Here is a 57,671-nt window from a genome sequence, read left to right on the forward strand (position 1 = left end):
TAGACCACTAACAATTCAAGGAAAGGCACCAAAGCCAGAACAAGGAAAGGCCAAAACCCTAAGAACCCGGCCAATGCCGCCGCCAAAGGCAAAAAAACACCCCCTCTCACCAACAGGAGTTTGCATCGTGATTGACAGAATAACTGCAATGCGGACATTCATCCGAATCGTGGACACCAACAGCTTCACCCGCGCAGCGGAATCCCTGAACATCCCTCGCGCGACGGCGACAACCATCGTCCAGAATCTGGAAGCGCTGCTAGGCACAGCCCTCCTAACCCGCACAACGCGGCGCCTGAGCATCACGCCAGAAGGCGCAGCCTACTACGAACGCTGCGCCCAAATCCTCGCCGACATCGACGAAATGGAAGCGAGCCTCCGTCACGCAACGGATAACCTGACCGGCCGCCTACGCATAGAAATGCCCGGCGCGGTAGCGAGCACCATCGTCCTCCCAGCACTGGAGGACTTCCATGCCCGTTATCCGAATCTCGATCTCGCCATCGGCATCAGCAACCGCACGGTTGACCTGATCTCGGAAGCTATCGACTGCAGCATCCAGCTAGGCGAATTGCCCGACTCGAATCTGATCGCGCGGCAATTGGGCACCCTCGAGCACGTGACATGCGCAAGCCCGGCTTATCTGGCCCGACATGGCACGCCCGCCGACCTCGACGATCTGCGCGGACATGTCGCCGTCAATTGTATGTCGCCGCATAACGGCCGCGAAGTCGACTTCGACTTCGAAGTGGACGGCGAAGCGCAAAACGTCAAGGTCAGAGGCTTCGTTAAAGTCAGCGACGAGCAGGCTTATCTCACCTGCGGTTTGCAAGGCCTAGGGTTGATTCAGCCCGCGCGAATCGCCGCACAGCCCTACCTCGATTCGGGACTGTTGCGCGAAGTACTGCCGCAGTGGAAACCTGTGCCGATGGCGGTTTCGGTCGCATATGTGAAAAACCGCCGGGTGTCGCCTCGCGTGCGAGCCTTCGTCGACTGGCTTGCGGAGTTGTTTGAGCAGACCGAACATGTCGATCAGGACTTGTCGCGAGTGCGTCAGTTATTGCGCGGCCTGCATCCCGCTTGAGGCGGGTTTCATGCAGGCCCGCAACATCACGGACGCGTTAGTTCGGTAGTGTCACGGGTACCGGACGTGTCAGCAGATCAACGTAGAAATTGAAAAAGGTCGGATTGTCGAAGCGTTTCACCACTGTCATCTTCTGCAAACCCGCCGGCGGCGAACTGGTGTAACCGGTCGACTTGCCGTCATTGGCGCCAAAGCTCATATCCACATCCACCCATTCATCCACTGTCTGCGTCGCGAACGACGGATGCATCAGATACGCCAGCGTCAGCGTGTCCCAGATATTCGTGGTGTAGTTCGGATTCGTTTCAAAACCGTTCTTCCCGTCGAACCCATAGCCGTTCAAGGTCTTGAATAGTTGCGTGATGATGGTCTGTTTGTTCGGATCGTGCGCAACGCGGTCGTACAGCGCTTTGTCCATCTTTACGGTGTCCGTCACGTCGAGCGGAATCACCACCTGTTTGATCGGCAGGCGCAACACGGTCTTCGCCGCTTCCGGATCGAACCACCAGTTGAATTCAGCCGTCGGTGTCGTGTTGCCAGGCACGTCGATCGCACCACCCATGTAGATGATCTGTTTGATCAGCGGCACGATCTCTGGGTGCTGACGCGTGGCGAGCGCGATGTTGGTCAGCGGGCCGATCGCCAGAATCGTCACTTCGCCAGGATATTGCTTCACCGAATCGACGATGAAATCCACCGCGCTCTTGCCCTGCAATTTTGTGTGCGTGGCGAAGCCGTCAGGCGGTGCAACGAGGTCGCTGTCCGATTTCGGCTCGGGCGTATTCCACGCGCCGAGATAGCCGTCCCCGCCCGGGAATTGCTTCTGTTCGGCCTGGATGGTGGCGAAATCATGCGATAACGCATAATTGGCGCCCGCATAGACGCCGATCTGATTTTCAACGCCAAGACGCTCAACCGATTTCAATGCATCCGCTACGCCCTGCTTCAACCATTGATTGCCGGACACTACTGTAATACCCAGTACTTTCAGCGAACCCTGCGCCTGCAATTGCGCAGCCATTACGCCAAGCTGGCCGTCGTCGCTCAGTGTGTTGTAGTCGCTGTCGATAATCACCTTAGGCGGATTCGTCTGCGCATTGATATCGTTCCCGCTACACGCCGAGAGCGCCGAGACGGCTACCACGCAGGTCAACGCAACGAAAAGTCCCTTCACCGATGTCTCCTTTTTGTGCAGTCATACCGCTCGAATAAGCGGGTTCATCATAGACGTAATATCTGCCGCCGCTCGTGCCTGAGTTTCTTGCGAACCATCCCGCCATTGCGCTCGACATCGTTCTGGGCGATCAGGTGGTGGACCTGCTTGAACAGTGCGCTGATATCGCACCGCGCAGCGGTCCGCTGAAGAATTCACAACTGGTAGCGCGCAAGCCGGGCGACGCGGAGCAACGCAGGATCGAAGTACCAGTGGAAGGTAATGCGCAGGTCGGCGGTGGTGGAACGAATGCGCGTCGAGTGACGCGCATCGCTAGCTGTGAAGCCGCAGATTCACAAAACGCTGCGACAGCGAATGTGAATTGCGTGGACCGCATGTGCCGCGAGTCACGAAGACGCGCGGCGCATTACGCGAACTTACGGCTGACGTGCCTGCGGCGCAGCCCCCGGACAAGCGGGGTCTTTACCCCAATGCCCGTCGCACACGCGCCAGCGGCACAACTGGTCTTCGAAGAAGCCGCGTTGCCCACACTCTTTCACGCGTTCGGCCAGCTTGGCGTTCCCAGGCGCAGCCGATGCACTGACCTTGGTGGCCGTGCTGCCGTCTGCCGCTTTCGCGTCAGCCGGTTTGGTGCGCGCCACGAGTGCAGCCAATAGATCGGCATCCGAATCATCTTTCGAAGCATTACCGGCAGGGCGCGATTTCTTCGTTTGAGCGACCGCGGTCGGCGCGCTCGCGTGATGATTGCTTGCGCTCGCGCTTTCCTTCTTGCTGTGCGCCGCTGTGTCGTGTTTCGCATTGCTGGCGACAGCCGTGGAGGAGCTCTTACCGTGCTTTGCCGCCGGCACCGTGACCGCCGACGCAGCCGTTGCGGACGCAACCGGTGTAGACGCGGTGCTCGGCTCAGCGCCATCGGCAAGCGCGCGCGATAAGCGGCTTCCATCACCGCTTGCAGGCTCACCCGCGGATGCCGCTGGCGCCTTGCTGTCGCTGTCATCAGCAACGATCGTGGCCGCTTGCGACGACGCTGCAGCCGGCGCCTCCGCTTTCGCAGTGACCTGCGCAGCACCGCTCGCGGCGGACGCCGGCACAGCAGCTTTCGTGGCGTTGGCGGGCGTGGCTGACGCCAACGACTCCGTCTGCACACGCTGCTGCATATGCCACGCGCCCCAACCGCCGGCAGCGATCACCAGCAAGGCGACCAGCAGCAGCGGCGTTTTCGACCGGCGTGGTTTATCGGTAGGCGGCTCGACGCGGCCTTCCAGATTCGCGAGAATTCGCGAACCATTGCCATCGGCGCCCTTAGCCTTATCGGATAACAGGCTAGGTGGGGCTTTGGAATTCGAACTTTCCGGCGCACTCATTCACTGTCTCATTGAATCCTGGATTATTTCGCCGTGATAATACCGTTCCGGCTCCTCTCCGAGCAGGCCTGATTCTAAGAGCAAGCATTACAAAATACAATTGTTTCCAATTTCCGGGGTCGACTTTGATTGCCGTAGTACTTCTCGCCTATTTCGCCTTCGCCGTTGTGATCGCCGCAATGCTGCTATTGCCGGCGGTACGCGCCTCTTTATTAGGCGCCGCACTCGCCATTCATGGCCGCGTTATGCGCGGAGCATCTCAAGGTGCTTCACGTGCTCGCGGTCAATTAGTGCGTTCGGCAAAAATTTCGCAATCGACTGCAGTCGATATGCAAAAGTTACTGGCAAAGCGGCGCTTGCTGATTTTTACCACCACAGGTATTCTTGCGACGCCGCCATTGGTGGCATTGGCTTTACGCGGCAGGCAATTATTCCAATTCGATGACACTGCACGGGTACCGGACGAGAAAATTGCCGCGTTATTGAATGGCGAACAGCTCGTGCCCCCGCCGCCGCTGCCGCCCGAGGTATTTGCAACGCAGGAAGTGGAGCAGATTCGGCCCGCGCTGAAAGACGCGAGCCGCGACTGGAATTTGCTCGACGCCGATTTCAGAACGCGTTTATTGCTCGTTTACAAAATCATGCACGAGCAGTACGGGTATGAAATGGCATTGCTGGAGGGTTATCGCAGTCCGGAGCGGCAAAACCGCCTGGCGCAAATGGGGGGCAACGTCACCAATGCCGCAGCGTTTCAAAGCTATCACCAATACGGTCTTGCCGCGGACAATGCGTTTTTGCGCGACGGCAAGCTCGTCATTTCAGAAAAAGATCCCTGGGCCATGCGAGGCTATCAGTTATACGGACAGACGGCCGAACAGGTCGGCCTGACGTGGGGTGGCCGTTGGAAATTGATGGATCTCGGGCACGTTGAATATCACAAACCCGGCTTCGTCCTGGGGCGTGGTCATTAAGGCGAAGTGGGCAATAAAGAGGTTGGCAATGGGGCGTTCAAGCAAATTTTCTGGCAAAAGTCGGCAATGCCGCCTGCATAACGGCATTCGTCCCATCGCCATCGGCGAAACATTCCACGGCGGATTTAACAATCCGGCCGCATTCACCTTCGCCTGAATATGCTTTCGATTTATTTCAAACGCGGCGCTGGCAGACTTTGCCCGCGCTCGCACCATGCTGTTTGTCACACACGCGCCACAACACACATCACCAAGACCTGAACGGCCTATGCGACGCATTCTTAACGTGTTGACCCATACACGCACGCTCTCGATCATCGGCTTGCTCGCGCTCGCTGCTGTTTTGTTCATCGGTGCCGATACCTTGCAGATCGACCTGATGTGGCCTGCCATCGTGCTCGGCGCGGTGATCGCGCTATGGCTGCTGGTGTGGGTGGTGCGCCGCCTGCGCGCGCGGCGCGCGAACAACAAGCTCGGCGAAATGCTCGAGCAGCAAGCCGAAAAACAGACCGAAACCGGCCCCGCCCCAACGCCCGCGCGCCAGGCCGAACTCGACGTGCTGCGCACGCGCCTCGTCGACGCGGTGAAAACGATCAAGACCTCGAAGATCGGTCAGATGTCCGGCGGCTCGGCGCTGTATGAGTTGCCCTGGTACATCGTGATCGGCAACCCGGCCGCAGGCAAGAGCAGCGCCGTGCTGAATTCCGGTCTGCAGTTTCCTTTCGCTGACAAGAACAACGCCGTGATTCACGGCATCGGCGGTACGCGTAACTGCGACTGGTTCTTCACGACCGAAGGCATTCTGCTCGACACCGCCGGCCGCTATTCCGTGCACGAAGAAGACCGCACCGAATGGATCGGCTTCCTCGGCCTGCTCAAGCGCTTCCGGCCAAAAGCGCCGATCAACGGCATCATCGTCACGGCGAGCATTGCCGAGCTGACCAGCAGCAAGCCCGAATTTGCGATCAATCTCGCGAAGAACCTGCGCCAGCGCGTGCAGGAGTTGACCGAAAAGCTCGAAGTGTTTGCGCCGGTGTATGTGATGTTCACCAAGGCCGACCTGATCACGGGCTTCACCGAATTTTTCAGCGGCAGCGACCGCCACGAATACGACCGCGTGTGGGGCGCCACCCTGCCCTACGAGCCGGACGAAAAGCGCGACGTGGTGGGCCTCTTCGACGAGCACTTTGAAGAGCTCTACGACGGCCTGAAAGAAATCAGCGTTGCGCAGATGTCGATCAACCGCGGCAACAAGCTCTCGCCGGGCCAGTTGAGCTTCCCGCTCGAATTCTCGACGATCAAGCCCGCATTGCGCGCGTTCCTCGCCACGCTGTTCGAAACCAACCCGTTCCAGCACAAGCCGATTTTCCGCGGTTTTTACTTTACCAGCGCCCTGCAGGAAGGCGAGACCAACAGCGCCGCCGCCACGCGCATCGCCAACCGTTTCGGCCTCTCTGCCGACAGTCTGCCCAAGCCGCATAGCGCGTTCTCGAAGAACGGCTTCTTCCTGCGCGACCTGTTCTCCAAGGTGATCTTCGCCGACCGGCAGACCGTCAAGCAGTTCGCCAGTCCCGCCAAGACGCGCATGCGTTATGCCACGTTCTTCGGCTTCGTCGCGGTGCTCGCGTTGGCGCTCGGCGGCTGGACGTGGTCGACGATCGGCAATGAGCAGCTCGCCGACAACGTCAAGGCCGACCTCGACAACGTGGTGCGCCTGCAGCAGAACCGCAACGACCTGCAATCGCGCTTGCAGGCAATGGACATTCTGGAAGACCGCATCGACCAGCTCGAACAGTTCCGCCGCGACAAGCCGCTGGCCGTGTCGCTCGGGCTGTATCAGGGCGACCGCCTCGAGCAGCACTTGCTCACCGAGTATTACAACGGCGTGCGCCAGATCCTGCTCGACCCGGTCTCGCAGAATCTCGCGTCGTTCCTGAAGGACGTCAATGCGCACCCCGATCAGCTCGCGCCGTTGAACCGCACGCCGGACGCCGCAGCGATTCCGGTGTCCGCGCACACTGCCATGGCGGCGAACAGCCAGGGCGGCCTGTATAGCGATGCGTCGCCGACCAACGTCGAAGACGCGTACAACGCACTCAAGACCTACCTGATGCTGAGCGACAAGCGTCACGTGGAAACCGCTCACCTGACCGATCAGGTCGCCCGCTTCTGGCGCGGCTGGCTCGAAACGAATCGCGGCAACATGCCCCGCGACGAGATGATCCGCAGCGCCGAGCGCATGATCACCTTCTATCTGTCGCGCGTGTCCGACAACGACTGGCCGATGATCGACCAGAACCTCGGACTCGTCGACCAGACCCGTGAAAACCTGCGCCGCGTGGTGCGCGGCATGCCGGCTCGTCAGCGCGTCTATGAAGAAATCAAGGCGCGTGCGTCGACCCGTTTCGCGCCGATGACGATCGCGCGCATCGTCGGCGAAAACAATACGGCGCTGGTGGCCGGCAGCTACGCAATCCCCGGCACCTTTACGCGTGAAGCGTGGTTCCAGTACGTGCAGCCGGCGATTCGCGATGCCGCCACCAAGGAATTGCAGGCCAAGGACTGGGTGCTCAATACCTCCGCGCACGACGACCTGACGCTCGAAGGCAGTCCCGAGCAGATCCAGAAAGCACTCGTGGCGATGTACAAGACGGAGTACGCAATGCACTGGCAGAAGTTCATGCAGGGCATTGCCGTGCAGAGCTTCGGCAGCTTCGGTCAGGCGGTGGATGCAATGAACCGTCTCGGCGACCCGCAGGATTCACCAATCCGCAAGGTCCTCGAAACCGCGTACGACCAGACTTCGTGGGACAACCCGTCGCTCTTCAACGCGAACCTGAAGCGCGCGCAAACCGGCATGACGAGCTGGTTCAAGAACTGGTTCTCGCGTGCGCCGACCGGCCAGTTGAACGCCAACATCGACATCAACGGCAATCCGGTCGAAGTGCCGATGGGACCGATCGGCCAGGAGTTTTCGGCACTGGGTCGCATCGTCGTCTCGGGCGACAACGGCTCGATGTTGAAGGGCTACATGGACACGCTCTCGAAGGTCCGTACGCGCTTCAACGTGATCAAGAATCAGGGCGATCCGGGACCGGGCGCACGTCAGCTGATGCAGCAGACGCTCGACGGCAGCGGCTCCGAACTGGCCGATTCGCTGAAGTACGTCGACGAACAGATGCTGACGGGCCTCACCGATTCGCAACGCAAGGCACTGCGCCCGCTGCTGGTGCGTCCGCTGATGGCGGCGTATGCGGTGGTGATCCAACCGGCTAGCGTCGAAGTCAACAAGGTGTGGAACGCGCAGGTCTACCAGACCTTCCAGGGGTCGCTCGCGAACAAGTATCCGTTTGCAGGCGATGCGAAGGTCGAAGCCGGCGCCGGCGAAATCGCCCAGGTGTTCGGGCCGGACGGCGCGATCGCCAAGTTCGTCGGTACGACGCTCGGGCCGCTCGCGGTGCGCCGTGGCGACACGCTGACCTCACGCACATGGGGCGATATGGGTCTCGCGCTGACGCCCGACTTCACCAGCGGTTTCGCGCGCTGGGTGGCGCCGCTTGCCGGTGGCGCGGCGACCTCGGGTGGTCAAAGCTCGGCCGAACCGCAGACCGTATTCCAGATCCTGCCGCAGCCGAGCAGCGGCACCACGGAATACACGCTCGCGATCGACGGCCAGCAGATGCGTTACCGCAATACGCCGCCGCAGTGGACCAACTTCGTGTGGCCGAATCCGTCGGGCTCGCCGGGCGCGACGCTGAACGCCACGACCTTCGACGGCCGCACGCTGCAACTGGTCAACGAACCGGGCCGCTACGGTCTGGAGAAGCTGATCAACTCGGCGCAACGCAAGCGCCGTCCGGACGGCACCTTCGATCTGTCGTGGACGCAAGGCAATGTCACGGTTGCGGTCAGCATGCGCATCATCAGCACCTCGCAGGCCTCGGGCAGCGCCAGCAGCGATGCACCGCAACAGCAAAGCCTGCGCGGCTTGCGGCTGCCGTCGTCGGTGGCGGACGTGAGCGCCGCGGCGAATTCAGTCAATGCGACGGCCGCGGGTGCGCCAGGACCAACAGGAACAGCGGGCACCGCGCCCGCTGCCGCACCGGCCTCACCAGCGGCACGGCCGGCCACGGCCGCCGCCGCGGTTTCGAACACAGGGGGTGCGCAATGACGCAAACCGTGCAGGCGCAAATCGCCTACTTCGGCAAGATTCCGTCGCGCGGCGACTTCGTCAAAAGCGCGCATAACCCGCAATTGCTGGCCACGCTCGACCGCTGGATCGCCGAGGCCATGGAGTTGCTCACTGACGATCCGCGCTGGAAGATCGTCTACGAAAACGCCAAGCCGATGCACTTCGCGTTCCTCGGTTCGCGCAGCAAGCTGGCGATCGCCGGGCATATGGTGGCGAGCCAGGATCAATCGTCGCGCCGCTTTCCGTTTCTTGCCGCCACCGCGCTGGAAGTAGAAAAGCCACTGACGTTCCTCGCGCACAGTCCGCTGGCCTTTGCGCGCCTGTGGTCGCGCATCGCCTCGCAGATGAAGCCCTTGCTTGGCGTGAGCGAGCCGGCCGGCGCGTTGCACGCGCTTGGCGAAACGCAAGTGCCGATCGAAATCGGCGGCGGTCCGGGCAATCCGCACGACGGCACCTTCAACGACTTCGTCGAACATCAAACGCTCTCCGGCCTCGAACAGATGCTGCTGGCGAGCGGCCATCCGGTGCGCCTGCGTGGCGCGATGCTGGCGCTCGGTTCGCTGCTGCGTCCAGTGATGCAAAGCGGTTCGTCGCATCTCGAACGCGGGCTCACACTGCCACTGCCGAACGATCCATTCTATCGCTCACTCGTCGCCGCTTTCTGGCTCGAACTGATCGCACCGTTCGTCTCGCAGGCCGATTTCGAACTGGCGATTTTTATCGGCACGATTGCCGAGCGCGAACGGCTCATCATCGGCTTTAACGGCGCCTCGGCCAAAACGCTGCACAGCGTGGTCGATCCGCAGGCGTACGCGGCACACAACATCGATATCGACGATCCCGAGTGGATCGACGAACACGCACAAAACGACCATGGCATCAGCAAGCTCGTCAGTTACCTCGACCAACCGCAACTGTCGTTGCGTGTCAGCATCGACACGTTCCGCGAAGCATTCACGGGAGCGTGACACGATGTTGAGCAAACCCACGCGCATTGCCTCGCTGCTGGCCGGCCTGCTCATCAGCGCGCTCGCCCACGCCGACAACGACGGCCCGGCACGCGTCACGCCGGTCGACAACAGCGGCATGGCGATTCGCACGACGGTTCTGCCGTCGGCACAGTCGGGCACTGCGGGTCCGGCGGTCAGCACGGCCGGCCTCGCCAGCGGCACCACGGGCGCCGGCACCGGCGCGATCAGCGCAGCGCCGCCGCCGGCCAATGCAACGCCGGGCCAGGTGGTGGTGGGCGGAAAGGTGCCGGATGAAGCGACCAAAGCGGCCGTGCTCGCACGTCTGCGCGACACCTACGGCTCAGCCAACGTGGTCGATCAGATCGAAGTCGCCGACGTCGCGACGCCGCCGAACTGGTCCGCCAACGTGCAGAAGCTGATCGGCCCGCAGCTGAAGCAGATCAGCAAAGGCCAGTTGAAGATCGACGGCACGCAGATCGACGTGAAGGGCGAGGTGCATAACGAATCGCAGCGCCAGCAGCTCGCAAGCGATATGGCGAACGCGCTGAATCCGACCTACACGATCAAGAACGGCTTGCGCGTGAGCGCGTCGGAACAGGGCCTGCTCGACCAGACATTGGCGAATCGCACGATAGAGTTCGAGACGGGCAGCGCGACACTTACCCCGCAAGGCCGCGCGATTCTCGATCAGATGGCGGCCGTGTTGTCGAAGATGCAGACGAAGACGGTGGCGATCATCGGCCATACCGACAACTCGGGCAATCGCACCTCGAATATCGCACTGAGCCAGGCGCGTGCGGATGCGGTGAAGGGTTATCTGGCCGCGCGGGGCATTCCGCCCGAGCAGATGACGACCACAGGAGTTGGTCCGGATCAGCCGATCGCATCGAACGATACGACCGACGGGCGGGCGCGTAATCGGCGTATTGAGTTTCGCGCAGGGTCTTGAGTTGCTGCTCGCTTGACCTTATGAATTAAAAAAGCCTGGCACCGATTTCGATGCCAGGCTTTTTTCTTGCGTTCAGGGAAGTTCTAGCTATTTTCCTCGGGCTTCACGCCCAACAACTCGCGAATATGCGCGAGCGAGCCGTCGTCCTTCACCACCGAAGACAACCACTGATGCAAAGGCATATCCGCGCATTCCGCCGCCTTGTCCGCGAGGTACGCAGCAGGGTTATGCGGCTCGGTGCTGCGAAAGAATTTGGCCACGGCACGCAACTGCGCGACGGCTTGCGCACGGCTCTGGATTCCTGCAATCGGACTGATCGTGGTCGGTATGGTCGTCAACACGGGTTCCTCGCGTTGCGGTGAAGTCTTGAAGGTAGGCTCGGCGCGCTCGTGTTCTTCTGGCTTCGGCGCCTTCGGCAGTGACGCTTCAGCGCTGACACCCAGTTCGCGTGCGAAGCGTTCCGCCAACCGGTAGACGCTCTCGTACGCATCTTTCGCCTGACGGAAACTCGGCGCTGAATCGCCCGCGCGCTGGTCCAGTTGCTGTTCGAGTGCGAGCATCGCCGCTTCGAATGCTTTCAGATCGACCAGCAGGGTCGAATAGAACGCCGGCGGCGTGGCGCGTTTTGATGCTTCAATCTGCTCGATGGAAGGCTTGCCGCGCGCGATATCGTCGGCGTGATCCGGATCGCGCTTGACCGCTTGCGCGACATGCGTAGCCACGTCCCAATCGATCGTGCTGTACGAGCTGCCTTGCGACGACGTGAGCGGCATCGCCCGCAAGAGATCACCAGTGCGGCCCATCAGCCACGCGACGTTGCCAAGGCGATACTCGGTGTCGTCGCCTTCCGGCAACGGATGCACGTGATCCCAGTACTTTTCGCACAGCCCCGTCAGCAGCGCATAGCCTTGCGTGAGACCGGTCACGCCCTCTTCGATGGCCAACGCTTCGGTGAGCCAGACAGCGAGGCGCAGGTCTTTGGTCTGCGTCTGCAGCAGATTGCTGGAGCGTTCGACCACGAATGGCCAGTCGGCCTCCTTGATATCCGTGACCCATTCGCCCTGGTCGAGCGACGGGTCTTCGAATCGGCGCGCGTGCTGAATCGCGTCGAAATCCGCCGAAAACAGCAGGTCGTCGCCACAAGGCGAGGCTTCGCTGATCGGCGCCAGCAGCGTATTCAGATTAGTCGGCATGACAGAAAGCAATAAGGTTCCGGTACGGCATTAAAACAGATTGGCAACCAGGCGGGGACTTGCCTGCTCACGCAACCGTGTATTCGAACTCGCCCGCCTCGCTCGCACGGACCGAGATGCGCTCGATCGCGGTGCCATTGGCGATGCGCTCCAGCACCTGCTGCGCGACTTCAGGCAATAGCGTGCCGTTGAGAATGTGGTCCACATTGCGCGCGCCGGAATCCACTTCGGTGCAGCGCGCCAGCACAGCGTCGACGAGCGACTCGTCCCACTCGAACACCGCCTTGTGATTCGATTCGATGCGGCGGCGAATCCGCTCCAGCTTCAAGTCGATGATTTCGGCGAGCACGTCGTCGGAGATCGGGTAGTACGGCACTACTTTCATACGGCCGAGGAACGCCGGCTTGAACGCCTTGTACAGTTGCGGGCGCAACGTCTCCGCGAGTTCGTCCGGATCGGGCAGTTCTTCGGCGCTCTTGTTCAGGCATGCCTGCATCACCGCCTGCGAGCCGACGTTCGAGGTCAGAATGATCAGCGTGTTGCGGAAATCGATCTCGCGCCCTTCGGCGTCGTCCATCGTGCCCTTGTCGAACACCTGGAAGAACATTTCCAGCACGTCGGGGTGCGCCTTTTCCACTTCGTCGAGCAGCACGACCGAATACGGATTGCGACGCACCGCTTCGGTCAGCACACCGCCCTCGCCGTAACCAACGTAGCCCGGCGGCGAACCCTTCAGGCCCGACACGCTGTGCGCCTCCTGGTACTCGCTCATATTGATCGTGACCATCTTGCGTTCGCCGCCGTACAGCACATCGGCGAGCGCCAGCGCGGTTTCAGTCTTGCCGACACCCGACGGTCCGACGAACATGAACACGCCACGCGGTTTGTTCGGATCTTCGAGACTCGCGCTGGCGGTGCGCACGCGCTGTGCAATCGCATCGAGCGCGTGGTCCTGACCGATCACACGTGCGGCCAGCAGCGGCTGCAGATTCAGCACGGTCTGGATTTCGTCCTTGATCATGCGACCGAGCGGAATGCCGGTCCATGAAGCGACGATCTCGGCGACCACGTGGCCGTCGACCTGCAATGGCACCATCGGCTGGCCGCCCTGCAAGGCATGCAATTCCGCAACACGCGTGGCCAGCGTTTCGCGCGCCTGCTGCGCCTTGTCCGCCTGCGCGGCGTCCGCGCTGCTGACGCGCGCGGCGTCGATTTCCGCGCGCAAGCCGACGATCTCCGTCACCAATGCACGCTCCTTGCCGTAGCGCGCCTCGTCTTCGGCCAGGTCTTTCACGTCTTCTTCGCGCAGGCTGCGCAGTTCCGCGAGCCGCTCGTCGTGCAACGCGCCACTCGCCACTTCGCGTTCCAGCGCCGCGATTTCGGCGTCGACGCGTTCGAGGCGTTTCTTCGTGTCGTCGATCGCGGCGGGTGTCGAGCTATGCGCGAGCGCGACTTTCGCGCAGGCGGTGTCGAGCACGCTGATCGCCTTATCCGGCAGTTGACGGCCGCTGATGTAGCGATGCGACAGACGCACTGCTTCGGTGATCGCATCGTCCAGCACGCGGACGTTGAAGTGCTTCTCCATCAACGCGGCCATGCCACGCAACATCGCCGCCGCGAGCGTCTCGTTCGGTTCTTCGATCTTTACGACCTGGAAACGCCGCGCCAGCGCCGCATCTTTCTCGAAGTATTTCTTGTATTCGCTCCACGTGGTCGCCGCGATGGTGCGCAATTCGCCTCGCGCCAAAGCCGGCTTCAGCAGATTCGCCGCATCGTTCTGCCCGGCCTGGCCACCGGCGCCGATGATCGTATGCGCTTCGTCGATAAACAGAATGATCGGATGCGGGCTCTTCTTCACCTCGTCGATCACGTTCTTCAGGCGGTTCTCGAACTCGCCTTTAACGCTCGCGCCGGCTTGCAACAAACCCATATCGAGCACGTGCAACGCGACGCCTTTCAGCGGTGCAGGTACGTCGTCAGCCGCAATGCGCAGAGCGAGGCCTTCGACTACCGCTGTTTTGCCGACACCCGCCTCGCCCGTCATGATCGGATTGTTCTGCCGGCGACGCATCAGGATGTCGATGGTCTGGCGAATCTCGCCCTCACGGCCGATCACCGGATCGATCTTGCCTTCGCGCGCACGCTGCGTGAGATTGCTCGTGTAGGTATCGAGCGCAGGGGTTTTAGAAGGTGCACCGGGTGCAGAATCAGCTGCAGCTACATCGCTCACGCCTTCCGCAGCGTTCTCTGCGGTATTGCTCCGTTCGACTTCACGCGACCCCGCGGTCATTTCGTCGAACTTGTGCTTCAGATCCGTCACCCGCACGTCGCGCAGCAACGGCGACATGCGCTCAGCAAACTGCGCGAGGTCCGGCGCCGTCAGTAACGCGAGCAGCAAATGCCCCGAGCGAATTCGTCCGATCTGCGAATCGAGCGACGCGATCAACCACGCCTGTTCAAGCAAATCGATGAGGTGCTTCGAGAAGACCGGCGTGCGCGTATTGCCGGTCTTCAAGCGCTGCAATTCGCGCTCGATGTCCGCGCGCAAAGCATGCGCGTCGACCCGGCTCGCACGCAGCGCCAGCGTGACGTCACTCGCCGGTTCATCCAGCAGCGCGAGCAGCAGATGCTCGAGGTCGACCTCATAGTGACCGCGCGCGAGACAGTTGTTCGCCGCGAGCAACGCCGCTTGCCGGCAGGTCGGATTCAGTTTGGCGATCAGGGTATTGAGGGACGTGCTCATGTCGTGCGATCCGGGTCCAGGTTCTATCGTTGTAGTCAGTGAATCACGTGCAATTCGTAGCGAGCATCCGCACGGTCACGGTCGGCTTCTCTCGTGCACAGAAATGCGTCCCAGCCGAGGCGTGCGCCGCCGCTCAGCGAGCTGGGTCCCACCTCCTTGCGGCGCAGTACCAGTGAGACCTCATATTCGAGGGTCACGCCGGCGAGCAGCGTCAACATGCGTTCGAGCGCCACGGCGCGGTCGGCGCCAGGTAAAAACGCTTCGTAGTCGGCCTTGTCGAGCGGCCCGATCACAAGCCGCGCGCGCATGTCGCGTTGCCAGACCCGCTCGCCCGCCAGCGCGGTGGCGCCGAGCGTCGCGTTGACGCCGCCAAGCACGGTCAATTGATCGCGCGGCACGTCGTACCATTTTCCGACGAACTGCTCGACGCGCACCCGCACCTTGAAGTACTCGGACAGCGTACGTTGCAGATAGGCTGCTGAAACCGGCCGGTGCCGTGCGGCCAATGCATAACCGGCAATCGCTTCGTCGAATAGCGCGCCGTCGCCGCTTTGCAGACTATTGCGCGTGTCGTCGTCGGCGACGCCTGCCAACGCGAGCAACAGCGGCAAATAACGCTCGTCGCGATCCAGTTCGTAATGAAACGGCAGCCGGTACTTCTTCCACGCCGCGTAGAAAAGCGCAGTCGCGCGATTCGAAAACACATCGAAGAATTCGCGTGCGGCCCGGTCGCGCTTGATCTGCTCGCGCGCGATGATCTGTTCGGTGTAGTGCAGCGGCAAGGCGCCCTGCCCGCCGAGCAAACCGAAAAACGCCGGCGTGATATCGACCTTGTGGAGCGAACCTGCTTCGAGCGCGGCGGTGCGTTGCGGCTTCTCTTTCAGCGCCGTGCCTTCATCGTCGTAAGACTGTGCGCTGTGAATCTCGCTAGGCGGAAACGACATCGACAGCGAATTGCGAAAGGCAATCCGCTGCGCGACGATTTCGCCGGGGCGTCCATGACTCGACGGCGTTTGTTGCGCGAACCACTTCTCGAGAATCCGCACCGCCTGAAAAAATTCGAAGCGATGCGGTTCGTCGAGAAGTTGTTCGACTACGCCAGGATCGATTCGCCGCTGCGCGGTTTGCATCGCAGAATCTCCTCGCCGGTGCGCTTCGACACGACGACCAGTTGCACAAAGCTGTTCAGATGCACGTACAGCCCGAAAAACGTGTCGATCACCCGCACGAACGATGCGAGACTCGTGCCGACGAAATGCTCTTCGTCGATCGTCAAACGAATCTCGATGCCGCGCACGAAGGTCGCAAACGGCTTGCCCGGCAACCATTGCACCGCTGCGCGCTGCTCGATGCCGACCAACCCATCGATATGCCGCGCCGACACCGCCGTGCGCCGCAAATCGTAAAGCACCAGCATTTCCTTGAGCGCCGACAGGCCGCTATTGGCGAGCGACACATGATTCAGCGCCAGATGCGAAATCAGACGCCAGTGCGAGGCGCGCCCGCGCTCGAAACGCACGCTAGGCGTCGGCCTGCGCAGCATCGTGATGCTGCCGGTCAGCGAGCCGCCTTCCAGAAACAGATCGCCACCTTCGAGACCCACGGCGAGACCGGCCGGCAAGTCGCGATTGGTACACGTCAGATCAAGACTCAGCGTATCGGTCTGCGGCGCGACCGGTTCGAAGTCGATATCGACGATCGAGATTTCGGTCTCGTAGCCGGGGCTTTTCTGCGCGACCCAATCGTTGCGTCGCGCGAACCAGTAGTGCCCTGCACGCGCCGCTTCGCCGTGATGCAGCGAATAGAACGGCCGGAATTCGATCACCGATTCTTCATGCGCCTGCTGCCGGACGAGTTTCACCGAGTCGATCGAATAGACTTCGTACGCGAATGCCCGGCGCGCTTCGGCGATCACCGGGTACGAAATCGCCTGGTGACTGATGCGGATCGGCTCGCCGTGCTGTTCGAACAGATTCACGACCGGCGTGCAGAACAAGCGGAAATGATGCGCGGACAACGAATCCAGCAAGCGCGCAACATGGGAATCGCTGCGCACTTCCTTGAGTACGATGTGCAGCGTCAGACGCTGGCAGCGGCCGCTCGCGCGGGTCATCGCCGCCAGATCGAAATCGGTGAAGTTAAATTTTTCGGGGAAAGCAAAGTATTCAGTCAGCAACCGGTACGCCGGATGCGATTTGGCCGGATAGTCGATCAGCGCATCGTCTTCCTCGAAACCGGCTTGTACGACCGGCGATTGACGCAGTTGCGTCCACACGCCGCGGCGGTCAGCTTCCACATAAGTGGCCATCGCGTTGACGAACAGGCAGTCCGCCAGTGCCGCGATAAACGACTGTTCGCCGTGCAGGTGCGTGCGCAACGTGCCGACTTTCAATGCGGAGAGATCGAGCTGCGCAGCTGTGGATTCGAACGTGATCGACACAATCGCCGTAGCGTTGCCCGGCAGAACTGTCGCGCTCGGCGCCATGGCCACCGACGTGTACTTCGCCTCCGAGATTCGGATCGGCGCCAGCGTCACGTCGTAGGCGGTCCGGAAACGGCATTGCACGCCGCGAATCGGGCGCGACTTGAGTTCGGTGCCGCGCTCGACCAGCACCGGTTCGGTCAGGTGACTAAGCGCGGCCGAGGTGCCCAACTGCGCGATCGAGCACGACGGAAACGGCCGCAGGTAGTGCGGATACAGCACTTCCAGCAGCGCTTCGGTGAATTCGGGGTAATCGTCGTCGAGCTTCTTGTTGATACGCGCGCCCAGCAGCGCGAACGATTCGATCATCCGCTCGACGTGCGGATCTTCGCAGTGCTCGCCCGACATCGCGAGGCGCGCTGCGATCTTCGGATAGCGCTCGGCGAAATCGCGCGAGTAGCGCCGCAGAAATGATAATTCGCGCTCGTAATACGGCAGCAATTCTTCCATCGATCTATCCCCGAACCTGAACCATCGCCGCCTGATCAGTCGCCACCGTTGCGCGTTAACGGTGACGACAAAGCGGTACTCAAAACACTAAAACGCAGGTACTAAAGCTTCGCGCGTGCGCGCGTCACCGAATATTGCAGCGTGGAAGGCTGCAGCATCGCATCGAAACTCACCGGTTCTTCCGCCGGGTGCACCACCAGCAACGCCTGAATCGCAAAGTTCAGCGCGTTGGTGGATTGTTCGTTCAATTCGAGCGTGACCGCCACCTGCTGCAAGCGCGGCTCATGCCGTGCGATGGCCTGTTGAATCGATTTGCAGATAAACGTGCGGTCGTAGTGACTCGCCAGGCTCAAGCCCGCGAAATCGTTCAGGCCGTACGTGAGCACCGAGCGCTGGCATTCCGGCAGCGCCGCCAGTTCGTGCTCGGTCAGGGCAATCCGGGTGTTCAGGATTGCCTCGACGTCGCGCGCAACAGTGGCCTTCAACTCGTCCAACGACAATTGCCGCATCGCCGGGGAAGCCGGCAGATGCGGTTCGTCGTCGAACAGCTTGTCGAGAAAGCTGGGTTCGAAGCGTTTCATCAGCGTCCGAAAACCGGTTCGATGCGAGGCGCGCGCGGCGGGTGTCAGCCTTTTCAGGCCGCACGCCGCGTGCGCCCCAGCATCAGACCGCGTACGTCTTGTCGTTCTTCGTCAGGCTCCACGCGCCTTGCGCGTTGCCGCCCTGGTTGCCGCCGATCTTCTGTTGCGTGTACTTCCACTGCACGGCAGCGTACTTCAGCGAGAACTGTTCGGTCGGCAGGCCTTCGCCCACCACGCTCGGCGTGGCGCTCGAGATGATCACGTACTTGAGCTTCACTTCCAGGTACTTGATGCGGTTGCCTTCGCCGTCCGAACGCATGAAGTCGATCGTCACTTCGTCGAACGTCGTGCCGCCCGATGCGTGTTGATAGATCAGCGGGCTGACCACGTCGATGTCTTTCGTGAACTGCATGTCAGCGTGCTCGCAACGCTCGGACGTGTGACCGCCCGCCGTCGAAGCGGTTGCCGAACGCGGTTGCGTAATCGAGTGGCTCCACGAATCGATTTCGATCCAGCCAGCATGATCTTTATCGGCAGACTCGCCTTTGATCGCCGGATTGCCGAATTTTAAATAGATGTCCTTCATAACTCATCGACTCCCCAAAGAGGTGGTTTTAACAGCTAACCCGTGCGGCCGGCACGGGCTTTCTGACTTCGTTTATGAATTTGCCGGTTTCGGCAGGTCAGCGACAAGCCGCAAAGAGATCGACAGCTCGTCCAGTTGAAAGTGCGGACGCAGGAACGCGACCGAACGATACGCACCAGGTTTGCCCGGAATCTCCGAGACCTGTATCGATGCCTCGCGCAGCGGGAACTGCGCTTTCTGCTCCTGAGTCGCGTTGTCGTCCAGCAGCACGTACTGCGAGATCCAACGGTTCAGGAATACTTCGACGTTCTGCGCCGATGCGAAGCTGCCGATCTTGTCGCGCATCATCGCCTTCAGGTAGTGCGCGACGCGCGATACCGAGAAGATGTACTGCAGCTGCGCGGACAGCACAGCGTTCGCATTCGCGCTATCGGTGCTGTATTTCTTGGGTTTTTGGACCGATTGCGCGGCGAAGAACGCGGCGTAGTCCGAATTCTTGCAGTGCACGAGCGGAATGAAACCGAGGTCGCTCAGTTCCTTTTCGCGGCGATCGGTAATCGCGATTTCGGTCGGGCATTTCAGCGCGACTTCGCCGTCGTCGGTCTTGAACGTGTGGGTGGGCAGGTCTTCAACCAGACCGCCGCCTTCCACGCCGCGAATCGCCGCGCACCAGCCGAAGTCGTCGAATGCAGCTGTCAGGCGGGCGGCAAATGCCCAGGCTGCGTTACACCACAGGTATTTGCTGTGATCGGTGCCGTCCACGTCTTCGACGAAGTTGAAGCCTTCCGCCGTGGCGCCGTCTTTCGGATTGAAAGGCAGTCGGCCGAGGAAACGCGGCAAGGTCAGGCCGACATAGCGCGAGTCTTCGGAGTCGCGGAACGACTTCCACTTCGCGTATTCGACGGTATCGAACACCTTGCCGAGATCGCGCGGCTTGCCGAGATCGGCAAACGTTTCGAGACCCATCAGTTCAGGCGACGCCGATGCGATGAACGGCGCATGCGCCGCGGCCGCGACATGTGCCATCTGTTCGATGAAGTACACGTCCTCCGGCTGACGCGTCACTTCGAAGTCGCCGATGATCGTGCCGAACGGCGCGCCACCAAACGTGCCGAACTCTTCTTCATATACCTTCTTGAAGAGTGCGCTCTGGTCGAATTCGATGGCGTTCTTGAAGTCGCGCACGAGGTCACGCTTCGGCGCGTGCAGCGCCTTGATTTTGACCGTCGAACCGGTATTGCTTTCCTTGCACAGGTAGTCGAGGCCGCGCCACGTGCTTTCCATGCGCTGGAATTGCGGCGCATGCATTACCGCGCTCAGTTGCGCGGAGATCAGGCGGTCGAGTTCCGCGACGCGTGCGTCGATGGTGGCTGACAGGTTGTCGGACATGACCACCGTGCCGTCGAGCACCTGGTGGACGAGCTCGCCGATCAGGTCTTTCGCGCGCGCGTGTTCGGAATCGGACTTCGCCACGCGGCTTTTCTCGACGATTTCGTCGAGCAGCGTGGATTCCGTGCCGCTCTGCACGCTGGCGAGTTGGGCTGCTGCCGTTTGCTGGTTCATCTCACACCCCGTACGTACTTATTCGCCCTGCTTGTCGTTATCCGGCGCGCCGGCGTGGTCTGCTGCGTTGCCCTGATCTTTCGCCAGCGTCTGCAGCTGCTGCGTGTTGTTGAGCACTTCGCTCAGCAGGTCCTCGAGCTTGTCGTTGCCGGCCAGCTTGTTGCGCAGGTCGGCCAGCTTCGAACGCGCATCGAGCAGACGGCGCAGCGGTTCGATCTGCGCGACCACCTCATCCGGATTGAAATCGGCCATCGACTTGAAACGCAAGTCGACTGCAAATTTGCCGCCCGCTTCGCTCAGGCGGTTTTCCACCTGAAATGCAGCGCGCGGCTCGATCGCTTTCATCACGTCGTCAAAATTGTCGCGGTCGATATTGACGAACTTGCGATCGCGCAGCTTCGGCTGCTCGACTTCGGACTGTCCTGCCAGATCGGCAACCACACCGACGACGAATGGCAGCTCCTTGATCTCGATCGCATCGCCGCGCTCAACTTCGTACGTCAGTTGAACGCGCGGAGGCCGCACTTTTTGCAAACGTTTCTGAATACTTTCTTTCTTCGCCATCGTCGGCTCCCGGATGCAGATAGGTCAGGCGTGTAGTTCAGCGCAGTGCGCTGAACGGGTCGGACGCGCCGCCGCTTTGTGCGGCTTTGGCGGGTGCTGCTGGCGCAGCCGGGGCGGCAGGCGCCGCGGGAGCCGCCGGCGTAGTGGCCGGAGCCGCTGCGCTGGTGGTGGCATCCGGCGTGTCCCCTGCTTTGCCCTTGGCGACGTGGCGAATGACGCGCTTCTTCTTCACCGCCGGCTTGTCGTTCGGGTCGGGCGGGAACAACGTGGCTTCGCCCAGTGTGTCGCGCAGTTGCTTGGCGAGCGCTTGCGCGTCCGACTTCGCATCACCCGCGAGCGACGCATCCTGACGCAGTTCGCCGAGCGATTGCGTGGCCACGCGCAGGCCGGCCACTGCCAGCACACTCTTGGCCTGACGATCCGTCTGGTCGCGCTGCAGCGCTTCTTGCGCGGCGACGATGGCCTGACCGTAATGACCCTGCGTGAACTGGATCTGCGCAATGCGCGACCACGGTTCTTCACGGGTCGGATCGGATTTTGACAATTGCTGATAAAGCGAGATGGCGCGATCCTGATCACCGCCCTTGGCGACGGTATCCGCGTCCGCGAGTTGCTTATTAAAAGCCTCCGGTGTGGTCGCTGTGTTGTTGCCCTGTGTCGCGCAACCGGCAATCACGCCGCATGCCAACACTACCCCAGATAGTTTTACTAACAGACGCTCATTCATCGTTTTTCACCGACGTGCGATTTTTTTAATTCAAGGAGAAACCGGAGTTTTGCTTTGCTTCAACTGCGCGGGTATAGTACAGGCCAATTTTCGATAATTCAACTTTCGTGTGAAGAAGCATTGCACAAAAAAAATGCATGCGGATGATTTAAAGGAAGCATGCAGAAATTGTTTCCTGTCGCAATAGCGGCATTGCGGGGAGCGGAAAAAATTTCCGCACACCGGTCTGCCAACACGCAAGTGTCATAGAACAATGCGCTTTGCATAAAGCGGCATTACGCGGCATAACGTTGCTGCAAATTTGCCGGATTGAATTCGTTATTGATGTTTTGACGGGGGACGGCGCTGAGCCGGTCGATGTATATGAATTCGCGTCTTGTTCGCCATGCATCGCTATTGATTGCCAGCGCCGCCGTGTGCGCATTGCTGGGCGGCTGCGCGGCCGCCGTACCGGCGCTGGGAGCCGCTGCCAACGCGGTTTTGCAGGCGAGCGGTCTCGGCAAGCCCGACGTACCGGACGCGCAAAAGCCACCACGTAATGTCGGCCTCACGTTATACGCCGCGCCGAATCTGAATTCCGCCAATGACAATCGCCCATTGGCGCTGGTGGTGCGGCTTTACGTGCTGAAAGACCCCACTTCATTCCAGCAGGCGCCATTCGACGCCTTTACCGATCCCGCCAAGGAAAAGACCGTACTGGGCGGCGATCTGCTGGGCGTACGCGAAGTGACGCTGATCCCCGGTCAACGTTACGTCGTCACCGAAAAAGTCTCGCGTGAAGCGCAGGCATTCGGTATCGTCGCTCTATTCCGCGATCCGGCCATGCAGCGTTGGAAATTCGCCTTCGACCCGGCGAAGTCGGAGAAATCCGGCATAATGATCGGCCTGCATAACTGTGCAATGACGGTGACCAACGGCACTGTGATCCCGCCAGAACAGGGATTGCCCGCCCAGCCGCTGAATATGCTTTCTTCGGTAAGCTGTGGCTAAAGATGCCGTGCAAATACGATTTAACAGTTTTTAGAGAATTAACAATGCGGCGTTCGAATCGTTTATCTCCGGACGCGTCACACGCTGAACGCATATAACAGGTTTGAGATGAGTTATTCAGCAAAAGTGCTCTGGGGGGAAGGCCTGTTTCTGAGGCCGCAGCATTTTCAGCGTCAGGACGCCTATCACGAGGCGCGCCTGTTCGAATCGATCCAAGCGATCCAGCCGTACAACTGGGGCGTGCGTTCGGCGCGCTTCGACCGTGACGCGCTCGGCAGCAACGTGCTGCGCGTGAGCGAACTCTCACTGGTGTTTCCGGACGGCGCGCTCTACTCCGCACCGCAAGCCGACGGCCTGCCACCGCCGATCGCGCTCGACACGCTGCCAGACGGCATCAACGAATTTACCTTTTATCTCGCGCTGCATCCGTTGCGCGAAGCCGGCGCGAACTATTCACAAGATAGCAATGCGGGTTTCGTATCGCGTTACGTCAGCGAGCAAACACCGGTGGCCGATCATTTCACCGACGCCGCTGAAGCCGACATCACCTTCCTGAAGACCAGCGTCAAACTCATTGCGCATAGCGAGCCGCGCGACCAGTTGCTCTCGGTGCCGCTCGTGCGCGTGCGCCGCACCGCCACCTCGGGTTTTGAAATCGACGACACGTTCGTGCCTCCCTGCCTCGCGATCGACGCGTCGCCGATCCTGCACCAACGGCTGCGTCAACTGATCGACGCGCTGCAGGCCAAGGTCAACGCACTGTATGGTTTTCACCGCGAGCCGACCAAGAACATCATCGAGTTCCGCTCGGGCGACATCGCGTCGTTCTGGCTGCTGCACACCGCCAGCGCCGCGTTTGCTTCGCTCGCGCATCTGTATCAGCATTCGGCGCTGCATCCTGAGCGCCTGTTCCAGGAATTGCTGCGCCTGGCCGGCCAACTGATGACGTTTTCGAAGGGCTATGCGCTGTCCGATCTGCCGGCCTACCGGCATGACGATCCGGGCCCTGGCTTTGCGCGTCTCGACACGATCCTGCGCGATCTGCTCGAAACGGTGATCTCCACGCGTTACTTCGCGATCGCACTCGAAGAAGTGCGCCCCTCGTTCCATGCGGGCCGCCTCGACTCGGGCAAGATCGACGACAAAACGATGTTCTACATCGCGGTGTCCGCGGACATGCCGACCGCCGAACTCGTCGAAGCCGTACCCGCCCGCTTCAAGGTCGGCGCGCCGGACGACGTCGACAAGCTGGTGCTTTCGGCCATGCCGGGCGTGCGCCTCGTCTACACGCCGCAAGTGCCGCCCGCCATTCCGGTGCGGCCGGGCGCATGCTACTTCTCTTGCGAATCGCGCGGCGCATTGTATGACCGCATGTTGCAGGCCCAATCGGCAATGATCTACGCGCCGTCGGGCATCAACGATCTTCAACTCGAACTGATCGCCGTCACATCATGAGCTACGCGCCTTCCCTGTTTGGCGGCAGCACGCCTGCCGCGACGCCCGCCCCCATGACCGAGCCGAGCTATCAGGTCCGCTCGCTGCTCGATCTGCTGTACGACGGCTTCTTCATGCTGTTTCTGTTGAAGAACGGCCGCGAGCCCGGCGACGCGCACGAATTCAGCCAGCGTATCCAGCAGTTTCTCGGCGACTTCGAGCGCGGCGCGAAAAAGCTCAATGCGTCGGCGGAAGATGTCTACGCGTCCAAGTTTGCGTTCTGCGCGGCCATCGACGAATCGGTGTTGTCGTCGACCTTCAAGATCCGCACGGAATGGGAGCGCCGGCCGTTGCAACTGGTGCTGTTCGGCGAGCAACTGGCTGGCGAGAAATTCTTCCAGTATCTGGAGGAATGCCGTGCGCAGGGCGCTGCGCGCTTGCAGTCGCTCGAAGTGTTCCACATGTGCCTGCTGCTCGGCTTCCAGGGCAAGTATCTGCTCGAAGGACCGGAGAAGCTCGCCTATCTGACCGCGCGCATCGGCGACGAAATCGCGCATATGAAGGGCAAGCGCGCACCGTTCGCGCCGCATTGGCCGCTGCCGGATCAGGTCGCGCACCGGCTCAAGCGCGAGGTGCCGTTGTGGTCGATCGGCGCGGTGTTCGCGCTGGTTGGGCTGCTCGCCTATCTCGGGCTGAACACCTACCTGAAAGATCAGACGTTGCGCACGCTCGCTCCGTATTCGCAGGTGGTCAAACTCGGCCCGCAATCGGCCACGTTGACGATTTCGCTGCCTTAGAACGTTAAGGGACCCCTTGTGTCCGGTCGCGTTGGCACCGCGACGTCGCTAATAAACCGCTGCCCGGAGCACAGCCCTGTATGACGGGTCAGTGGCTGATCATCCACGGCCGGCCGCCAGGATTGGTCTTGAGGCCGCCTTGGGTCGTCGCACCCGCGGACGCCTTCGACCCGCACCCGCACCCCGGCCCATGACGATGCGTGTATTCGCCCGAACGCTGGGGCGCATGTGCGGAGCGTTCGTTAGTCTGGTGACCGGCACGCGCGGCCGTCGACATCAGCGACAACGCCGGCAGGCTCAGCATGCGCTGCGCCGGTGCGGTGCAAGTAGGACACGCGCAAGCCGTATCGCGTTCGGCGACGCGGCGTATCGCGGCAAAGGGGCCGCAGGTATCGCAACGGTAATCGTAAGTCGGCATCGTGCTGCCCTCTAAAGATCGGTGGATCGGTATTTACATCGCCCGCATGTCGGATGGCCGCCGTACTGGTTGCGCGGCGGCCTCGGCACGCGCTATCGCGCCCGCTCGATAAGACACGCGTCAGACCAGATCCCGCGACAACGGCAGATCCACCCCACCCGCAATGTGCCTGACCGGCCCGGCCGAACTCGGCCGGATATCGAAGTCGAAGATCTGCGTAGGCAACCACAGCGTGGCGCACGCATTCGGCACATCGACCACGCCGCTGATATGCCCTTGTACAGGCGCAGTACCAAGAATCGAATAGGCCTGTGCGCGTGAATAGCCGAACTTCGTCAGATATTCAATCGCGTTCAGGCAAGCCTGCCGGTATGCGATATGCACGTCCAGGTAGTGCTGTTTGCCCTGCTCATCGACCGAGATACCTTCAAAAATCAGGTAGTCGTTGTAGTTCGGTGTGATCGGGCTCGGTTTGAAGATCGGATTCCTGATGCCGTACTTCGCCATGCCGCCCTTGATCAGCTCGACTTTCATATGCACCCAGCCGGCCATTTCGATCGCGCCGCAGAAAGTGATTTCGCCGTCGCCCTGACTGAAGTGCAGGTCGCCGACCGATAGGCCCGCGCCGTCGACATACACAGGGAAATACACCTTCGAGCCTCGCGACAAATCCTTGATGTCGCAATTGCCGCCATGCTCACGCGGCGGCACGGTGCGCGCCCCTTCGGCAGCAGCTTTGGCGTGAGCGTCGCCGGCGAGTCGGCCCATGTGCGCCGTCGCCGCGAACGGCGGATTGGCGAGGCCGGGCACGCGTTGCGGGTCCGTTGCGATCAGCGCCGCCTCGCGTTCATTCCACGTCGCCAGCATCTTCGGATCGGGCAGGCACCCGATCAGCCCCGGGTGAATCAGCCCCGCGAAGTTCACGCCGGGAATATGCCGCGAACTGGTGTAGAGACCATGAAAGTCCCAGATCGACTTTTGCGCCTGCGGGAAATGGTCGGTCAGGAAGCCGCCGCCGTTCTTCTTCGAGAAGAAGCCGTTGAAACCCCACTGGCTTTCCTGCTTGGCGCCGATATCGAGCAGATCGACCACCAGCAGATCGCCCGGCTCCGCACCCTTGACGCCGACCGGTCCCGACAGAAAGTGCACGATCGACAGGTCGATATCGCGCACGTCGTCAGCGCTATCGTTGTTCTTGATGAAACCGCCGGTCCAATCGTAGGTTTCGAGAATGAAATCGTCGCCGGGATTGACCCAGCAGGCCATCGGGATGTCCGGGTGCCAGCGGTTGTGGACGTTTTCGTTGTCGTAGGCCGACTGTTTCAGGTCGACCTTGATTAGCGTTTCAGCCATTGCAAACCCTCCTCCAGGAAATGACAGACAGTCGGCTCACACCGACAGGTATTCGCGAATCTTTGCGGAGTCGACGGCGCTGCGCGGACTCTCGTGCACGAGCCGGCCGCCTTCGATGACGAACAGCCGATCCGCGACGTCGAGCGCAAAACTCAGCACCTGCTCCGATACGACGATCGTGATATCGCGCAGCTTGCGGATCTCGTTCAATGCTTTGGCAATGTCCTTGATGATCGACGGCTGGATGCCCTCGGTCGGCTCGTCAAGCAACAACACTTTGGGCTGGGTGACGAGTGCGCGGGCAATCGCCAGTTGTTGCTGCTGGCCGCCGGACAGGTTGCCGCCCTTGCGGGTGCGCATGTCGTAAAGCACTGGGAACAGTGCGTAGATCTCCTCGGGTACCGTCTTCGTGGGGGCATTCTCGAGACCGGTCTGGATATTCTCTTCGACACTCAGCGTGGCGAAAATCTGCCGGCCTTGCGGCACATAGGCGATGCCTTTGGCGACCCGTCGGAAACTCTCGTCACGCGACACCTCCTCACCGTCTACCTGCACCGAACCTGCCTTAAGCGGCAAAATGCCGATCAGCGACTTGAACAGCGTGGTCTTGCCCATGCCGTTGCGTCCCATGATCGCCACGGTTTCGTTGTGGGCGGCGTTGAAGCTGATGCCATGCAGCGCTTCACTCTGGCCGTAACTGACGAATACGTCGTCGACATTCAACATGCTGGGCTCCTCCGTGAACGACTCGATAGCCGGCTCAGTGGCCGAGATAAACGTCGATGACGCGCGGATCCGCCTGCACCTGTTCCATCGCCCCTTCGGCGAGAATCTTTCCCTGGTGCATCACGGTGACCTTGTGGGCGATCTGCGCGACAAACGCCATATCATGCTCAATCACGATCATCGAGCGGTTCTGGCAGATCCGTTTGAGCAGCTCGGCCGTAACCTCGCGCTCGCGCACGCTCATGCCGGCAATCGGCTCGTCGAGCATCAGCAGTTCCGGCTCCTGCATCAGCAACATACCGATTTCCAGCCACTGCTTCTGCCCGTGCGACAGCAGCCCGGCCTCGAGATCGAGCTGGTTTTCAAGGCCGATTTCACCGGCCACGCTGCGCACGCGATCGAGCACATCGCTGGTGCGCCGGAACGTCAGCGCGCCAAAGACGCCCCGCCCGCGCGGGAACGACACCTCGAGGTTCTGGAACACCGAGAGGTTTTCGTATATCGACGGCGTCTGGAACTTGCGGCCAATCCCTTTGCGCACGCGGCGAAACTCCGGCAGCCGCGTCATCTCCTCGTTGCGAAACTTGATGCTGCCTTCGCTCGCTCGCGTCTTGCCGCAGATCAGATCGAGCAGCGTCGTCTTGCCCGCGCCGTTCGGCCCGATCACCACGCGCAACTCGCCGCGATCGACATACAGGTTCAACGAATCGATGGCCTTGAAACCATCGAACGACACGCTCAGGCCTTCGACGGCCAGCACGAAATCGGTATTGCTCATGAAGCGCTCCTTGCGCCGAGGCGCGCGAGCCATGGTTTGACGTGGCTGTCGTAGAGACCCGCCAGCCCGTTCGGAAACGCCATCACGACGCCGATGAAGAGCGCGGCCATCAGGAACAGCCACAGGTTCGGGAAACTCTCCGAGAACCACGTCTTGCCGAGGTTGACGAGCACCGCGCCGTAGACCGCGCCCACCAGCGACATGCGCCCGCCCACCGCGGCGTAGATCACCATCTCGATGGACGGCACGATGCCCACGAACGACGGCGACATGAAACCGACCTGCAGCGTGAACATCGCCCCGCCGACCGCCGCGAGCACAGCGGCGATGCAAAACGCGAACACCTTGAACATGGCGACGTCGTAGCCGGAGAAGCGCACCCGGTCCTCCTTGTCGCGCATTGCGAGCAGCAAGGTGCCGAGCTTGCTGCGCTGGATCTGCCGGCAGCAGACAATGGCGACGAGCAGCAGCACCGCGTTGACGAAGTACAGGATCAGCTTTGCTCCATCGCCGCGAATATCCCAGCCGAGCAGCGTGCGCAGATCGGTGATGCCGTTCACGCCACCGCTATAGCCCTGTTGGCCGATGATCAGCACCGACAGGATCAACGCCACCGCCTGCGTGATGATCGCGAAGTAGACGCCACCCACGCGCCGCTTGAACATCGCGAAGCCGACCACGAACGCGAGCGCGCACGGCACGGCCAGTACCGCCGCCAGCGCAAACGGCAGCGAATGAAACGGCTTCCACCAGAACGGCAAGGCGGTCAACTGATTCCAGTCCATGAAGTCGGGAATGCCCGGCGTCGACTGGATCTTTGTGCTGATCGGGTCCGAAGCTTCGAGCTTCAGAAACATCGCCATGCAGTAGCCGCCGAGGCCGAAAAACACGCCCTGCCCGAGGCTCAACACACCGCCGTAACCCCACGCCATGACGAGCCCAACGGCGACGAACGCGTAGGTCAGATACTTGCCCATCAGGTTCAGGCGGAACACATCGAGCGCGAGTGGAAACACCACGAGGATCAGCAGTGCCAGCACGACGATGCTGCCGTAGCCATCGCCCGTCAGCCAGCGCTTCAGCGCGTGGCGCAAGCCGGCGCGGCCCGCGGCTGGGTCCGGCGCGACGGACGCGCCGGCGGAAGGGTTCAGCTGGTCCATATTCGTTTCTCCGGGCTGAAGCGATTGAAAGAGCCGTTCAGTGACGCAGTCGATGAATACTCAGGCACGGCGCACCTTCGAAGCGAAGAGCCCTTGCGGCCGCAACATCAGCACAACGACGATGGTGAGCAGCGTCACCACACGAGCCGATGAGCCGGTCATGAAGAATTCGCTGATCGACTGCATCTGCGCGATGCCGAACGCGGACGCCACCGTGCCGAGCAAACTCGCCGCGCCGCCGAACGTCACCACCAGAAACGAATCGACGATGTAGAGTGACCCGCTGGTCGGCCCCGTCGAGCCGATCGCCGTGAACGCCGCGCCCGCCACGCCCGCGATCCCGCAGCCGATCGCGAAGGTCAACCGGTCGGTCTTGCGGGTATCGATGCCAGCCGCGTTCGCCATCTGCCGGTTCGCGACGGTGGCGCGCACGCGTAGTCCCCAGCGCGAGCGATACAGCGCCAGCAGTACGCCGCCGGTCATCAGCACCGCGAGGCTCATCACGAACAATCCGTTGATCGGGATGTCGAGACCCGGCTTCGGCGACCATGAACCCATCAGCCAGTCCGGCAGCGTGGGGCTCACCTCCTTCGGGCCGAACACCGAGCGAAACACCTGTTGCATCCCGAGGCTCAGGCCCCAGGTCGCCAGCAACGTGTCGAGCGGACGCCGGTACAGGTGGCGGATCAGCGCCCACTCCGCCACCCAGCCTGCCGCGAACGCCAGCACGAAGGCCGCGCAGATCGCGATCGGAAAGTACACCGGCGCGTAGCCATGCCAATAGTTGTCGGCCAGTTGCGAGAACATGTAGATCGTGTACGCGCCAATCGTCATGAACTCGCCATGCGCCATGTTGATGACGCCCATCTGGCCGAAGATCACCGCCAGCCCCAGCCCCATAAGCAGCAGCACACTGAACAGGCTCAGGCCGGCAAAGCCCTGCATCAGCGTGACGTTAAGAATGTCTGAAGCCGACATGACTCTCTCCTCGAAATAATCCGCGCGCGCTCACGTGGCGGCAGCGCGGCTGATTCGCGTTTCACTGATAACCCTTGGGGAACGGGTTCGGCTCGATCAGATCGGGCGACTCGGCCACCACCTTGAACTGGCCGTCCGCCTGCGCCTGACCGATGCGTGTGCGGCTCCACAAGTGATGGTTTGCATGGATCTTCACGTAGCCTTCCGGCGCGCTCTTCAACTCGATGCCGGGCGATGCGGCGACGACCTTGTCGACGTCGAAGCTGCCGGCCTTTTCCACCGCCGCTTTCCACAGCCATGGACCGAGATAGGCGGCCTGGGTGACGTCGCCGATCACCGACTTCGGTCCGTACTTGGCCTTGAACGCCGCGACGAATTTCTTGTTGTTGTCGTTATCGAGCGATTCGAAATACTTCATCGCCGAATAGAAGCCCGCGACGTTTTCGCCGCCGATCCCAAGCACTTCGTCCTCGGTCACCGAGATGGTCAGCAGGAACTGCTTGTCCGCAGTGATGCCGGCCGCTTTCAGTTGCTTGTAGAACGCCACGTTGGAGCCGCCAACGATGATCGCGTAGATGCAATCGGGCTTGGCGATCTTGATCTTGTTGATCAACGAGTTGAAGTTAGTGGTGCCGAGCGGGTAATACTCTTCGCCGACTACCTTGCAACCGCTCAGATGCTGCTCGATATGCTTGCGCGCAATCTTGTTCGACGTGCGCGGCCAGATATAGTCGGAGCCGATCAGGAAGAAGCTCTTCGCCTTCTTCGTCTGGTTCGCCCAGTTCAGCCCCCAGAGAATCTGCTGGGTCGCTTCCTGCCCGGTGTAGAACACGTTCTTCGATTGCTCGAGCCCTTCGTAGAAAGTCGGGTAGTACAAGAGGCCGTTATCGCGTTCGAAGATCGGCAACACGGCTTTGCGCGACGCCGACGTCCAGCAACCGAATACGGCCGCCACGTGATCGTTTTCGAGCAGCTTCTTCGACTTCTCCGCGAAGGTCGGCCAATCGGACGCGCCGTCTTCCTGAATGATCTTGATCTGACGGCCGAGAATGCCGCCTGCTGCGTTGATCTGCTCGATCGCGAGACGCTCCGCCTGAATCGAGCCGGTTTCGGAGATCGCCATCGTGCCGGTTGCCGAGTGCAACTGGCCGACTGTCACTTCCGTATCGGTCACCGCGAGGTGCGTGGTGTTGACCTTCGCGGTCGGATACTGCTGGGCCCGTGCGACACCGGAGATGGCGAGCGCGGGCGCGGCGGCGAGGCCCATCAAGAGTTTGCGGCGCAGCGCCGAAGGCATGCCAGACTCGTTCTGGTCGTCGTGTGACATCGAATTCTCCTTGTGGTCGTAGTCGGGCGACCCGCGCTGGGAACCGGCTGGCGGTGTCGACGGAACGAAAGGTAGGTAGCCAATTTGCGCGGCCCAATACGTCAGTTGACGTAGGGCGCGGTAAAAATCCGCTCCCTATAATCGCGTCGGCATGGCGCGCGAGCGGTGCCGACGCAGCGCCGCCTATGGCATGACGGTGTTGCGCCGGCTTCGAATGGAATGCAATTTGCATGGCCGCACCGTTAGCCTCGGAACCCGTCGACGACAAACCTCGATGCACCAAACAGAGTCACAGCCCCCGCGCCCCGCCGACCAGGCCACCCAAGCTGGGGCATCGCGCCCACCGTCCGGCGGCACGCAGCGCATCGTCAAGATTCGCCGCGACTACAACGCATGGGTCGGCGACGAAACGCTCGAGGATTACGCGCTGCGCTTCACGCCGCGTACATTCCGGCGCTGGTCGGAGTTCCGGGTCGCGAATACGGCGATCGGTGCGGTATCGTTCCTCGTGCTGGAAGCAATCGGCGGTGCGCTGGTGGTGAACTACGGCTTTACGAACGCGGTCTACGCGATCCTCGCCGTCTCGGTCCTGATCTTTTTGACCGGCATACCGATCAGCTACTACGCCGCGCGCAACGGCGTCGACATGGACCTGCTTACGCGCGGAGCCGGCTTCGGCTATCTGGGCTCCACGCTGACGTCGCTGATCTACGCGATCTTCACCTTTGTATTCTTCGCGCTCGAAGCGGCCATCATGTCGCTCGCGCTCGAGCTGTATCTGAAGGTCCCGCTATCGGTCGCCTACGTGATCAGCGCGCTCGTCATCATTCCGGTGGTGACCTTCGGCATCACCTTCATCAACCGCTTGCAGGGCTGGACCCAGCCTGTATGGCTCGTGCTGCTCGTCGTGCCCTACGCCGTCGTGCTGTGGCGTGAGCCGCACCTGCTCGCCGAATGGGTCACCTTCGGTGGTCTTTCGGCGGACGGCCGCGAATTCAACCTGGTCTCCTTCGGTGCCGGCTGCACGGTGGTGTTTTCTCTGATCGTGCAGATCGGCGAACAGGTCGACTATCTGCGCTTCCTGCCGCCGCGCACACGCGCAAATCGCGTGCGCTGGTGGGTCGCGCTGATCTCGGCCGGGCCTGGCTGGATCGTGCCTGGCGCTTTGAAAATGCTGGGCGGGGCGTTTCTTGCCTTCCTTGCGATCGAGCACGAAATCGACCCGGTGAAGGCCGTCGAGCCGACCCAGATGTATCTGGTCGCGTATCACTACGTGTTCCACTCGCCTGAAGGCGCACTTGCCGCGATGACGCTGCTGGTGATCGTCTCGCAACTGAAAATCAACGTCACCAACGCCTACGCCGGTTCGCTCGCGTGGTCGAACTTCTTCGCCCGGCTCACGCATAGCCATCCGGGACGCGTGGTATGGCTGGTGTTCAATGTGCTGATCGCACTGCTGCTCGTCGAGATGGGCGTATTTGAAGCCATCAGCAAGGTGCTCGCACTCTATGCGAACGTGGCGATTGCCTGGATTGGCGCGGTGGTCGGCGACCTTGTGATCAACAAGCCGCTCGGTTATAGCCCGCGCGGCATCGAGTTCAAGCGGGCACACCTGTACGACATCAATCCCGTCGGGGTGGGTGCCATGGTGATCGCCTCGCTGATTGCCGCGCTGTCCCATGCGGGCGTCTTCGGCGCGATCGCTGAAGCACTGGCGTCCTTCATCGCGCTGCTGGTCGCCTTCGTCTGCTCGCCGTTGCTGGCGATCGCTACACGCGGGCGCTTCTATCTGGCGCGCGACGGTCGCGACCTCGAAGCGGGCGCGGTACTGCGCTGCGTGATCTGTGAAAACAGTTTCGAGCGCGAAGACATGGCGCACTGCCCGGCCTACGCCGGTTCGATCTGCTCGCTCTGCTGCTCACTCGACTCGCGCTGCAACGACTCCTGCAAACCTCACGCACGACTGCCGGCCCAGTTCGGCAAGTCAATGCATGCGTTGTTCCCGCGGCTCAGGCTCGGCGCCGCCGGCCTGCGGCTCGCGCAGTACGCCGGTCTGTTGATCGTCGTGCTCACGCTGCTTGGCGGCGTGCTCGCCGTGCAGTGGTATCAGAGCGTGCGAACCCTGCCCGATCTCGACGCCACGGTCCACGACGTCCTGCTTCAAGGCTATCTGAAGGCCTTTTTCGCACTCGCGCTGGTCGGCTGCATCGCCGCGTGGTGGCTGGTGCTCGCCAACGAGAACCGCAAGGTCACGCAGGAGGAATCGCAGCGGCAAGCGGAACTGCTGATGCAGGAAATCGAGGCACACCGTAAAACCGACGCCGCACTCCAGCAGGCGAGCGCCGCCGCCGAATCGGCCAACCGCGCGAAGAGCCGCTATGTGACGGGTCTGAGCCACGAATTGCGCACACCGCTCAACAGCATCCTCGGCTATGCGCAACTGCTGCTGCAAGGCACCGATGAACTGCCCCCCGCCCGCCGCAACGCAGTGGCAACGATCTATCGCAGCGGCGAGCATCTTTTGGCGCTCGTTGACGGCCTGCTCGACGTCGCCCGCATCGAGGCGGGCAAGCTGCAACTGAACGTGACGGAGATTTCGCTGCCGGATTTCGTCACGCAACTCTCGGCGATGCTCGAACCGCAGGCCACCGACAAAGGACTGCACTTCGATTTCCAGACTACCGGCCGCATTCCTGAAGTCGTACGCGTCGACGAAAAGCGGGTACGGCAGATTCTCATCAATCTGATCGGCAATGCGATTCGCTTTACGTCGAGCGGTTCGGTGAAGGTGCGCGCCGGCTATGCGTGGGAGACCCTCACCTTCGAGATCACCGACACGGGCCCCGGCATGCCGGCTGCCGAACTGGAGCGCCTGTTCCTGCCGTTCGAGCGCGGCGCGGCGGCGCGCGAACACGACCACGGTGCCGGGCTCGGCCTGACGATCTGCCGCCTGCTCACGGAACTGATGGGCGGCAACCTGCAGGTGCAAAGCGAGGTGGGCAACGGCACCCGCTTTATTGTCAAGCTGTTCGCACCGGAAGTGCGCGCGCCGCAATTGCTGGCAAGCGGCCCGCTCAACGTCAAGGGGTACGACGGACCGCGCCGCACGGTGCTGGTGGTCGACGATCTCACTGAGCAGCGCCGTATCGTCACGCATACGCTTGCGCCGCTGGGCTTCCTGGTGGTCGAAGCGGCCAGCGGACCGGAGGCGTTGCAATGGCTTGGCACAGGGTCGGCCGACCTCATCGTGATGGATGTGTCGATGCCGGACATGGACGGCTTCGAGGCGAGCCGCCTGATTCGCGACAACCAGTTGTCGGCGGCGCCGATCCTGATCCTGTCGGCTAACGCGTTCGCCGACGATCGCGACAAAGGGGCCGCGGCCGGTTGTGACGACTACCTCGCCAAACCGCTACACATTCCGCTCCTGCTCGACAAACTGGCTGCATTGCTGCAACTGCAGTGGATCGTCGAGTCAACTGACACAGCGCTGCCCGCTTCCGCCGTTTCGCTGACCGAAGTGCAGGCAAGCTTGCCCGTCACCCTGCGCGAGAAACTGCATGCGCAGCTTGAAATGGGCTACGTGCAGGGCTTCATCGAACAACTCGACGCAGCGGAGAGCGGCGCGCCGGAGTTGGCTACCCTGCTTGAACCGTTGCGCACGCTCGCGCGACGATTCCGGCTGACTGAACTCGCGCAGTTGCTCGCGCCTACCCAGCAGGTCAATCCCGATGCATGATGAATCGCTGCTCCTGCCCTCTGATATGCAACCGGAACTACCCGACGACAAGCCGGTTGTGCTGATTGTCGACGACACGCCCGACAACCTCGCGCTGCTGTCCGATACGCTGCAGGCGTCCGGCTACGCGGTGCTGGTTGCGCTCGACGGACAATCCGCCTTGCAACGCCTTGCGCGCATCACGCCGGATGCCGTGCTGCTCGACGCGCTGATGCCCGGCATGGATGGCTTCGAAACCTGCCGGCAGATCAAGGCCGATCCCCGCAACCGGCATCTGCCGGTGATCTTCATGACCGCGCTGACCGACAGCGAACATGTCGTGCAAGGCTTTCGGGTCGGAGGAATCGATTACGTGACCAAACCTGTGAAGCCGAGCGAGGTCAGCGCGCGCATTGCCGCGCATGTGCAGCGCTCGCGCCAGCAGCGTCAGGCGGACATGGTGCTCGAAATCGGCATGCGCGCGGCGCTGATTGCCGCCGCGAGCGGAGAAATCAGATGGCAGAGCGACCTTGCGCGGCAGCGGCTCGCGCGTTACGGATCGGGCGACGCGCAAACTGAGGAGAGGAATGGAAGCGCGCAGAGCAGCGTGAAGGACAATCTGGTGGACGACGGCGCGCGGCTACCGGCCCCTCTTGCCGAAGCCGGCCCGCGTCTGCCGCCGGTGCTGAGTCAATGGCTGGCGCGCTGGATCGAAACGGGTTGCGACCTGCAAGCCGCCTTCGAGACGGCTGCAGACGGCGCACGCCGCGTCGCGCGGGTACTTGGCCGCGCGACGCGTGGCGACTGGGTGATCCTGCTCGAAGAATTCAACGACGCCGCGCACACCACCGCGCTCGGCGCGCAATTCAACCTGACGGCCCGCGAAGCGGAAGTCCTGCTATGGGTTTCGCGCGGCAAGACCAATCGCGATATCGGAGACATCCTCGGCATGGCGCCGCGCACGGTCAACAAGCACCTCGAACATGTGTTCGGCAAGCTGCATGTGGAGACTCGCGCAGCGGCGGCGGCGATCGCCGCCAAGGCGAGCACGCGGTATTGAAGATCGCCGCCCTACGTCAAGCCGCGCGACCCGCTTACTGCGACTCTTCCGCCCACACGGCGTTTTCACGCGCCATCAGCGCCGTCGACGCAGCCGGCCCAAACGTGCCTGCCGTATAACCGCGCGGCTTGTCGCCCGACTTGGCCCAGCCTTCCAGAATCGGCTCGGCCCACGCCCATGCGGCTTCGAGTTCGTCGCGGCGCATGAAGTGCGTGAGGCGTCCGCGAATCACGTCGATCAACAAACGCTCGTACGCTTCTGCGCGACGCTCGGTGAAAGCCTGCTGCAAGTCCAGGTTCAGATTCACCGGCAGCATATGCATGCCGCTGCCCGGTTCTTTCGCAAGCACCTGCAACTGGATCGACTCTTCGGGCTGCAACTGGATCACGAGCCGGTTGCCATAGTTGCGCCCGCTATTGCCGTTCGGAATGATCGAGAAAGGCAACTCGGAGAACTCGATGACGATCTCCGACACCTTCTTCTGCATCCGCTTGCCGGTGCGCAGGAAAAACGGCACATGGGCCCAGCGCCAGTTGTTGATATGCGCGCGCAACGCGACGAAAGTCTCGGCGCGGCTGCCGGCCGGCACGTTGTCTTCTTCCTGATAGCCCTTCACTGCTTCGCCGTCCACTGCGCCCGCGGTGTACTGGCCGCGCACTGTATCGCGCGCGATGTCCTCGGGCGTCATGGGGCGCAACGAGCGCAGCACCTTGAGCTTTTCATCGCGCACCGCATCCGGATCGAGCGACACCGGCGGCTCCATCGCAACGATGCACAGCAATTGCAGCAAGTGGTTCTGCACCATGTCGCGCAGCGCGCCGGTTTTGTCGTAGAAGCCCGCGCGGCTGCCTACACCGACCGTTTCCGCCACCGTGATCTGCACGCTCTTGATATACGGCGCCTGCCACAGCGGGCCGAAAATCGGATTGCCGAAGCGCAGCACCATCAGGTTCTGCACGGTTTCCTTGCCGAGGTAGTGGTCGATCCGGTAGATCTGCGCTTCGCTGAAATGCTTGCCGACCGCCGTGTTGATCTCCTGCGCGGACGCCAGATCGTGGCCCAGCGGTTTCTCGAGCACGACCCGCGAATTCTCGTCGACCAATCCCGCCGCCGAAAGGTTTTCGCAAATATTCGTGAACAGATCCGGCGAGGTCGCGAGATAGAACACGCGCCGCACACCTTCGCGCGACACTTCCTTCAGACGCTGGTAGTCCTCGACCGAATCGACGTCCATGCGCACGTACTCGAACAGCGCCATGAATTTGTCCCAGGCGGCGGCATCGAACGCCTTCTTTTCGATGAAGGGCTTCGCCTTCGTTTCCATGAATTCGCTGATGTACTCCTCACGCGACCACGGCTTGCGGCCGATCGTGAGAATGCGGGTATCCGGCGGCAGATTGCAGTGCAGATGCGCCATGTAGAGCGCGGGCAGCAGCTTGCGGAACGACAGGTCGCCGGTGCCGCCGAAGATGATCATGTCGAGCGGCAGGTTGGGAGTGGCAGAAGCGTGTTGGGTCGTCATAGCGCGGTCGCAGCGTCGTGGTAGGCGTCAAGTCAACAGACAAAGGGCAAAAAAACGCCGGCGGACCGGCGCTTCTTTCTGGCAAACGCCTATGGTGCAACGTTTTGAGATTGTTTGCACGGCAACATGTGCCGCAGGTTGGCGCAAGATGCCAACCCGGAGCGCCGAGCCGCAACGCGCCGGGTGCGGCGAACTGTCCGCGATCAGCCGCCCGACAAGGCTTCGCGCGCCACGCGGCAGGCCGCCAGATCCCACGCCGCGCAACCGACACTTTTAAAAACAATCGGTTGTTTCGACGGCAACAAAGCAGTGTTGCCCACCACGGCGGCAATTCCGCCGACCTGCGCCCAATCGACACCGGCCTGGATGAAATCGCCGGCTTCATGCCGCGCACCGGCTTCGTCGTCGACGAACAGCGCGCTGCCTGCGATCGTGTGCGCGCCGATCTCGACCATCTCCGGCGTGAACGCACCGACGCCGATCACGAACCGGTCCGCGCGGCCGGCTTCGTCGTAGACGGCCTGCTTGCTGGTGGTCAGCGCGATCACCACGTCGATCGAATCGGGAATGGTTGCGTTGGGGTCGGCTAGCGGTTGCAGTTCGCGCGCGCTGCCACCCTGCGCACCCTGCGCAGCATGTGCGGCGCAAAACGCCTCGGCACGCGCGGGCGAACTGCCCTTCACCCACACGCGGGCGTCGGGAAACAGTTCGCCGATCGCTTCCAGATGATTCACCGCCTGCGTGCCGGTGCCGATCAGCAGGAATTCGCGCGGCGTTGCGGACGCGAAAGTGTGTACGCCGAGCATCGACATCGCCGCCGTGCGACGCCCGGTCACCGTCGGGCCGTCGAGGATGAAGAGCGTCTCGCCGGTATCGGCGTCGAAGGCCATCACCTGGCCGTGGATCGTCGGGATGCCGCGCGTCCGATTGCTCGCGCACACGTTGACCAGCTTGTGGATCGCGAGATCGGGCGCGGTGGCCGGCATCGATAGCATGATGCCGCCCTCGTTGAGCGGCACGACGAGCCGTTCGGGACTCGCAATGCGCTGCTGCGCGTAGTCGATGCTCGCACGCCTCAATGCGTCGACGAGCGGCGCGTAGGGGATCAGCCGCGCGGTGGCAGCGGCGTCGAAAATCTGCGTAGTCGGGCGGGTCATAAGCGGGCTTTTCCTGTTCAGGCGAGTTGATGCATTCGATTCAGCGCACCCGGTCGTGCGCGTTGCTGTGTGGGCTAGCGCGACGAGTCTGCTCGTGGCGGACGCGACGACTGGATCACCATGAGCAGGTCATCTGCTTCGATCGGGCACGGCTCGTCGTCGTAAAACGACAGCATGCGCCCCGCGCGAACCAGGCCGACCACCACTGCGCCCGGCAACGCATTGCTCCAGCGGCCGACTTCCTGCGCCGTCGCCGGACGCTCGATCAGATTGGCACGGCCGCGCGCCGACAGCAGGTCGTTGACGAACGGCACGATGTAGTTGCTGTCCACCGCGTCGGCGAGCAACAGGCCACCGATCTTGGTCGACGAAACGATCACATCCGCGCCGGCCTGACGCAACTGGCGCTGGTAAGTTTGCTCCTGAATCCGCACGACGATCTTGGTGTCCGGCGCGACGCTGCGCACGGTCAGTGTGAGCAGGATCGCGACGGCGTCGTCGCTGACGGCAATGATCACCGCCTTGGCGATGCGCACCTGCGCCTGCTGCAACAGATCCTCACGCGAGGGATCGCCGAGCAGGCCCGCCACGCCCAGCGCCGTGGCCGCTTCGAGCGCGTCCTGCTGCGAATCGATGACGACGATCGACTCCGCGGCGAAACCGCTTTCCAGCAGCTCGCGCACCGCGACCGAACCGCTCAAGCCGTAGCCGCACACCACGACGTGATCGCGCAGTTGTTTTTGCAGGCGTTTCATGCGGAATTCCTCGATGACGCGTTGAATGACGAACTGATAAGCGGTGCCCAGAAACACGAACCAGATGACGATACGGATCGGCACGATGAAGAAGGCGTCGATGAGCCGCGCGCGGGCGGTGACCGGCACGATATCGCCATAACCGACCGTGGCGACGGTGACCATCGTGAAGTACATCAGGTCGACGATGCCGAGCACTTTGCGGTTGGCGTCACGCAGACCGTCGCGGTCGAGATAGAGCACGGCGAAGGCAAGCACGCACAGGCCGAGCACGAGATAGATACGCTGCAGCAGCACGCGCTGCGGCGAGGCTGCGGGACGCGTGAACAGCGTGCGGGCGCGCGGCGCCTGCCAGGGCGTGCGGGCACGGCGCGGCAGACGAAAACGTGGCGGGCGTGACTGCGGGTGTGGCTGGTCAGGCACGCGGCTACTCCGGGAATCGGGAACAAGCGATTCTACGACGCCCGGCGCGCCGCGGGGCCGGATCGGGGGATCGCGGGCACGCAACTGCAATTGCAACTGCGGCGCAGGAATTAGCGTGATTCGCTGACAAGCAGCGGCGCGCCGCCGCTACGGTCACTGCGAAGCAGCGTTGGCTTTAGCGTCATCTTTCTTGCCGCCCTTGAACATCGCGCGGCACGGCGGACTAAGTTCGTCGAGGTGCTGCTTCATGCAGGCGGTGATTTTTTCCTTGTTCGGAATGTCGGCGGCGCAGAAATGCATCGCGTCGCCGCGGCAGGCCTTGGACTGGTCGTCCTGGGAAGCTGCATGCACTGCGGTGACGGCGCCGAGCGCGACGAGGCTGGCGGCAAGCACGGCATAGGTTCGCTTCATGGCGGGCTCCGGTATCGCAAAAGTCGGTTGAAGCTCTTCAGCAGAAAACGGGCCCGATCATCGCGTTCGCCGTGCGTCTCGCCTGTTGCCGTATCTAGCGCGCGCTGCGGGTGAGCGTCATGCCGCGCCCTGCGTAGAAGCGCGCCATCGTTGCGAACGGCAGATAGACATCCGCCTGATGAGGCGCGATGCCCGACGGATTATGAAACCATACGCCACCGCGATCGCGCCCGTGCAGCAGGATCAGATGCCCGCCCTGACGCTGATTCGGCCGCTCCGGATAACGGATCTCGGGGCTCACGGAAACGATCGCCAACGTGTCGCCGTCGATGCGCACGGCGATCTCTTCGAGCGGCGCCTGCGGCAGCACCTCGACCTGAATACCGAATGCGTCGCCCAGCCAGTCGGCGAACGGCCGGTAGATCAAACCGTCGACGCCGCCATCGTCGCGCAGCCGGTACACGCCGTGGCGCAAGGCTTCATCCAGCAAGGCGGCGCGCGGCGCGTGTTCGATGCGCCAGTAGTCGAGCGCGGATTCGAGGCAGGTCAGACCGCACAGGCGTTTCGCCCAGAAACGGTAACGCTCCGGGTCGGCAAAACCACTGCGCTGCCAGTGTGGATCGTCGCATGGGTCGCCCTCCTGTTCGACGATGTGGCGCACCCATTCGGGGCTGCCCCATTGCGTGTGGTACGGCACGTCGGTGTGGCGTAGTGTCGGTTGGTTCATGAGTCGCGCGGAGTCGGCAGAAAATATTTTCACAGCATGCTACACGGCCAGCCCAGCAGGGGCGGACACAGACGGAATTTATGCGTCACGCAGATATTTGCCATTTATTCGTCAGACAGATATTTGCCGAATATGTGCCACACGAATATTTGACAAATATCTGTGTGACGCATAAAGTGCATTTATTCGTCTCACGGATAATTTGCCATGATCCACCTCGTCGCCACGCCGGACCAGATGGCCCAGCTGCTCGCTGCCGGCCGGCGCCAGGCCGGCCTCACCCAAGCCGATGCCGCTGCGCGCATCGGCGTCAGCCAGAGCCGCATCTCGGCGCTGGAAACCGACGCCACCGCCCTCACCCTCGCACAATTGCTGGCGCTATGCGGCGCCTACGGCCTGCAATTACAGGTGCGCGACAAGAACCAGCCGGTGCCTGAACCGGCGCCTTTGGTCGAGTGGTAAGCATGGGCCGCCAAACGCATTCGCGGGCGCTGTCGGTGTGGGCCAACGGTGAGCGCGTCGGCGTCTGGCGCCTGCCCACCCGCGGCCCCATGGAGTTCGCTTACGACCCCGCATGGGTCGCCTCACCCGCGGGCCGGCCGCTTTCGCTCTCGCTGCCGTTCGCGCCGAGCAACGTGGCGAACAAAGGCCACCGGGTGCTCAACTATTTCGACAATCTGCTCCCCGACAGCGAGGCGATCAGAAAACGCATCGCCCAGCGCTACCAGACCGATACGCTCGATCCCTTCGATCTGCTGCAAGCCATCGGCCGCGATTGCGTGGGCGCCGTCCAGTTGCTGGCCGAAGACGACGCGCCGGCCGGCGTCGAACGCATCGAGGGCACGCCGCTCTCCGACAGCGAGATCGAGACCATGCTGGCACGCACCGTCAGCACCCCCGCCCTCGGCGCGGCCGACGAAACGGACGATTTCCGCATCTCGCTCGCCGGCGCACAGGAGAAAACCGCCCTGCTGTGGCACGACGGCAAGTGGCAGCGCCCACATGGCGCCACGCCCACCACGCACATTTTCAAGCTGCCGCTCGGGCTGGTCGGCAACAAGCTCGCCGACCTCAGCACCTCGGTCGAAAACGAATGGCTGTGTCTGCGGATTCTGCGCGCCTATGGCCTGCCCGTGGCCAACACCGAGATCATGACGTTCGGCAAGCAGCGGGTGCTGAGCGTCGAACGCTTCGACCGGCAACTGCATTCCAGCGGGCAATGGCTGCTGCGCCTGCCGCAGGAGGACTTCTGCCAGGTGTACGGCGTACCGTCGCATCGCAAGTACGAAAACGAAGGCGGTCCGGGCATGCTGGACCTCGCGCGGATTCTCCAGCAATCGGTGTCGGCGCAACAGGACATCGAAACGCTGCTGGCAAGCCAGATCCTGTTCTGGATGCTGGCGGCGCCGGACGGCCACGCCAAGAACTTCAGCATTCGCCTGCTGGCGGGCGGCCAGTACCGTCTCACGCCGCTTTACGACGTGATGTCGATCTGGCCGGTGGAAGGCAACGGCCCGAACCAGTGGTCATGGTTCAAGGCCAGGCTCGCCATGGGGATGTGGTCGCGCAGCAAACACGACGCCTTCCGCGACGTGCAGCGGCGCCACTTCAACACCATGGCGCTGAGATGCTCATACGGCGCGAACGCCGAACCGTTGATCCAGCGGCTGATCGAACAGACGCCGCAGGTCATCGCGCGGGTCTCGGCCGAATTGCCCGAGCGCTTTCCGGGCAAGGTCGCCGAGCGGATTTTCAAAGGCCTGAAAAACTCGGCGGCCAAGCTCGACACCATGCCGCCGGCGTGACAGCGGGTGAGTAACAATCCAATCGGAATTACTTACAGATTCCTACCAATTTAATCGGTAAAATACTTTTGATGCCAAAGGCATAAACAGATCGCCGAATTCGTCTGTTCGCACCTCGTACCGACAGGTTTGGCGGCAGTCATCCCAAAACACAGACCGTAAGACTTTTTACGGTACATTTGCTGTCCCCCGCGTTGCCGCGTCGATGCGCATCCAATGTGCATGGCCGCGCTGCGCGTGCCGTATCGCATGCCCCCAGCCACCCTTCAAGAAGGCAGATACTCACGCAGTATGACCAACGAAACAAACTCACCTGACTCCATTGCCGTCGCCGAACGCGTGCGCGAGTTGATGAGCCGGCATGGAATCGGCAAACGCCAGCAGACCACTGAGCTATGCCGCATCCTCGATCTGAGTTTTTCGCAGGGACACCGCAAGCTGCGCGGCAACAGCCCGTGGACCCTCTCGCAGATCAAGAAGGTTGCCGAGGTGTTCGGCGAACCTGCCGCCCAGCTATTCGGCGCACAGTCGCTCGATCCGGGCATGGTCGGCGCCATCGCCCAGGAGGCGCTGTTCTGCGTCGGCGCGATCGAGCTGGCCTGCACCGCATGGGTCGGCGCCGCGCTCGAACCGGGCAGCCGCCCTGAATTCGTCGCGTACTCGAAGCTCGGCCAATGGCGCGTGGCGCGCCACGACGGCACGCTCTACCAAAGCGCGTACGAAGTCCACAAGATCGAGATCTATCCGCGCCGCGCCGAAACCGACAAGCCGACCATCGCCGTGGTGGACGACGATCAGGCCTCCGCCGACAACCTGCGCGACTATCTCGAACGCAGCGGTTTCGCGGCGGTGGCGATCTACGGCCTCGCGGCGTTCACCGAACAGCTGCAAACGCAGGTCTTCGACGGCGTTGTGATCGATTGGCTGTTCGGCTCGCAGACCTCCGCGGCGGCGATCCGCGCGGTGCGCGCGTCGGAGAATCCGGACGCGCCAATTTTCGTGCTGACCGGCGAACTGCTGACCGGCAAGGCCAGCGAATCGGAAATCAGCCAGGTCATCCGCAATTACGACGTCGCGTGCTATGAAAAGCCCGCGCGTATGGCGATCCTGGTCGCCGATCTGTCCAAACGCCTCAACCGGCCATAACGACGCATATGCCGGCAAGCGGCTGAAGGTGTGTGCTCAGGTTGAGCCCTCCTCCAACTGCGCTTCTTCAAAGCGTCACGTCACACCGTATGCCGCGAAGCCAAAGCTCGCTGCAACGCACTGCGCAGTTCCTCGTAATGTACTGGCTTTAATAACGCTTCAAAGAACGGCTGCAAGCCGGCCTCTCCCGCTTCCCCTGCCGCACCGCCCGCCCCACCCGCACTAGCTACGCTATCCGCCTCCGGCGCATACGCGCTCACCACGATCACCGGAACACCCGACGACGGCCCTCTGCGTGCCGCGAAGTCCGCAAGGAACGTATACCCGTCGCGATCCGGCATATGCAGATCGAGCAACACCACGTCACAGCGTCGCGCGTCGAGCCACGCGAGTGCATCGTCGGCATTGGAGACGGCGTGCGCGTCGAAATCCATGTGCGCGATCATTTCGCTGAGCGACTCGCGAATCAGCCGGTTATCGTCGACGATCAACACGCAGGGGCGCGCGCCGCCTGGTTCGGCCTGCGCCGCCACGCCAGGAGGCGCGGTTGCCGCGACCGGTCTGACCGGAATCGTCACCGTAAAGGTCGTGCCCTCGCCCACCGTGCTCGCCACCTCGACGGTGCCGCCGAACAGCCTGACCAGCCCCTGCACGATCGCGAGTCCCATCCCCGCACCCTCGAAGCGGCGCGCGCGCGACGCGTCCAGTTGCGTGAACTCCTGGAAGATCAGCGGAATCTGCGCTTGCGGCACGCCCGGCCCCGTATCGCTGACGACGAAAATCAGCACCGCCGGCCGCTGCCTCAGTTGCACGCGCACCGTGCCGGTTTCGGTGTAACGGATCGCGTTGGTGACCAGGTTGTTGACGATCTGGCGGATGCGGTGCGGATCGGAATCGACGAGGCCGCTCATGCCGCTCGCCTCGCTTTCCAGTTTGAGGCCGCGCGCGGCGGCCGACATCGCGTGTTCGTCGACGATCGACGCCAGCAGCTCGCGCGGCTCGAAGTGCTCGTGACGCAACTCGAGCTTGCCGGCGCCAAGGCGCGCGTAGTCGGTCAGGTCTTTCATCTGTGCTTCGAGATGCCGCCCTGCGGTTTCGAGCCGCTGAATGACCTTGCGGTCGGCCTCGGAGTGATAGTTGAAGCCCAGCAATTCGATCGACGACACGATCGCATGCAAGGGCGTGCGCAGTTCGTGGCTGATCATGCCGAGAAACGCGTCCTTCGCGAGACCCGCCTCGCGCGCCGCGCGGCTCGCCTGATGCTCTGCGTCGAGCGCCGCGTGCTGCTGATGCATCAGGCGCGTGCGGCGCCGGCCGTTGAGCACCAGCAGCGTGGTCGCGGCCGCAGACAAGAGCAGCAGCAACAGGCCGCCCGCGAACAGCATGCGGCGCTTGTCGATGAAATCGCGGTTCATCGCCTCACGGTCGGCCACGTCGGCGAACCGGCGGCTCAACGCGAGATCGTTGACCTCGTTCCAATGCTGACGCAACTCCACGACGATCTTATCGGCACGGTTGCGGTCCTTAGGCAACGCATCCACCTCAGGCTGAATCCCGTCCAGCAAATGATCGAGCGACTGGATTTCCTCCTGTTGCCGTTGCAGCAGCGCAAGCTGCGTAGTCAGTCTGCGGGTCGAACCGGCCATCACGTGCAGCTTCGATTGCAGCAACTGATAGCGCAGCATGAGCCGCTGATAGTCGTCGTCGACACCGGATTGATACAGCAGCAACTGGTTCTCGAAACGCGCGTAGGCGATCTGCAGCTGCGCGGCGTCCCAATAGAAACCATCGTACTGACCGGTCAGCTGTTCGGTGGCGCGCGGATTGAGCAGGTTCGCGTACAACAGATAGCCGATCGCGCCGGCTGGCGCCGCAAGCGCGGTCAGCCAGATCAACACATAGAGGACACGGCGCCAGGGGCGGCGTGTTATTTGACGATGAGTGCCTTGATCTGCCATACGAATTTAGAATCGCCCGCCGCGCCCATGAGTTCATCGGGAAACGCGTCGCGCGGATAGATAAGAAACAGCGGCCCGAAGTCGCTGATCTTCAGGCGCTGGCCGTTCATGCTGTACGCAACGACCACGCCGTAGCGATCGCAGTCCGACACCGGAATGGTGTAGGTATAGTCGTCGAGCGTATGGATCTCGACTGCGCTGCCGGATGCGCCGACTGTCTTCAGGATATCCGCGAGCAGCGGTCCTGTGAAGGTGGAACGTGGCGTCCAGGTGGTGGCGGTCGTAATCGAATGAGCCGGCAGCGCGAGCAGTTGGGCCTCGGTGAAGTGATACAGCTGGTGCGCCGCATCGTTGGTCTTGCTGATCTTGCCCTTCACGTCTAGCGATAACGGCAACGACTCCGCCTGCGCCTGTGCCTGCATGCTCCACGCGGCGAAAGCGAGGAGCAGACCCAGCCCCCACCATGCGCCCCTGACCACGCCTTTCCTGCCATCCACCGCTATGCCCGCCTTGGTCATCTTCATCTGTTTGGTCATTCCATCGTTTGTTATTTTGCGGGCGGCTGCGCTGCGCCGGCTTAACCGGCCAGCGAACCTGCAGCACCCCGCCGTTGTCCTTTTCCCGCGGCGGCGGTCGTCTTTGCGACACGCCCCATCCGGCGACGCGCGTCACCCCGACGCGCGATCTTTGAACCGCATGCATAATATCGCCAAAATTCTTCGTCTCAAAAACGGGGACCTGCCGCAGCACCGCGCCGCGCGCTGCTCTCCGTCTACGGGACACCTGCCCTACGCGCGCATCGCGACGCCCTGAGAGTCATGAACAAGCCGGTTTTGCCCCTGACGTACGAACAACTCGATCACTGGATCGAGTCGCTGCAACCCGCGTTGCTGGCGGAGCGCTTCACCATGGCGATCGGCATTCTGCGCGGCGGCGCACCGCTCGCGCTGATGGTTTCGCATGCGGCCGGCACGCCCGTCGCCTTCCTTCGATACGACCGGCAGTCACGCACGGTCGCCTGGGATTCGACGCTGCCGATTCCGCCCGCCGGCTCGAAAGTGCTGCTGTGCGAAGACATCGCGGGGCGGGGCTTTACGCTGACCGATTGCATCGCATTCCTTCAGCAGCATGGCCTCGACGTCAGAACGCTGACCGCCGCGGTCGACGACCTGAGCCGCACGCAACCCGATTACGCAATCGACGCTCGCGGCTACTTCGCGCTGTTTCCGTGGGAGCGCCAGGCCTACACCGAGCGTTATCGCGAGGACTGGGAGCGCGTCGAAGCGGGCACCGCGCCCGCCATGGCCGAGGATCACGAATACGCCACCTACGCGATCGACCTCGACGGCATTCTGCTGCCCGACGTGCCGCTCGCCCGCTACGACGAGGATCTGGCCGCGGCGCTCGCCGAACGCGACGCGCTGCTGCCGTTCGAGGTGTTGCCGGGCATCGATCTGCAACGCGTGCGCACGATCATCACCGGGCGGCCGGAACTGGATCGCGCGCGCACCGAAGCATGGCTCGCGCGGCACGGCTTCGGTCATATGCAACTGGTGATGCGCACGCCCGGCACGCACGACGAAAGTGCCGCCGGCGCAGCTGCTCACAAGGCCGCGGCGGCGTTGCGCGGCGGTGTCACGCACTTTGTGGAGAGCGATCCGGTGCAGGCGCTGCTGATCGCGCAGCAAGCGCCGTTACTGCGCGTGATCTGGTGGGACGCGCTTATGCAAACGGGGATGCTGGTGGGTGCGCGCGCGTGGACGTGAGCGGTGGCTAGGCTTCTTTCGTCTCTCTGAGATCTTTGGTTTCTTTGAGCTCTTTACCATCACGCAGATGCAGATGCCGCGCGGCCCGCTGCGAGGCGACGATGATCAGTTTCATCGTCGCACGCGTGGCGCCGACGAACAGCTTGCGTGCAATCCGCTCGTCGAATAGTTCGAAGTCGACTTCCGTGAGAATGACGCACGGCGCCGCCTGTCCCTTGAAGCGGTAGATCGACTCGAACAGCACATCCCCTTCGCGATACTCCGGGTTGCCGAACAGATCGTACTTACCGGTGAAACTGCGCAACCGATGCGGTCCGAGATGATCCTGCGCGGTCATCGCCGAGCCTTCGCGGCCGCGAAACGACAGCACGGCAATATCCTGTTTGCGAAAGCCGAGCGACAAGGCCTGCGTGATCGCCCGCTTGGTTGCCTCGATGCTGCCTTCGGCGGCGTTCGTTTCGTCGTAGACGGAGAGCGAAATATCGGAGCCGTCGAACGGACTGCCCGAGGCCAGGGCCGCCGCGACCGGCACCGAAGCGCCGACCACGTCCCGCACATAATCGAGAATGTCACGCGGACTGCGGTAATTGGTGGTCTCTTTCAGCGTGGTCCAGCCCTGCAGCTCGACCGGCTCGCGCATATACAGATTCTGCAGCGGATCTTCGAGCCACCACCACGCAGCGCCCGGCCGCAACAGACGCTCGAGTGCGGCCACCCACGGCTGCTGGAAATCCTGTCCTTCGTCGACGATCAGCACGTCGAATTGCCAGCGCGCGTCGATCGGCGTTTCGGCGAAAGTCGATTCAAGCTGTTTGAAGACGTCGCCGGACTGGAAATCCGGCTCGCGGCCCGCATCGCGCGCGATCCAGTCGCATAGCTGGTGATAGTTCGCCACCTTCGCCTCAGGCGGCGCGACCCGCGCAATGTGATCCGCGAGCGGGCGGTTGAAACACACATACAAAGGCCGCTGGCCACGCGCCGCCGCGTCCTTCATCACCTGCACCGCCAGTTGCGTCTTGCCGGAGCCGGCCGTGCCGATCACGCGCAGCCGGAACGGCGAAAACTCGAGTCGCCGTGCCCAGGTCGCGAGGCCGCCGGCCAGACGCGTGACGAGCGTGCCGGCCTGGCCGACCAGCGCGCTGGCGTCGGGCGTCAGCGAAAGTTCGTCGGCGAGAAAGTGATGGATTTTCGGTGCGCAGGCGAGGCGCGCTTCGTCCGCCGGCAACGCTTCGCGAATGATCGCGGCAAGCCGGTCCTTGCGCGTCGCGTCGACGATCCGTGCGGGATTCACGCCGGCAATCGCCGCGTCCTTGACGATGTGGTCCGGGCAATACAGCAATTCTTCGATGAAATACGTACCCGCGCCGAACGCCGCGGTGAAGCGCCGGTGCAGCGTTTCGACGGTATGTGCGAGCGCGATCGCCACATTGCGTTCCGTCTGAAGATAGACCTTGACGAGCCCTTTGGGCGTTTCGCGCAGGAAGCCGGTTTTCTGTTCGACGATCATCACGCGCCCGGCCGGGCTGACGATCACGAAGTCGGCCTCGCCGAACACCGAAAAGTTCTGGTTCAGACGGGTCCAGTGCACGCCGTGATAGACGGTGTAGCCATCGGGCAGCGCTTCTTCCAGCAACGCGAGGGTTTCGCGTTCGCGTGCGGCCGCGCCGGTGGCGGCGAGGCTCTTCCAGTCGTCGGGGACAATGCGGGCCATGCGGTGCCTCGTCGTATTCGGGTGCGCTCATTGTACGCAACGCTCACGCGTTGCCGGCATGGCATATCGGGCAATACACGGACCTCCATGGGCAAGGTGCTTCCGACTAGGCTCCGGGCAATATTTCACACAGTAGATTGCAGGCTGGCGGCGCGCAAACCCATGCGCATCGTGTATCGTTACTGGCTGAACGCCGTGCGCCGCGCGCGGCTTGCCACCTGTCAATATAAACAAAGGATTTACCGGATGATCACGATCTGGGGACGCGCCAACTCGGTCAACGTACAGAAAGTCTTGTGGTGTTGCGACGAACTGGTGCTGCCGTACGAACGCATCGACGCGGGACTGCAATTCGGCCGCAACAACGAGCCCGACTACCTGGCGATGAACCCGACCGGCAAAATTCCGACGCTGGTCGACGACGGCTTCGTGCTGTGGGAATCGAACTCGATCCTGCGCTATCTGGTGCTGCAATACGGCGAATCGAGCCTCCTCTATCCGTCGGAACCGAAACTGCGCTCCAGCATCGACCGCTGGCTCGACTGGTCGCTCACCACGCTGCAACCCGCGGAAAGGCCGGTGTTCTGGGCCCTCGTGCGCACACCCGCCGCCGAGCGCGACGCCAGCAAGCTCGCTACCGACTTCAGCGCGGTCACGTTGCTGTGGCGCCTGCTGGATAACCATCTGCAAGGCCGCTTCTTCCTCGAAGGCGAAAAGTTCACGCTTGCGGATATCGTGATCGGCGCGTACGCGAAACGCTGGTTCGGACTGGACGGCGTCGAACGCCCGCCGTTGCCGAATCTGGAGCGGTGGTATTCGCGGCTTGCGACTCGCCCGGGGTTCAAGAAATACATCGATTTCCCGCTGACTTGAACAATCCGGCCGCTATAGGACTGCCTCATGTCCCACCGAGGCGTCCAGCCGCGATCGGCAGGTACGCCGCACACCGGCACAGCCAGGCGATGGCCTTTATAATCCACGCATGAAGACCGCCAAGCCCGCCGCGAACGCCGACAAAACCACGCCTGCTGCCTCCGCTCATCATCATGAGCCGGGGCACATGCACAGTGGGCACGGGGAATCGCAGGAAGCCGCACTGACTCTCGCGGAAGAATATTGTCGCGAACGCGGCGAAAAACTCACGCCGATCCGCCGCAAAGTGCTCGAATTGCTGTTGAATTCCGGGCGCGCCACCAAAGCTTATTCGCTGCTCGACGACATGCGCCAGATCCATCCGGGCTCGGCGCCGCCTACGGTTTACCGGGCGCTGGACTTTCTGCTCTCGGCAGGACTCGTGCACCGGATCGAATCGATCAATGCGTTCACCGTCTGCCACGACCTGACCCAATGCCAGCACGGCATTCTGGTGGTTTGCCAGCAATGCGGCAACGTCACCGAGTTGCATCAGCCGAAGCTGCGCCAAGCCCTCGTCGCGCAAATCGAAGACGCGGGTTACCGCCTTGCGAGCGATGAAATCGAATTGAAGGGGTTGTGTTCCGCCTGTCAGGCAGCGGAAGCGGCCAGCGTCAGCGCGGCTGCACCGGTCGCCGCCGCCAAATAACAGCGGCCCTGCAATCAGGTTTGCAATCTGATTGCAGATCGTTTCGCCAGACGAAAGCTTGCGGCCGAAGATCCAGCGGCAAGAAACCGCCCTCCGGCCGCGAGGCCGCTCCTCAGCCTGCCGCGCGAGCGTCGATCGCGTCGTGCAACAGTGTCACGAGGTCTTCCGGCAATGCCGGCTTGGTCATGAAATGCTGGAAGCCTTCGCCGATGCTGCGTAAGCGGTAAGCGTCGTCGGTATGGCCTGTAAGCGCCACGGCCACTGAAGGCGCATGGTCACCGCGAATCTCGTGATCGCGCAGCCGCTGGATCAGATAAAAGCCATCCATGGCCGGCAATTCGAGGTCGCACACCACGGCGTCAGGCAACAGCCGCAGCGCCGCTTCGACGCCCTCTTCCGCATCCGCCACAGCGACGACATGCGCCCCTTCCGCCTCGAGTAACAAGGTCAGTGATTCCCGGCTATCCGGGTCGTCTTCGACGAGCACGATCGTGGCCTGATCGAGCCTCAATGCTCCGTTCATGTTCTGTTGTTGCTCTAAAAAACCGGTTAGGCCATCAGACTCGGCCAACGTATCGCCCTGCTGTTTGCCGCCGATTTGCGCGGCTGCGGTATTGCTGTCCATGGTTCCGACTCGATTTCATGCGTCGAGTTGCATGCAGGCCCGCGATTGTAAAACATGGCCTCGGCGCAACGCGTGCGCACAGTAACGCGCCAAAATTGCACGCCAATGAAAAACCGGCCCTCGGCTCCACTGCCTTGGCTGACCGATGCCGACACCCGATTCGCCGTGGCGGCTGGCGCGAACCCACGTCCATCGCCTTGTCCACCCCAGCATCTGCCCTGACATTCCTGTCCTATTGCGACGCCGACGCTGTTATCTCTCCCGCACGGCGTTCAGATCCACTCCTCAGGTAGCACGTAGCGTGCCTCGCCGGCTTCGCCAGATTCATCAGATTCGTCGTTACGGCAGCATGGTTGCGCGAGCCTGCCGCGCGATCTACAGCGGCGCTATGATCGTGTGCGCGAAATCGCAGTGGCTGCGTGACGTTCCGCCGCTGCGACGCAGCACGTCATATGAGCGCCATCCTCCCTCCCCTAAAACCTGAGGCCGCCCGACACCATGTCCGATCTCGACTCCGCCACGCTCGAAGCACTCCGTCATGTCAGCACTGCCACGCTGACCACCCAGTTGTTCAAGCGCGGCTTGCGCAATACGTTCATGCAGGGCGTCGCGCCGCTCGCCGCGCACAGTGGCGCAAATCTGGTCGGGCCAGCCTTCACGCTGCGCAATATTCCCTCGCGCGAGGACATCGACGTACTCGAACTGTTTGCGGATCCGGAGTACGCGCAACGCAAATGTGTCGAGACCATTCCGGCCGGTCACGTGCTCGTGCAGGATTGCCGCGGTGAACGCAGCAGCGCCTCGTTCGGTTCGATCCTCTCGCAGCGCTTGCAGGTGCGCGGCGTGGCGGGCATGGTGTCCGACGGTCCGGTGCGCGACAGCACGACGATCGCCGCGCTCGGCATGCCGGTGTTTTGTGCGGGCGCAAGCGCGCCGCCGAATCTGATCCGGCATCACGCGGTGGATATCAATGTGCCGATCGGCTGCGGCGGTGTCGCGGTGTTTCCCGGCGACGTGATCGTGGGCGATGCGGACGGCGTGGTGGTCATCCCGTTCAAAATGGCAGCCGAAGTTGCGCAAGCCGCCGTCGAGCAGGAACAACTCGAAGTGTTTCTCACCGAACGTATTCGTGAGGGCGCCGCTCTGCCCGGCACTTATCCGCCGAACGAAAAAACCAGGGCTGCGTATGAGGCGTGGCGGCAGAAACGCAGTTCTGAATGAGTCAGGTGGTGTATCAGGCCGCTTTGCCCGGACCGACGCCCTGCACCAGCAAGGCCACCGCATGCCGGGCGATCTCCTCGCTACCGATGTTGCATCGCGCGGGATCGTTACGCCACAGCTTCGAAGTGGCCAGCGGCAGAATCGTCATGCCCAGTAGCGTGACGAACACCAGCGAGGGCTCCAGTCCGGCATTCAGTCGGCCTTCCTTTTGCCAGCGCGCGATGGCTAACAGCGACGCCTTCTGAGCCGCGTCGCCAAACCGTTCATGCATGCGCTGACGCAGCAAGCCGCCGTCGCTGATCACTTCGCGCACCCACAGCGACGGAAACCACGGATTGTCGCTCGCCGTCTTCACCAAACGCTGCGCGAGTTGCGTGATGGCCGCCACCGGATCGTCGGGATTTTCCTGAAACGGCACGCCGATCCCCATGCGCAGCGGCGCGAAACGCTCATCGATCAGCACGTCGAGCAGTTGATCGCGCGTCTTGAAGTAGTAATGCATCATCGCCGGCGTGAACCCCGCCTCGCGGGCAATCTCCCCGAGCGTGGTGTCGACGATGCCCTGCCGCGCGAACAGGGCGAGCGCGGCGTCCAGCAGGCGGCTGCGCTGCTCCGGACCGCGCGCCGAACCCGAAGGCCTGCCCGGTCGCCGTGCGGGTGCGGACGGCAATGCGGCATTTGAAGCGTCCGCAGCATCGCCCGCCGCGGCTGAAGCCGGATTCGAAAGCTTTCGCGCCTTCACGGCGGTCGTGGTGCGCGGTTGGCGTTTCACTTCGCGGTCATCTGACGTAATCCTTGCCATTGCATTCAATTTGACGAGAGACACAATGTCGCATATATTAATCTCCGAATTAATTAATTTCAACACCTTGGCGCCATGGACCAAACGACAACGACTCAACCCGCCGGGCTAATGCTGGCGGATGCGCAGCCAGATGTGCAGTCCGGCCAGCAGGCAAATGACCACCCGCCGATCCGCCTGCTGTTTCCGGCGCTCCTGCTGGTCATGCTGCTCGCCGCGCTCGATCAGACGATCGTCTCGACCGCACTGCCGACCATCGTCGGTGAACTCGGCGGGCTCAACAATCTCTCGTGGGTGGTGACCGCCTACCTGCTCAGCTCGACCATCGTCGTGCCGCTGTACGGCAAATTCGGCGATCTGTTCGGCCGCAAGATCGTGCTGCAAACCGCGATCGTCGTGTTCCTCGTCGGCTCCGCGCTGTGCGGTGTCGCCCAGAACATGACCCAGCTGATCGTGCTGCGAGCGCTGCAAGGGCTCGGCGGCGGCGGTCTGCTAGTCGTGACGATGGCCGCCATCGCGGACGTAATTCCGCCGGCTGAGCGCGGCCGCTTCCAGGGTGTATTCGGTGGCGTATTCGGTCTCGCGACGGTAGTCGGGCCCCTGCTCGGCGGCTTTCTCGTCGAGCATCTGTCATGGCGCTGGATTTTCTACATCAACCTGCCGCTCGGCCTCATCTCGCTGGCTGTGATCGGTGCGGTCTTCAAGCCGCACGTGCAGCACGTGAAGCACACCGTCGACTACATGGGCGCCGCGTTTCTCGCCGGCGCGCTCACCTGCATCATCCTGTTCACGAGCCAGGGCGGCACGATTCTGCCGTGGTCGTCGCCGCAATTGTGGTTCACGCTGGGGATGGGGCTGGTGGCGATCTGGGGCTTCATCCATGAGGAGCGCACTGCCGTCGAACCGATCATGCCGCTCGAACTCTTCAAACAGCGCACGTTTTTGCTGAGCAGTCTGATCGGCTTCATCATCGGCGTGTCGCTGTTCGGCTCGGTCACGTTCCTGCCGCTGTATCTGCAAGTGGTCAAAGGCTCGACGCCCACGGAAGCCGGCATTCAAATGCTGCCGATGATGGGCGGCCTGTTCGTGATGTCGATGGTGACCGGACGCGTAATCAGCAAGATCGGCAAGTACCGCATGTTTCCGATCGCCGGCACGTTTCTCGTGGCCGTCGCGATGGTGCTGCTCGCGCGCCTGCAGATCGACACGCCCATTCGTGTGATGTATATCGACATGGGCATTCTCGGCTTCGGTCTCGGCATGGTGATGCAGGTGCTGATTCTCGCCGTGCAAAATACGGTCGAGTTCAAGCACATGGGTGTCGCTACTTCGGGCGCGACGCTGTTCCGTTCAATCGGCGGCTCGATCGGCGTGGCCGCTTTTGGCGCGGTGTTTTCGAACGGCCTTGCCGCGCGACTGGAAAAACTGATTCCGGCGGACACCGAATTGCCGCACGCGCTCGGACCGGCGGCCATCCACCAGTTGCCCGAAGCGTTGCGCAGCGACTATTTGCAAGCGTTTGCCGGCGCGTTGCACACGGTGTATCTCTCGGCGGCCTGCGTTGTCGTGCTGGCCTTTGCGCTCGCGTGGCTTCTGAAGGATCATCCGCTGCGCAAGCACTGATTTCGCATGTCCCGTTTCCAGCGGGTGTTTTCTGCAAGCGCTTGATGACGAGGTCGAACGCTACGCGCTTCGACCTCGTTTTGCTTTCATCGCCGCCATTTCGTTCTGCCAATTCCGCCAACGCGCCATCGTTGTCGACGCCTGCGCACAGTAACTTCGCAAACCGTGTGAAAAAAACAGACAGCCTGTTCGTTCTGCCGACATATGCACTGTTTCGTCGTACCTACAAATGCGCTCTGGCGCGCATAAAGTAGGTAAGAACGTCGATTGACGTTCTCATCGAAACGCCACATATTGCATTTAGTGGCACCGCAAGCGAGGACTTGCGTCCGAAGGTTCTCCAGCGCATGTGGATCGTGGTTTCCGCGGACATTACTCCTGCCTCAACACGATCTGGAGCATGCCGTAACGGCACTGTTTTCCACAGGTGGGTCCACAGTATGTCCACCCAGACAATACTCGGCCATAGTTTCCCGACGCCCTGCAAACGCTGCGGTGGTGCGCTGTACCGGCAAGTAGACTATTGCCCGTATTGTGGCGCCGTGCATCCGCTTGACGCCGGGCCGCACAAGCGTGTCGTGATTCCCGGCAGCCGCGCCAGTGCCGTCAGCAAGACAGCGCAGAAAAACGGCTTCGATCCGACACAGCCGGCTGAAATCGACCTCGCCGTGCCGACCGCGGTCACCGACGAAGCCGCGCCTATAGAGTCCCCGATAGAAGCGCCGGCACTCGTGCCTGAGGACGAGCCGATTCCGCCGCTCACCGATCTGAAGTATTCTGCGGACCGCAGCGCGTTCCCGATACGCCGGGTGCTGCTCGCGATCGTGGCGATTGGCGCAATCGGACTAGCGTATGTCGCCTTTACACTATTCAGCGACGACCACGAATCGCAGAGCGGCAATACCGAGCAGGCGGCGGGCAATCCTCAGGACGCCAGAACGGCGACCGGCACGATCGCGCCGTACGCACCGGCTCAGCCAACGAATCAGGCCGCCGCGGTTAAGCCCGCTATCCCCAGCAATGCCGCCAATCCCGCCAAGGCAGCACCGACAATCCTGACCACGCCCGTCGCGCCGCCGTTGCCCCCAGAGCCTGTAAAACCAGCAGCGCCGCAGTTCCGCGATGCCGCACAAGCGCTGCAGGCAGCGCGTCTGGCGTTCCGCGCCAACGACCTCTCCGCGGCACAAGCGGCGATTGGCACGGCGCAAACGCTGCAGCCCGGCAACGCCGACGCACAAAGCCTGCTGACCGAATTGAAGCCACTCGCCGCGCGCCGCGACGCCGCGTTGCAGGCCGCACAACTGTGCGCCTCGCAGCAGTCGTGGAGTTGCGCGCGCCAGCACGCCAATGAGGCGCTCGCAATCGACACCGGCAACGACACCGCGAAAACGATCCTTGCACGCGTGATTCACGAGACAGGTTGGGCACCGCTCAAGCCACATGCGTAGACCGGCATTCCAGCGAGCGAAAAAGTTTGGATACCGAATTTCATGGCCGTTCGCACGCTCGATTTGTCTGACTGAGCGCATGAATCGTGGCACGCCCGATTGCACTGGCGTTTCACTTTCCCTCTGAGCGGCAACAGACGGACATAGCGGGCGCCATGCATTGAACATGAGAAGGCAAGCCGGCTCACCGGTGCTTCGCGCGCGCCGACGCGAGAGGCAGTTCAACCCTGACAGATAGGTAGATAGACCATGCTGAAGAAACTTCTGACGGGATGGCTGGGGCTGGCGCTGATGATCGTGTCTTCGTTTGCAAGCGCGGAGGCTGCGCACTACAAGATCGTCACCGGTCCGGAACGCGGCACGTATATTCAGATCGGCCAGGATCTGTCGAAGTGGGTGGCGCAGCCGGCCGGCATCGACCTGGAAGTGATGGCGTCGAAGGGTTCGGCTGAGAACGTGCAGCGCATGCGCTTCGAGCCGGGCGTGAAGCTCGCGCTAGTGCAGTCCGATGTGTATCAGGCCTACATCGACATGGCCAACGCGGGCAATGCCGACGCGGGTACGACAATCCGGCCGCTACGGCTCATCATGCCGCTCTACGACGAGGAAATTAACGTCGTGGTGCGCGCGGACTCGCCGATGAAAACCTTCGCCGACATCAAGGACAAGAGCATCAG

49 protein-coding genes and 1 pseudogene (1 of these 50 running past the window's edge) are annotated in these 57,671 nt (G+C 62.2%); 22 read left to right on the plus strand and 28 right to left on the minus strand.

The window, feature by feature from the left end; genetic code table 11:
• Positions 1–127 precede the first annotated feature (127 nt).
• Entirely contained in the window at positions 128–1,084 is a 957-nt protein-coding gene (locus tag M0D68_RS33410; RefSeq protein WP_143131744.1) for a LysR family transcriptional regulator, read from the plus strand.
• A gap of 37 nt (positions 1,085–1,121) precedes the next feature.
• Here M0D68_RS33410 and M0D68_RS33415 read toward each other — a convergent pair whose 3' ends face one another.
• Positions 1,122–2,258 (minus strand): nucleoside hydrolase, encoded by a 1,137-nt coding sequence (locus M0D68_RS33415; protein ID WP_256457912.1) that lies wholly within the window; start codon positions 2,256–2,258, stop codon positions 1,122–1,124.
• A 74-nt stretch (positions 2,259–2,332) separates the two neighbouring features.
• Here M0D68_RS33415 and M0D68_RS33420 point away from each other — a divergent pair.
• Positions 2,333–2,467 (plus strand): annotated as a pseudogene (locus M0D68_RS33420) (LysR family transcriptional regulator); the annotation flags it as partial.
• A gap of 207 nt (positions 2,468–2,674) precedes the next feature.
• Here the strand turns inward: M0D68_RS33420 and M0D68_RS33425 are convergent.
• Positions 2,675–3,622, minus strand: coding sequence for a hypothetical protein (locus tag M0D68_RS33425; protein ID WP_093638473.1), 948 nt, complete (start codon positions 3,620–3,622; stop codon positions 2,675–2,677).
• A gap of 125 nt (positions 3,623–3,747) precedes the next feature.
• Here M0D68_RS33425 and M0D68_RS33430 point away from each other — a divergent pair, with 125 nt between their 5' ends.
• The 5 genes from M0D68_RS33430 to M0D68_RS33450 all read left to right on the plus strand — a co-directional run bounded on the left by M0D68_RS33430 (position 3,748) and on the right by M0D68_RS33450 (position 10,705).
• The gene (locus M0D68_RS33430) at positions 3,748–4,593 is read left to right on the plus strand and encodes a M15 family metallopeptidase (RefSeq protein WP_054036462.1); all 846 of its coding nucleotides are present in this window, start codon (positions 3,748–3,750) and stop codon (positions 4,591–4,593) included.
• 28 nt (positions 4,594–4,621) lie between these two features.
• Complete coding sequence (locus M0D68_RS33435) at positions 4,622–4,750, plus strand: hypothetical protein (protein WP_266226574.1); 129 nt, start codon at positions 4,622–4,624, stop codon at positions 4,748–4,750.
• Between the two features lie 111 nt (positions 4,751–4,861).
• The gene (tssM, locus tag M0D68_RS33440) at positions 4,862–8,764 is read left to right on the plus strand and encodes a type VI secretion system membrane subunit TssM (RefSeq protein ID WP_093638465.1); all 3,903 of its coding nucleotides are present in this window, start codon (positions 4,862–4,864) and stop codon (positions 8,762–8,764) included.
• The gene (gene tagF, locus M0D68_RS33445; protein WP_054036464.1) at positions 8,761–9,753 is read left to right on the plus strand and encodes a type VI secretion system-associated protein TagF; all 993 of its coding nucleotides are present in this window, start codon (positions 8,761–8,763) and stop codon (positions 9,751–9,753) included. Before tssM ends, tagF begins: the two co-directional genes overlap by 4 nt.
• Positions 9,754–9,757: 4 nt before the next feature.
• Complete coding sequence (locus tag M0D68_RS33450) at positions 9,758–10,705, plus strand: OmpA family protein (RefSeq protein ID WP_266226576.1); 948 nt, start codon at positions 9,758–9,760, stop codon at positions 10,703–10,705.
• Positions 10,706–10,788: 83 nt separating this feature from the next.
• Here M0D68_RS33450 and tssA read toward each other — a convergent pair whose 3' ends face one another.
• The 9 genes from tssA to M0D68_RS33495 form a co-directional block, all read right to left on the minus strand.
• Positions 10,789–11,898 (minus strand): type VI secretion system protein TssA, encoded by a 1,110-nt coding sequence (gene tssA / locus M0D68_RS33455; protein ID WP_093638457.1) that lies wholly within the window; start codon positions 11,896–11,898, stop codon positions 10,789–10,791.
• 67 nt (positions 11,899–11,965) lie between these two features.
• Positions 11,966–14,641 carry a type VI secretion system ATPase TssH gene (tssH, locus tag M0D68_RS33460; protein ID WP_266211721.1) on the minus strand — a complete coding sequence of 892 codons (2,676 nt, stop codon included), beginning with the start codon at positions 14,639–14,641 and terminating at the stop codon, positions 11,966–11,968.
• 35 nt (positions 14,642–14,676) lie between these two features.
• On the minus strand, positions 14,677–15,771 hold the full coding sequence (tssG, locus tag M0D68_RS33465) for a type VI secretion system baseplate subunit TssG (RefSeq protein WP_093638448.1): 1,095 nt from the start codon (positions 15,769–15,771) through the stop codon (positions 14,677–14,679).
• Positions 15,735–17,573 (minus strand): type VI secretion system baseplate subunit TssF, encoded by a 1,839-nt coding sequence (gene tssF / locus M0D68_RS33470; protein WP_266226578.1) that lies wholly within the window; start codon positions 17,571–17,573, stop codon positions 15,735–15,737. Before tssF ends, tssG begins: the two co-directional genes overlap by 37 nt.
• 101 nt (positions 17,574–17,674) lie before the next feature.
• Entirely contained in the window at positions 17,675–18,154 is a 480-nt protein-coding gene (gene tssE / locus M0D68_RS33475) for a type VI secretion system baseplate subunit TssE (RefSeq protein ID WP_054036473.1), read from the minus strand.
• An 82-nt stretch (positions 18,155–18,236) separates the two neighbouring features.
• Entirely contained in the window at positions 18,237–18,740 is a 504-nt protein-coding gene (locus tag M0D68_RS33480) for a type VI secretion system tube protein Hcp (protein WP_054036475.1), read from the minus strand.
• 72 nt (positions 18,741–18,812) lie between these two features.
• On the minus strand, positions 18,813–20,303 hold the full coding sequence (gene tssC, locus M0D68_RS33485) for a type VI secretion system contractile sheath large subunit (RefSeq protein WP_093638439.1): 1,491 nt from the start codon (positions 20,301–20,303) through the stop codon (positions 18,813–18,815).
• A gap of 18 nt (positions 20,304–20,321) precedes the next feature.
• Complete coding sequence (gene tssB, locus M0D68_RS33490; RefSeq protein ID WP_266226581.1) at positions 20,322–20,867, minus strand: type VI secretion system contractile sheath small subunit; 546 nt, start codon at positions 20,865–20,867, stop codon at positions 20,322–20,324.
• A gap of 37 nt (positions 20,868–20,904) precedes the next feature.
• Positions 20,905–21,594, minus strand: a complete 690-nt coding sequence (locus M0D68_RS33495; protein WP_211703474.1) for a tetratricopeptide repeat protein — start codon at positions 21,592–21,594, stop codon at positions 20,905–20,907.
• Positions 21,595–21,957: 363 nt separating this feature from the next.
• On the opposite strand from M0D68_RS33495, the gene tssJ reads away from it, so the two are divergent.
• The 3 genes from tssJ (at position 21,958) to icmH (ending at position 24,815) form a co-directional block, all read left to right on the plus strand.
• Positions 21,958–22,584, plus strand: coding sequence for a type VI secretion system lipoprotein TssJ (tssJ, locus tag M0D68_RS33500; protein WP_256458319.1), 627 nt, complete (start codon positions 21,958–21,960; stop codon positions 22,582–22,584).
• Between the two features lie 108 nt (positions 22,585–22,692).
• On the plus strand, positions 22,693–24,039 hold the full coding sequence (gene tssK, locus M0D68_RS33505; RefSeq protein ID WP_093638429.1) for a type VI secretion system baseplate subunit TssK: 1,347 nt from the start codon (positions 22,693–22,695) through the stop codon (positions 24,037–24,039).
• Complete coding sequence (gene icmH, locus M0D68_RS33510) at positions 24,036–24,815, plus strand: type IVB secretion system protein IcmH/DotU (RefSeq protein WP_093638426.1); 780 nt, start codon at positions 24,036–24,038, stop codon at positions 24,813–24,815. Before tssK ends, icmH begins: the two co-directional genes overlap by 4 nt.
• An 88-nt stretch (positions 24,816–24,903) precedes the next feature.
• On the opposite strand, the gene M0D68_RS33515 is transcribed toward icmH, so the two are convergent.
• The 7 genes from M0D68_RS33515 to urtA all read right to left on the minus strand — a co-directional run bounded on the left by M0D68_RS33515 (position 24,904) and on the right by urtA (position 31,555).
• Positions 24,904–25,233 carry an FmdB family zinc ribbon protein gene (locus tag M0D68_RS33515; protein WP_093638423.1) on the minus strand — a complete coding sequence of 110 codons (330 nt, stop codon included), beginning with the start codon at positions 25,231–25,233 and terminating at the stop codon, positions 24,904–24,906.
• Positions 25,234–25,353: 120 nt separating this feature from the next.
• A complete protein-coding gene (fmdA, locus tag M0D68_RS33520; RefSeq protein WP_266226583.1) occupies positions 25,354–26,586 on the minus strand; it encodes a formamidase in 1,233 nt (410 codons plus the stop codon).
• Positions 26,587–26,622: 36 nt separating this feature from the next.
• Positions 26,623–27,312, minus strand: coding sequence for an urea ABC transporter ATP-binding subunit UrtE (urtE, locus tag M0D68_RS33525; RefSeq protein ID WP_211703477.1), 690 nt, complete (start codon positions 27,310–27,312; stop codon positions 26,623–26,625).
• A gap of 34 nt (positions 27,313–27,346) precedes the next feature.
• Complete coding sequence (gene urtD / locus M0D68_RS33530) at positions 27,347–28,090, minus strand: urea ABC transporter ATP-binding protein UrtD (RefSeq protein ID WP_093638417.1); 744 nt, start codon at positions 28,088–28,090, stop codon at positions 27,347–27,349.
• Positions 28,087–29,250: an urea ABC transporter permease subunit UrtC gene (gene urtC, locus M0D68_RS33535; protein WP_266226586.1), complete on the minus strand. Its 1,164-nt coding sequence runs from the start codon at positions 29,248–29,250 to the stop codon at positions 28,087–28,089. Before urtC ends, urtD begins: the two co-directional genes overlap by 4 nt.
• Positions 29,251–29,310: 60 nt before the next feature.
• Positions 29,311–30,228 carry an urea ABC transporter permease subunit UrtB gene (gene urtB, locus M0D68_RS33540; protein ID WP_093638411.1) on the minus strand — a complete coding sequence of 306 codons (918 nt, stop codon included), beginning with the start codon at positions 30,226–30,228 and terminating at the stop codon, positions 29,311–29,313.
• Between the two features lie 61 nt (positions 30,229–30,289).
• A complete protein-coding gene (urtA, locus tag M0D68_RS33545) occupies positions 30,290–31,555 on the minus strand; it encodes an urea ABC transporter substrate-binding protein (protein ID WP_200653280.1) in 1,266 nt (421 codons plus the stop codon).
• A 214-nt stretch (positions 31,556–31,769) separates the two neighbouring features.
• Between urtA and M0D68_RS33550 the strand changes: the two genes are divergently transcribed.
• Together M0D68_RS33550 and M0D68_RS33555 are read left to right on the plus strand one after the other, a co-directional pair.
• Positions 31,770–35,294 (plus strand): ATP-binding protein, encoded by a 3,525-nt coding sequence (locus M0D68_RS33550; RefSeq protein WP_266226589.1) that lies wholly within the window; start codon positions 31,770–31,772, stop codon positions 35,292–35,294.
• Entirely contained in the window at positions 35,287–36,333 is a 1,047-nt protein-coding gene (locus M0D68_RS33555; RefSeq protein WP_266226590.1) for a response regulator transcription factor, read from the plus strand. The genes M0D68_RS33550 and M0D68_RS33555 overlap by 8 nt, the downstream gene beginning before the upstream one ends.
• 34 nt (positions 36,334–36,367) lie before the next feature.
• Here the strand turns inward: M0D68_RS33555 and zwf are convergent, their stop codons facing one another.
• The 5 genes from zwf to M0D68_RS33580 all read right to left on the minus strand — a co-directional run bounded on the left by zwf (position 36,368) and on the right by M0D68_RS33580 (position 41,328).
• A complete protein-coding gene (zwf, locus tag M0D68_RS33560) occupies positions 36,368–37,855 on the minus strand; it encodes a glucose-6-phosphate dehydrogenase (RefSeq protein WP_093638403.1) in 1,488 nt (495 codons plus the stop codon).
• A 203-nt stretch (positions 37,856–38,058) separates the two neighbouring features.
• Positions 38,059–39,012, minus strand: coding sequence for a bifunctional Delta(1)-pyrroline-2-carboxylate/Delta(1)-piperideine-2-carboxylate reductase (gene lhpI, locus M0D68_RS33565; protein ID WP_266226592.1), 954 nt, complete (start codon positions 39,010–39,012; stop codon positions 38,059–38,061).
• A 74-nt stretch (positions 39,013–39,086) separates the two neighbouring features.
• Positions 39,087–40,190 carry a TrkA family potassium uptake protein gene (locus tag M0D68_RS33570; RefSeq protein WP_200653287.1) on the minus strand — a complete coding sequence of 368 codons (1,104 nt, stop codon included), beginning with the start codon at positions 40,188–40,190 and terminating at the stop codon, positions 39,087–39,089.
• 153 nt (positions 40,191–40,343) lie between these two features.
• Complete coding sequence (locus M0D68_RS33575) at positions 40,344–40,601, minus strand: hypothetical protein (RefSeq protein ID WP_093638393.1); 258 nt, start codon at positions 40,599–40,601, stop codon at positions 40,344–40,346.
• 94 nt (positions 40,602–40,695) lie between these two features.
• A complete protein-coding gene (locus M0D68_RS33580) occupies positions 40,696–41,328 on the minus strand; it encodes a C39 family peptidase (RefSeq protein WP_093638390.1) in 633 nt (210 codons plus the stop codon).
• Positions 41,329–41,535: 207 nt separating this feature from the next.
• On the opposite strand from M0D68_RS33580, the gene M0D68_RS33585 reads away from it, so the two are divergent.
• The 3 genes from M0D68_RS33585 to M0D68_RS33595 all read left to right on the plus strand — a co-directional run bounded on the left by M0D68_RS33585 (position 41,536) and on the right by M0D68_RS33595 (position 44,279).
• On the plus strand, positions 41,536–41,790 hold the full coding sequence (locus tag M0D68_RS33585; RefSeq protein ID WP_054036490.1) for a helix-turn-helix transcriptional regulator: 255 nt from the start codon (positions 41,536–41,538) through the stop codon (positions 41,788–41,790).
• A 2-nt stretch (positions 41,791–41,792) separates the two neighbouring features.
• The gene (locus tag M0D68_RS33590; protein WP_256457900.1) at positions 41,793–43,133 is read left to right on the plus strand and encodes a type II toxin-antitoxin system HipA family toxin; all 1,341 of its coding nucleotides are present in this window, start codon (positions 41,793–41,795) and stop codon (positions 43,131–43,133) included.
• A 291-nt stretch (positions 43,134–43,424) separates the two neighbouring features.
• Complete coding sequence (locus tag M0D68_RS33595; protein WP_093638384.1) at positions 43,425–44,279, plus strand: helix-turn-helix domain-containing protein; 855 nt, start codon at positions 43,425–43,427, stop codon at positions 44,277–44,279.
• A gap of 80 nt (positions 44,280–44,359) precedes the next feature.
• Here M0D68_RS33595 and M0D68_RS33600 read toward each other — a convergent pair whose 3' ends face one another.
• Both M0D68_RS33600 and M0D68_RS33605 read right to left on the minus strand, forming a co-directional pair.
• Positions 44,360–46,237 (minus strand): ATP-binding protein, encoded by a 1,878-nt coding sequence (locus tag M0D68_RS33600; RefSeq protein ID WP_266226594.1) that lies wholly within the window; start codon positions 46,235–46,237, stop codon positions 44,360–44,362.
• On the minus strand, positions 46,207–46,755 hold the full coding sequence (locus tag M0D68_RS33605; RefSeq protein WP_200619778.1) for a molybdopterin-dependent oxidoreductase: 549 nt from the start codon (positions 46,753–46,755) through the stop codon (positions 46,207–46,209). The genes M0D68_RS33600 and M0D68_RS33605 overlap by 31 nt, the downstream gene beginning before the upstream one ends.
• Before the next feature lie 300 nt (positions 46,756–47,055).
• On the opposite strand from M0D68_RS33605, the gene M0D68_RS33610 reads away from it, so the two are divergent.
• Positions 47,056–48,003, plus strand: coding sequence for a phosphoribosyltransferase (locus M0D68_RS33610; protein WP_266226596.1), 948 nt, complete (start codon positions 47,056–47,058; stop codon positions 48,001–48,003).
• A 7-nt stretch (positions 48,004–48,010) separates the two neighbouring features.
• On the opposite strand, the gene M0D68_RS33615 is transcribed toward M0D68_RS33610, so the two are convergent.
• On the minus strand, positions 48,011–49,714 hold the full coding sequence (locus M0D68_RS33615; protein ID WP_266226598.1) for an ATP-binding domain-containing protein: 1,704 nt from the start codon (positions 49,712–49,714) through the stop codon (positions 48,011–48,013).
• 246 nt (positions 49,715–49,960) lie between these two features.
• Here M0D68_RS33615 and M0D68_RS33620 point away from each other — a divergent pair, with 246 nt between their 5' ends.
• Entirely contained in the window at positions 49,961–50,587 is a 627-nt protein-coding gene (locus tag M0D68_RS33620; RefSeq protein WP_093638819.1) for a glutathione S-transferase family protein, read from the plus strand.
• A gap of 109 nt (positions 50,588–50,696) precedes the next feature.
• Entirely contained in the window at positions 50,697–51,275 is a 579-nt protein-coding gene (locus M0D68_RS33625; RefSeq protein WP_200653751.1) for a Fur family transcriptional regulator, read from the plus strand.
• Between the two features lie 112 nt (positions 51,276–51,387).
• Here M0D68_RS33625 and M0D68_RS33630 read toward each other — a convergent pair whose 3' ends face one another.
• Complete coding sequence (locus M0D68_RS33630; protein WP_200619752.1) at positions 51,388–51,900, minus strand: response regulator; 513 nt, start codon at positions 51,898–51,900, stop codon at positions 51,388–51,390.
• Between the two features lie 498 nt (positions 51,901–52,398).
• Here M0D68_RS33630 and M0D68_RS33635 point away from each other — a divergent pair, with 498 nt between their 5' ends.
• Positions 52,399–53,121 carry a ribonuclease activity regulator RraA gene (locus tag M0D68_RS33635; RefSeq protein WP_266211731.1) on the plus strand — a complete coding sequence of 241 codons (723 nt, stop codon included), beginning with the start codon at positions 52,399–52,401 and terminating at the stop codon, positions 53,119–53,121.
• A gap of 13 nt (positions 53,122–53,134) precedes the next feature.
• On the opposite strand, the gene M0D68_RS33640 is transcribed toward M0D68_RS33635, so the two are convergent.
• Positions 53,135–53,923 (minus strand): TetR/AcrR family transcriptional regulator, encoded by a 789-nt coding sequence (locus tag M0D68_RS33640; protein WP_266226600.1) that lies wholly within the window; start codon positions 53,921–53,923, stop codon positions 53,135–53,137.
• Between the two features lie 75 nt (positions 53,924–53,998).
• On the opposite strand from M0D68_RS33640, the gene M0D68_RS33645 reads away from it, so the two are divergent.
• The 3 genes from M0D68_RS33645 to M0D68_RS33655 all read left to right on the plus strand — a co-directional run.
• Complete coding sequence (locus tag M0D68_RS33645) at positions 53,999–55,546, plus strand: MDR family MFS transporter (RefSeq protein ID WP_266226601.1); 1,548 nt, start codon at positions 53,999–54,001, stop codon at positions 55,544–55,546.
• A 440-nt stretch (positions 55,547–55,986) separates the two neighbouring features.
• Positions 55,987–56,994, plus strand: a complete 1,008-nt coding sequence (locus M0D68_RS33650; RefSeq protein ID WP_266226603.1) for a hypothetical protein — start codon at positions 55,987–55,989, stop codon at positions 56,992–56,994.
• A gap of 249 nt (positions 56,995–57,243) precedes the next feature.
• A protein-coding gene (locus M0D68_RS33655) for a TAXI family TRAP transporter solute-binding subunit (RefSeq protein WP_266226605.1) crosses the window boundary here: on the plus strand, positions 57,244–57,671 show its start. It continues 646 nt past the right edge of the window; 428 of the gene's 1,074 nt are visible here — the first part of the coding sequence; the start codon lies at positions 57,244–57,246; its stop codon lies beyond the right edge, outside the window.

This window comes from Paraburkholderia sp. SEWSISQ10-3 4, assembly GCF_030464785.1.
Classification (GTDB): Bacteria; Pseudomonadota; Gammaproteobacteria; order Burkholderiales; family Burkholderiaceae; genus Paraburkholderia; species Paraburkholderia aspalathi.

Coding starts and splice junctions, on each gene's coding strand:
- M0D68_RS33425 (WP_093638473.1), bottom strand. CDS start 3,622: ATGAGTGCGCCGGAAAGTTCGAATTCCAAAGCCCCACCTAGCCTGTTA.
- M0D68_RS33435 (WP_266226574.1), top strand. CDS start 4,622: ATGGGGCGTTCAAGCAAATTTTCTGGCAAAAGTCGGCAATGCCGCCTG.
- tssM (WP_093638465.1), top strand. CDS start 4,862: ATGCGACGCATTCTTAACGTGTTGACCCATACACGCACGCTCTCGATC.
- tagF (WP_054036464.1), top strand. CDS start 8,761: ATGACGCAAACCGTGCAGGCGCAAATCGCCTACTTCGGCAAGATTCCG.
- M0D68_RS33450 (WP_266226576.1), top strand. CDS start 9,758: ATGTTGAGCAAACCCACGCGCATTGCCTCGCTGCTGGCCGGCCTGCTC.
- tssA (WP_093638457.1), bottom strand. CDS start 11,898: ATGCCGACTAATCTGAATACGCTGCTGGCGCCGATCAGCGAAGCCTCG.
- tssH (WP_266211721.1), bottom strand. CDS start 14,641: ATGAGCACGTCCCTCAATACCCTGATCGCCAAACTGAATCCGACCTGC.
- tssG (WP_093638448.1), bottom strand. CDS start 15,771: ATGCAAACCGCGCAGCGGCGAATCGATCCTGGCGTAGTCGAACAACTT.
- tssF (WP_266226578.1), bottom strand. CDS start 17,573: ATGGAAGAATTGCTGCCGTATTACGAGCGCGAATTATCATTTCTGCGG.
- tssE (WP_054036473.1), bottom strand. CDS start 18,154: ATGAAACGCTTCGAACCCAGCTTTCTCGACAAGCTGTTCGACGACGAA.
- M0D68_RS33480 (WP_054036475.1), bottom strand. CDS start 18,740: ATGAAGGACATCTATTTAAAATTCGGCAATCCGGCGATCAAAGGCGAG.
- tssC (WP_093638439.1), bottom strand. CDS start 20,303: ATGAACCAGCAAACGGCAGCAGCCCAACTCGCCAGCGTGCAGAGCGGC.
- tssB (WP_266226581.1), bottom strand. CDS start 20,867: ATGGCGAAGAAAGAAAGTATTCAGAAACGTTTGCAAAAAGTGCGGCCT.
- M0D68_RS33495 (WP_211703474.1), bottom strand. CDS start 21,594: ATGAATGAGCGTCTGTTAGTAAAACTATCTGGGGTAGTGTTGGCATGC.
- tssJ (WP_256458319.1), top strand. CDS start 21,958: ATGAATTCGCGTCTTGTTCGCCATGCATCGCTATTGATTGCCAGCGCC.
- tssK (WP_093638429.1), top strand. CDS start 22,693: ATGAGTTATTCAGCAAAAGTGCTCTGGGGGGAAGGCCTGTTTCTGAGG.
- icmH (WP_093638426.1), top strand. CDS start 24,036: ATGAGCTACGCGCCTTCCCTGTTTGGCGGCAGCACGCCTGCCGCGACG.
- M0D68_RS33515 (WP_093638423.1), bottom strand. CDS start 25,233: ATGCCGACTTACGATTACCGTTGCGATACCTGCGGCCCCTTTGCCGCG.
- fmdA (WP_266226583.1), bottom strand. CDS start 26,586: ATGGCTGAAACGCTAATCAAGGTCGACCTGAAACAGTCGGCCTACGAC.
- urtE (WP_211703477.1), bottom strand. CDS start 27,312: ATGTTGAATGTCGACGACGTATTCGTCAGTTACGGCCAGAGTGAAGCG.
- urtD (WP_093638417.1), bottom strand. CDS start 28,090: ATGAGCAATACCGATTTCGTGCTGGCCGTCGAAGGCCTGAGCGTGTCG.
- urtC (WP_266226586.1), bottom strand. CDS start 29,250: ATGGACCAGCTGAACCCTTCCGCCGGCGCGTCCGTCGCGCCGGACCCA.
- urtB (WP_093638411.1), bottom strand. CDS start 30,228: ATGTCGGCTTCAGACATTCTTAACGTCACGCTGATGCAGGGCTTTGCC.
- urtA (WP_200653280.1), bottom strand. CDS start 31,555: ATGTCACACGACGACCAGAACGAGTCTGGCATGCCTTCGGCGCTGCGC.
- M0D68_RS33550 (WP_266226589.1), top strand. CDS start 31,770: ATGGAATGCAATTTGCATGGCCGCACCGTTAGCCTCGGAACCCGTCGA.
- M0D68_RS33555 (WP_266226590.1), top strand. CDS start 35,287: ATGCATGATGAATCGCTGCTCCTGCCCTCTGATATGCAACCGGAACTA.
- zwf (WP_093638403.1), bottom strand. CDS start 37,855: ATGACGACCCAACACGCTTCTGCCACTCCCAACCTGCCGCTCGACATG.
- lhpI (WP_266226592.1), bottom strand. CDS start 39,012: ATGACCCGCCCGACTACGCAGATTTTCGACGCCGCTGCCACCGCGCGG.
- M0D68_RS33575 (WP_093638393.1), bottom strand. CDS start 40,601: ATGAAGCGAACCTATGCCGTGCTTGCCGCCAGCCTCGTCGCGCTCGGC.
- M0D68_RS33580 (WP_093638390.1), bottom strand. CDS start 41,328: ATGAACCAACCGACACTACGCCACACCGACGTGCCGTACCACACGCAA.
- M0D68_RS33585 (WP_054036490.1), top strand. CDS start 41,536: ATGATCCACCTCGTCGCCACGCCGGACCAGATGGCCCAGCTGCTCGCT.
- M0D68_RS33590 (WP_256457900.1), top strand. CDS start 41,793: ATGGGCCGCCAAACGCATTCGCGGGCGCTGTCGGTGTGGGCCAACGGT.
- M0D68_RS33595 (WP_093638384.1), top strand. CDS start 43,425: ATGACCAACGAAACAAACTCACCTGACTCCATTGCCGTCGCCGAACGC.
- M0D68_RS33600 (WP_266226594.1), bottom strand. CDS start 46,237: ATGGCAGATCAAGGCACTCATCGTCAAATAACACGCCGCCCCTGGCGC.
- M0D68_RS33605 (WP_200619778.1), bottom strand. CDS start 46,755: ATGACCAAGGCGGGCATAGCGGTGGATGGCAGGAAAGGCGTGGTCAGG.
- M0D68_RS33610 (WP_266226596.1), top strand. CDS start 47,056: ATGAACAAGCCGGTTTTGCCCCTGACGTACGAACAACTCGATCACTGG.
- M0D68_RS33615 (WP_266226598.1), bottom strand. CDS start 49,714: ATGGCCCGCATTGTCCCCGACGACTGGAAGAGCCTCGCCGCCACCGGC.
- M0D68_RS33620 (WP_093638819.1), top strand. CDS start 49,961: ATGATCACGATCTGGGGACGCGCCAACTCGGTCAACGTACAGAAAGTC.
- M0D68_RS33625 (WP_200653751.1), top strand. CDS start 50,697: ATGAAGACCGCCAAGCCCGCCGCGAACGCCGACAAAACCACGCCTGCT.
- M0D68_RS33630 (WP_200619752.1), bottom strand. CDS start 51,900: ATGGACAGCAATACCGCAGCCGCGCAAATCGGCGGCAAACAGCAGGGC.
- M0D68_RS33635 (WP_266211731.1), top strand. CDS start 52,399: ATGTCCGATCTCGACTCCGCCACGCTCGAAGCACTCCGTCATGTCAGC.
- M0D68_RS33640 (WP_266226600.1), bottom strand. CDS start 53,923: ATGGCAAGGATTACGTCAGATGACCGCGAAGTGAAACGCCAACCGCGC.
- M0D68_RS33645 (WP_266226601.1), top strand. CDS start 53,999: ATGGACCAAACGACAACGACTCAACCCGCCGGGCTAATGCTGGCGGAT.
- M0D68_RS33650 (WP_266226603.1), top strand. CDS start 55,987: ATGTCCACCCAGACAATACTCGGCCATAGTTTCCCGACGCCCTGCAAA.